Below are 57,671 nucleotides of genomic sequence, written 5' to 3'. Positions count from 1 at the left end.
CCTAAAGCTATTATCGTAAATTGATTGTTAACATCGTGTACAAAAACAGTATTATTCCCGTGCCACCAACCATTGTGATACAACAATTTTTTACCATCTTCGTATTCTAACAAACGCATTCCAAGCCCATAATTCTTATAACCTTTTTGCTCATAACTATATCCTTTGAAAGCTTCTTTCTTGATTTTCTTTGGTAAAAAATCGTTCGAATACATGGCAATGTCTAATTTGTACAGATCTCTTGGTGTAGAATAGATGTTTTTGTCGCCATAAGTACGGTCAAAATCGTCCCAAGCCCACTCATAACCATTGTATTTGTACGAACGAGCTACTGTATCTTTATCGCGATCATACTCAAAAACAAAGGTGTTTTTCATCTCAAGCGGGTCAAAAACCATGTATTTCATCGCCTTAGGGTAAGGCATTTTCATTATCTTTTCGATGATTAAAGCAAGAAAAGCATAATTGGTGTTCGAGTAATAAAAACCTTTATCTGCTGAACGAATTTGTTTAACATCGTGTTCGGTGAAGATATCTAACACATCTTGATTAGAAATTGGTTTCTCACGATCCATCATCACCTTCTTACCATTCCACAAAACGTTGGCATAATTTGGTAAACCACTGCGGTGATTTAGCAAATGACGAACTGTGATATCCTCGTAAGGAAAATTATTTAACAGTGTATTTACCTTTTGATCTAATGTAATTTTACCTTTCTCTACCAACTTTAGAATAGCAACAGATGTAAAAACCTTCGAGATAGATGCAATATGAATAGGGGTTTCGGGAGTGATAGGACGCTGATTTCTTTGGTCTGCCATCCCTTGATATTTCTCTAAAAGTACTTGACCATTCTTCACAATCAGCAAACCTCCACTTACATTTCCATTGACCCAAAAGTCTTGATAATAGGTATTTACTTTGTTTCGGTAATCATTAATCTCTGCTTGTGTGTAGTGCATTGGCTTGAAATCTGCCTTCCAATCCAATGAATCAAAGCGCAAAGCATGCGGATCCTTCTTTCTAAGTTCTTCTTTTTGTTCGTTTTTCTTGCTACAACTTCCCATAAAAAGCATGGCAGAAGCAAGAACAACCGCTACATATTTCATGTGTTTTTTCTTAATCTATTTGTTTGTTCGCACTAAAGTATATATTTATTTGTGGAATAATAACCCGTTTGCAAACATTAAGTTTTTTTTATGATTTGTGCAAAAGTTGAGACTTAAACTCGCCTAAGATGACACTTGTTGCAACGGCAACGTTTAGACTTTCTGTAGAACCATTTGTCCCAAAAAACGGAATGCTTAGTTTATTTGTCGTCAACGCCTCGATTTCTTTTGAGATACCATTTGCTTCGTTCCCCATTACCAAGATACCTTCTTGTGGAAGTGTCTGCTCGTATATAGATTCTCCTTCCATAAAAGTTCCGAAAATGTTTCCTTTATATTGGGATAAATATTTTTCTAAATCAATATAATGCACCTTCACTCGTGTAAAAGATCCCATTGTCGACATCACAACTTTTGGGTTGTACATATCAACTGATTCTTTGGAACAAAGAATATCCTCTACACCAAACCAATCAGCCAAACGGATAATTGTGCCTAAATTTCCTGGATCTCGAATATCATCCAACGCAATCGACAAACCTTTTAATTGGATATTTTCATCATAATTTGGTAATTCACAAAGTGCAAGGCCAACATTAGGAGTTGTTAAGAAACTGATCTTTTTCAACTCTTTTTCTTCTATAAATGTCTTTTTGATGTGTGTTGCTTCGGGCCAAAAGTCTTCAATTATAAATAATTCTTTAATATTTATAGAACTTTTTATAACTTCCCCAATATTTTTAACACCTTCTACGACAAACAAATTATATTTTTGTCTATATTTTTTAGAACCGAGAGATGTTATTATCTTAATAACGTTATTTGATAACATATTTATGCAAAAAAAAATTACAACAAATATAGCACTTATCTCTTGTTTGGGATTACTTTTTTATAGCTGTAGTACAACTAAAAAAGTTCCTGAAGGAGAATATTTGTTTGTAAAAAACAAATTTGAATACGATAAAGAGGATCCTGATATAAAGAAGAAAAAGGCGATAATCAACAAAGATTTAAGTGATTATGTAAAACAAAAGCCTGCCGGAAAGTTCTTAGGATTTTTTCCTCTTTGGCAATGGGTGTACAATTGGTCGCCTGCAAAGTTTGATGAGACATTTCAGGAATATTATCGTGTAGACGCCCCTTTCCGTAACCAAAAGTTATTGGATAGTTTGTTAACAAAGAATAATCTGAACCAATATGTTGGACAAAGTTTGTGGAAAGAACGTCTTTATTTTAGCCAAGGTGAAGCACCAATTTTATTAGACGAAGAACAGTCAGAATTTTCGGCAAAGAACTTAAATCGATTATTTCATGACAAAGGTTATTTCGATTCGAAAGTAGCTGTTTCTTATGACAAAGATTCGGTTTCGAAAAAAGCAGAAACCATTTATGATATTAAATTAGGTGAACCATCTTATATCGAAACGTTTACTCAAAAAATTTCTGACGTTAAAATTGAAGAATACTTAAATTCTCCTTTGGGAAAACAAACTGTGTTACATGCTGGAGATCAATACAACTTTGATAAATTTGAAGAAGAACGTGATCGTATTGTTGATTTATTAAAAAACAGAGGTTACTATGATTTTAATGACACGGGAGAAGATTTATACTTTGAAGCGGATACATTAAAAAGCAATAAGCGCCTTGATGTTACAATGTTTATTGATAAACTTAGTCAAGATTCGTTGAAAATTGATAGTATTACTCCTTTTACGCAATATCGTTTTGGGAAGGTCAATATCTATGCCGATTCGCGCAATATAGTTGATGACGAAAGTTCATTAATCAAAAAGGAATACAAAGATTACAACGTTTTTTATACAAAAGAACCAGAATATCGTCCTCGATATTTTACAGATGCATTTGTAATTCGACCAAATCAATTGTATCGTCAACGACAAGAAATTCAAACAAAAAGAAATATTTTCAAAAAAGAAAATATCAATTTACATGGATTTAGAATAACCAAACAAGATTCGATTTTGAATGTTGATGTTTTTTTTACGCCTAAAAAGAAATACGATTTGAATTTATTTGTCGAAAGTTACGCTTCTCGTTATATGAATTTTGCAATTTCTCCCGGGATGACCTTAACTTCGAGGAATTTATTTGGTGGAGGAGAAAATTTAGAAACAACGTTAAAAGGAACATTGGGTTCGGTTAACAAAGATTTCTCGATGAATAAAGCTTTCTTGAATGCTTACGAAGTTGGAATTGAAACCAAATTGAAGTTTCCTTATTTGTTAACACCTATTAATCTTGATAATATTTTACCTAAACGTTTCTCTGCTGAATCGGCAATCAGAATGAATGCAAGTACGCAGAAAAATGTAGGTTTAGATAAAACGACTTATGGCTTTGGTTTTGATATGGATATTTCGAGTTCAGAATTTCAACACAAAGTCTCTATTTTCAACACTGAATTTATCAATAATCGTAAAAAAGATCGCTATTACGAAGTTTTTACTAGAGATAATACAACAAAAGAAGAAGTAAAAAAACTCTATTACGAATACAATCCAGATGCACCAATTTATGTAACAGATGATGAATTAACAGACGCTATTGAGGCAGACAAAGGATTTCAGAACTCGTTAACAGGAGAAGATGCAAGATTATATGTTGATTTTGAAAACATGTTATACAGAAAAGCAAACATTTCTCAAAATATATTGATTAATTCATTTATATATCAATTTACATACAATCAAGAAAATGCCTTTCGTCCAAAAAGTAATCCGTGGTTTATACAAGCTAGAATTGAGTTAGCTGGAAATATTTTACGAGGTTTGGACAAAGCCTTTGGTTTTAATAAAGCTGAACCTGATCGAGATGGAAATCAAGCAGGATTAATTTTTGGCATTCCTTATTCTCAATTCGTAAAATTGGACATTGATGTTCGTCGAAAATTTAAAATGAATTCTAATTCAAGCATAGCTGGTCGATTTTTATTTGGTATTATTCAACCTTACGGAAATTCAGACACAGCGCCATTTGTAAGAAGTTATTCGGCAGGAGGTGCAAATGATGTGCGTGGTTGGGCTCCATTGACATTAGGTCCTGGAAGTAAACCTCGTATCAATTCAAAAAATCAGAGTTTAGAATTTGAGAGTATGAAATTGTTATTCAATGCTGAATATCGTTTCCATCTTTTCGGAAGTTTAGAAGGTGCATATTTTATTGATGCTGGTAATATTTGGGGCGTTAATAAAGATCGACAAGAAACATTATTCAAGTTCAAAGATTTTTATAAAGAATTAGGAATTGGGTCTGGTGTAGGTTTCCGTTACCACATTGGTACGTTTGCAATTGTAAGATTTGATTTAGGTTACAAAATTTATGATCCTTCATACGAAATAGGTGAACGTTGGCAATTTGATAATTTTAATATCTTGAAACCAAGATTACACTTCGGAATTAATTATCCTTTCTAAAAAAACATCTATATTTGTTTCACAAAATACTAACATAATGAGCAGAAAATTTCCAGCCGGGGTTGCAACCGGTTCATTAGTTCAAGACATCATTAATGATGCAAAAGCTAATCAGTACGCTTTACCTGCGTGTAATGTCATTGGTTCAGATACAGTTAATGCTGCAATGGAAGCTGCAGTAGAAGTCAACTCTCCTCTTATTATTCAATTTTCTAACGGAGGTGCTGCTTTTAATGCTGGAAAAGGATTAAAAGGTGAAAATCAACTTTCTGCTATTAAAGGAGCTATTGCAGGTGCAAAACATATTCATACATTAGCTGAGGCATATGGAGCTACAGTAATTTTACATACTGACCATTGTGCAAAAAAATTATTACCTTGGATTGATGGTATTATGGATGCTAACGAAGAACATTTCAATAAATTCGGAAAGACTTTATTTAGTTCTCATATGTTAGACTTATCTGAAGAGCCATTAGAAGAAAACGTAGAAACGTGTAAAAGATACTTAGATCGAATGTCTAAAGTCGGAATGACGTTGGAAATGGAATTAGGTATCACAGGAGGTGAAGAAGATGGCGTTGACAATTCCAATGTTGATAACTCTTTGTTATATACTCAACCAGAAGAAGTAGCTTATGTTTACGAGAATTTAAAATCAGTTTCTAATAATTTCTGGATTGCAGCTGCATTTGGTAATGTACACGGAGTTTACAAACCTGGTAATGTTGTTTTAACACCAAAAATTTTAGATAACTCTCAGAAATACATCAACGAAAAATATAATGTAGAAAACGCTGTAAATTTTGTTTTCCATGGAGGTTCTGGTTCTACTTTAGAAGAAATCAGAGAAGCAATTAGCTATGGAGTGATTAAAATGAATATTGATACAGATTTACAATATGCATTTATGGAAGGTGTTCGCAAATATTTTGACGAAAATGCAGCGTATTTACAAGGACAAATTGGTAACCCAGATGGTGCTGAATCTCCAAATAAAAAATACTACGACCCACGTGTATGGTTAAGAGCAGGAGAAATTTCTTTCAAAGAAAGATTAATCCAAGCTTGCCACGATTTAAATAATGTTAATACTTTAGGATAATCTTCAAAAGAGATTTTTCTATTCAAATAAAAACAGAGAATATGCCTTGGTTTATAAGAAGCAAGAAAAATATTACAACGCCTACAGAGTCAAAAAAAGACGTTAAGAAAGGCTTATGGTACAAAACACCATCAGGAAAAATTATCGAAACTGAAGAATTAAAAGCGAACGCGTATGTAAGTCCAGAGGATGATCATCACGTACAAATTGGTTCTCAAGAATACTTTGACATCTTATTTGACGAAGGAAAATTCACAGAATTAGACACAAAAGTAGAAAGTAAAGACCCTTTGAATTGGACAGATACAAAGCCTTATAAAGATCGTTTAAAAGAAATTAAAAAGAAAACGGGAATGACAGATTCTATTCGCAATGCGACTGGAAAAATTCATGGCCGTGACATTACTATTTCTTGTATGGATTTCAAATTCATTGGAGGTTCTTTAGGTTCTGTAATGGGAGAAAAAATCGCACGTGCAATTGATTATTCAATCAAACACAAAACACCGTATGTAATCATTACACAATCAGGTGGAGCGCGTATGATGGAAGCTGCAATTTCGTTAATGCAATTAGCAAAAGTAGAAGCTAAATTAATTCAATTAGCAGACCACAATATTCCTTACATTACAGTGTTAACGAATCCATCTTTCGGAGGTATTACAGCTTCTTTCGGATCTATTGGTGACGTGATTATGGCTGAGCCAGGCGCATTAATTGGATTCGCTGGACCACGTGTTATCAAAGAAACAATTGGTAGAGATTTACCAGAAGGATTCCAAACTTCTGAATTTTTATTAGAAAAAGGCTTCGTTGATATGATCGTTCACCGTAAAAAGATGAAAGATAAAATAAAAGAAGTAGCTGATATGTTAATGCCTATCAACTAATTAATAGAAGTGCAACTATATTTTTGAAATTTTATTCAAATTTCATTTGGATTATTAGAAATTGATTTTATATATTTGCACTCCAATCGCGAGAATAGCTCAGCTGGTAGAGCGCAACCTTGCCAAGGTTGAGGTCGCGGGTTCGAGCCCCGTTTCCCGCTCTTTGAAATATTAAATTCAAAAATCAAATTTTGCCTTGGTGGTGGAATTGGTAGACACGCAGGACTTAAAATCCTGTGTCCATTAGGACGTGCGGGTTCAAGTCCCGCCTGAGGTACTTTTTAATTTGATTTTTACAATTTACACGCGGGAATAGCTCAATTGGTAGAGCGTCAGCCTTCCAAGCTGAATGTTGCGAGTTCGAGTCTCGTTTCCCGCTCAACTTCTTTCTTAGAAGTGGATGCCTTGGTGGTGGAATTGGTAGACACGCAGGACTTAAAATCCTGTGTCCATTAGGACGTGCGGGTTCAAGTCCCGCCTGAGGTACAACAAAGCTCAAGAATTTATTTTCTTGGGCTTTTTTTATGCTTCAAATAATTATATCTTTATCGCTTTAACAAAGTACGTTTTTAACACATGATTCAACAATCATTTTTAAGAAAGGCCCTATTTACTCTTACCTTTTTACCTTTATTTTCTTATAGCCAAGAAACAAAAAGTTCAGATGATTTATTTCTAGAAGCTCGACACAAAGCTTTCGAAGAAAAAGATTATACAGCTGCAAAGAAATTAGCTTTACAAGCTTTAGCACAATCTCCAGAATATACTGATATAGCTGTTTTCTTGGGAAGAATTTACACATGGAATGATGAAACGGATGAAGCTCGAAAAGTTTTTCAGAATATAGAAAAAACCATGGATCCTTCAACTGATTTTTATTTGGCCTACACTTCGCTTGAATATTGGAATGAGAATTATACAGAAGCTATATCTATCATTGATCGTGGTTTAATTAAATACCCTAAGCATGAAGAACTATTATTGTTAAAAGCTAAGATTCAGAATTCAGGGGATCTTTATAGTGATGCATCAGAAACAATCAAAGAATTAATTGCGATTAATCCTAAAAATACGGAAGCACGCGAATTGGCTAATCGCATCGAAATTAATAATACGAAAAATGCAATTGGTGTAAATTACAATTATTCACATTTCGATAAACAATTTGCTGATGATTGGCATCAAGTTTCAGTCAGTTACAAACGTCAAACTGCTTTGGGCTCATTGATTTTTAAAGTGAATTACGCCAACAAATTTAAAGATAATGGTGTACAATACGAAGTAGAAGCTTATCCGAGACTCTCTAAGACATTTTACATGTATATTGGTGGTGGATATTCAGATAGTGATGGTATTTTCCCAAAATACCGTACAGGGGCATCATTATATGCAAATTTACCAAAGAGTTTTGAAGCTGAATTAGGATATCGTCAACTTCATTTTTCTGATGATGTTTGGATGTTTACAGGATCTATCGGAAAATACTACAAAAATTATTGGTTTAACTTAAGAGCATTTGTTACTCCAAGCGATCATAACATCTCTCATTCGTATACCTTTACAACGCGTTATTATACGGGTGATGCTAATAATTATTTAAGTTTAGCGATAGGGACAGGTATTTCTCCAGAAGATTTTAACAATAATCTTTTAGAAAATACTACTTACAAATTGAAATCCTTTAAAATTGGAGCTAATTATAATTTTTCGATCAAAGATTTGAATTTAATTACAATCGGTGCAAATTATTATAACCAGGAATATCGTCCAAATCAAAAAGGAAATCAATTTGATGTAAGCGTTTCGTACAGCCGAAAATTCTAATTGATATAACGGTTAAATATAGAATCAGGAACCATTTTTTGAATATTTTTCAACGAATGGTTTTTTGTTTTAAACGACTTCATACGATTCTTTAACTCATCTTCCATTTTTGAATTTTGTTCAAGATCTTCTGTTAAATTCTTTTCGATTCGATATAACTTCCCTCCTGACAAATGATAATTTTCGAAAACATAATCATCCAAAATATTCTTGTTTTGCATTAGCGGAACACCTTGTTTTCTGAAATTTGACTTACCATTTTCCAGATTTTGTCCCATCCATGTTACATGGTGCGGTAAGTTCATTCTATATGAATCTCTAAAATAAGTCGCAAATGTTGGGGCAATATCAAAATGCGTGACAATATTCGACATCTTTTTTGGTGATTTCAATAACGGTGAATACACTATAATTGGCACATGAAAACGATCTATTTTCGTTTCCATCGGCACTTCTGGCATTCTATGATCTCCTGTTATCACAAAAATAGTTTGATTAAAATCTGAACGTTTTTGATATGTTTCAAAAAAATTTTTTAACGCATCGTCTACACTTAAAAAAGTAACCAATTGCTGCTTATATTTTTTGATTGTAGCTAAAGTTGTCGCATCATAATTTCTTGTTTCAACCAACTTATCAAACTGTTTATTGTATTTCTCAACATTGTTTATCAAGAATGGACTATGCGTCGCTAAAGTCATTAAAACATTAAAATAAGGTTGACCATCTTCTTTCTGTATTGTTAAATATTTTTTAAAAACCGAATGATCATCATATCCCCAAGAAAAGCCATTATTCGAAGGGATTTTCGCATAATCGTTTCCGTAATCATCTTCATCTATAATCGTTTCCACTTGCGAATAATACAAATACTTAGACATAAAGTCAAAATCTGCATCACCACCATAAAAATACCCCGTTTTATAACCATTACTTTTCAATAAATTATACAAGTTGAAATGTTGAGGTAAGTTATTTTGCTCCATAAAACCATTTTCAGCAAATGGCAAAGAACCTGTTAACGCTGGTAGAACACCATATGTTCTTCCCGTCGTACTCAATCCATTTTCCCAATACAAACTCTTTTTAGATAGTTGATCAATATAAGGTGTAAACGATCCTAAATACGCTCCGTCGTTGCTATATGCTCTCCCCAAACCTTCAATTACAATAAAAACAACATTTGGCTTTTCAGTTGATAAATTGAATTGTTTTGCAAAAAAGTTTTGGTTATCATCTTGGTATAAAAATGGATAATTTTCTTTGTCTGGATAATTTCGGTTATCTTGATTCTTTGCAGTTGAATTTGCATTCAAGAAATCAATTTTGGTTATTTTATCTTCAGCAAATTGTTCTAAAGAATTAGAGAAAAAATAAGACGATTTACTTAAAACTAAATTAGACGAAAACTCATCATTCTCTGCATCCTTTACAAACAGATTAATCGGAATAATAATCGCGAAAAGACTTAGTACAATCAGCGGAAATTGGAGATATTTCTGCTTGATTTTTAATTTATAACTGTACGTAAAAATCAACGTCAATAAACTAATTACAACCAGAGATAGAATAATATTGGTAACATTCATAACACCAGAAGCTCCAATAATCAGCTTTAACTCATCGAATGTGTATAAAAATAAATCGGAACCTAATAAGTTGAGCGTCGTTTCAAAATATTTTATCAATCCTATATTTGCAACAATTAAAAATGAATAAGCAAAAATAACCCATTTCTTCGCCCAACCGATAGAATAAAATTGCAATAAGAAGTAAATTAAACTAACGATAAAAATACTGTCTAAAGCAAAATCAATATTGTGAACAAATAAATCAAGAAATAATGTTTGATGAGCATGTGGGGTTAAATTTTGTTTATAAAAAGAAATTTCAACAATTGTAGATACCCCAAAAAGTAAAAGATAAATCAATGAAATAAAAGTCGTTTGTTGAACTAAATTCACAAATCCTAATTTCATTTTTTGCAAAACAGACAACTCTTTTGCTTGATTTCCTCCAAAACCTTGTCGCGTCATTTCTCCCCATGAATTATTTTTCAAAAAGAAATCCTTTACTCCTTTTACGGCAGCTAAAACTACAAAAGGATGAAAAGTAAATGGCTCTATAAACGCGGTTAAAAACAATTTTGGAATATCTCCTTTCTTGTTGTAAACGTTATACGTCATCAAATCAATCAAAATGGCATAAATCGAATATAAAATTCCGTAAAGCAATACAAAAATCATTAAAGGAAAGAAAATATGCCAATTGATCAACCCTAAAAACATTAGAATAAAGAAAATAATCCATCCAAGATACTCGATAATTGGACCTAAAAACTCAAAGAAAAACCAATAAGGATAGCTCATCATCCCTAACTTTCCATATTTCGGATTGAAAAATAAAATACGATGTTTCCACAATGTTTCTATCGTTCCACGCATCCAACGATTGCGCTGTTTATTTAAAATTTCTTTACTTTCAGGAACTTCGGTCCAACAAAGCGGATCCGGAATATTAACAACTTTATAAGGTAACTTGTTTTCGTGCATATAACGACGCATGCGCACCACCAATTCCATGTCCTCTCCTACAGTATCGTGATCGTAACCTCCACATTGCAATACAATTTCGCGATCAAAAGCACCAAAAGCACCTGATATCAACATCAATCCATTGGCACGCGACCATGCCATTCTTCCCAAAACAAACGCTCTGATATATTCTAACGCTTGAGCTCTACCCAAACGAGTTTTTGGCAAATTAACATCTACAATTTTACCGTCGATAATCGTACAATTATTGGCCAATCTTATCACGCCACCACAAGCAATTACTTTAGCTTTTGCTTCGTCCATAAAAGGTTTAGCAAGCTTTAGGATGGCATCTTGTTCTAAGATACAATCAACGTCAATACAAACTATGTAATCATTTGTCGCGATGTTAATTCCAACATTTAACGCATCCGATTTTCCACCATTTACTTTGTCAACAATTACCAATTTTTTAAAAACAGGATTGCTACTTTTATAAATCGCATTTATAGGTTTTGTTTTGATATTTCCCTCAACGAAATAATCTATTTTAATCAAATCATACGCCTCAATTAATCGTTGCAACGAATCATCTTTGGATCCATCATTTACAATAATAATTTCGAGCTGATTATAATACAACGACAACAACGAGCGTACATTTTCTACAATTGTAGCCCCTTCATTATAAGCTGGAGCAATAAGACTAAACGTTGGTGCATTTGAAGAAGTTGCAATCAGGGAATAATCTGTAAAACTATTTTTTCGGATATATGATTTAATTGCTCCTTTTGCGTAAAGTCCAATCCATCCATACACAATAATTAAAAGGATAGAATAAAAAAGAAATCCATAAATAAAAAAATCGAAAGCGGTTTCAAGCCAATTCATGATTAGTGTTCTTGAATAATTTGATTAATAATTTGTCTTAATTCGGGAGAATTTGATTGAGTTGAAAGTTGTAATACCTCATTTTTATCACAACAATGGATTAATGCTTTCACACTTGCTTTTTTTACTGAAAATGATTCATTTTCTATCGCCTGAGTTTTCAAGAATAAACTATTTTCTGGATTTGAAATTAGTTCTAAAGCTTTCAAAATTTGCAATTGAAATTTCTCTTCATATCTTTCGAAATGATGAATGAATAAAGTTGAAGTGGTTTCACTTTCGATTCTAACCAAAGTTTTAATTGTTTCTTTCAAGGTTTTTTCATCAGAATCGTGCAAATTTTCCGCAACCAAATCGTGCATTTGTAACAATTGAAACTTACGAATCAATTTCATCGCAAAAACTTTTACACTCTGATTCGTTGATTTCAACCAATTCGAAATTGACTGCTCAACCTCATCATTATTTGGTAAAGTGTTAATTGCTTCCAATAATTTTAATTGATGCCAATCTGTTAATTGTTCTTGTAAATCATCCAAAAAATATAAACCTTCAAAACCAGAGAATTTCACCAAACCATATTGAGCTTCTGTACGAACCAACTCATTTCTATGATGTAGCAAAGTTTTAATTTTAGGCAAAGTTTCGATGCAATTCATGGCTGTCACTTCTTGTATAGCTTCGGCTATTTCGTGTCCTTTTTTACTGTTTAATTTTTGTAAGGATATTTTCTTGAGTTGATATTGTCCAAATAAATTACGAATATTCTCTTTAGAATTTCCCGAAAAGTTATGTTCTGCTTTTAGGAGTTTTTTAATGAAATAATGTTTGAATAAACTTGATTTTAAATAATCATTAAAATCTGTATTCTGTTGATTATTTTCTTCTAAAATCGTTTCATAAATCTCTTGATCAATAATCGCATTCCACTTATTTTTCTTTGTAATGATTTTATATTCAATAATACTTTTCAACAATGTATATATGATAATCAAAAAAAGTAAAATAAGTAGAATATAAATTCCTACGATTAACTCGGTATATGTTATGATTTGTAGGATAATCATTGTATTATTTTAAGATTTTTTTTACGCGTACTGATAATTCAACAGGACTAAATGGTTTTACCATAAAATCATTTGCACCAAGATCAAAAGCTTCCACAACCACATCTTCTTGTCCTAAAGACGACAAAATAATAATAGGTGTTTCAGCATTTTTACTCTTTCTAACAGCACTAATAATCTCCAAACCAGAAGCAAAAGGCATCATAATATCAGTAATAATCAGATCAATATTTTCTGTTTCTATCTTGTTGATTGCTTCTTTTCCATTTCGTGTTAAAACAACTGTATAGCCTTCTTTTTTAAGTTTATGCTCAATTGTTTTTAAAATCAATTCGTCGTCTTCGGCAATTAAAATCTGCATTCTATTGGTTTTTAAATATTTTTTAAATAATTAATAACTAATTCAATTTCGTTTTCTATTCGCATTATAAGTTGGTTTTCTTCTATGTAATTTATAGAAGTTGCTTTTTCGATTTGTTCAGTTAAATCAGCCAAAATAAGAAGTCCAGCCGTTTTCGAAGTTCCTTTTACTTTGTGCCCTAATTGATTGATTTGTTCTAAATTTTTAGTATTACTATGTGTTTTAAACGCTATTTTGTCTTTTTCTAATTCATTGATAATAATTTCGATAAACGTTTTTCTGAACGATTCATCATCTTTTGTATAATTATCAATCATTGATACATCAATATGATTTCCAAAATCTTCGTTTTCATTTTGCGTTTCTTGAGAAAAATTCAACCATTTTTTCATCATATCTACTATATCATTTTCTCGAATTGGCTTCGCTAAGAAGTCAGTCAAACCAACCTCAAGACATCTTTCTTTTTCGCCTTTCACATTTCCCGCTGTAACGGCAATAATCGGGACATCTTGATAATTATTGATCAATCGAATAAATTTCGTTGCATCAATACCATTCATTTCTGGCATTTGAATATCCATTAGAATTAAATCAACTTGATTTTCTTGACAAACAGCTACTGCTTCAACTCCATTTATAGCCGTGTACAACACACTATTTGGTGCTATATTTTTTATGATTTGCTGATTCAGTGCCATATTCACCATATTATCATCAGCAATAAGAATATGAAATTGTTTTGAAAAATCTTGTGTATTTTCGTTTGGTTCTTCAATTTCTATTGTTTGATTTTCTTTCGAATCGATGACACTTTTTCGTAATGTTTCGAATAATTCTTCTGATTTTATCGGTTTTAATAAACGAGAATTTATCCCTAATTCTTTAGCTTTCTGAATCAAAAATTCATCTTCAGATGAGCTATGCAATAACACTAAAGGTATTTTTGTTTGTTTCGACTCAACGTATTCTTTTATTTTCTGAATTGTTTCTAAACCATTTAAAACAGGCATGTGATAATCCATTAAAATAACATCATACACTTCACCATTCAACACTTTTTGCAACGCCTCCATTCCGTTATTTGCAAGGTCAGAAGTGATTTTTTTAAACTCTAACATATGCTTCAAAATAACCTGATTACTTTGGTTATCATCCACAATCAGAACATGTTTTATCTCGTCTAAATGGTCAAATTGTTGATTAAAATTATACTCGTAATCCACTTCCAAATCAAAGTAAAATGTAGAGCCTTTGTCGACTTCACTTTCCAATTCTAAATGACTTCCGAAATAATTTAACAATTTATTCGAAATGGTTAAACCTAATCCTGTTCCTCCAAAACGTTTACTTACAGTACTATCTTCTTGTGTAAAAGCATCAAAAATTTTGGATTGTTTTTCTGGTTTAATCCCAATTCCCGTATCGCGAACAGAGAATCTAAGTTTCGCTTTCTTCCCTTCTACAATTGGTTCGACTTGGTTAATTTTAAGTTCTATTTCTCCTTTTTCGGTGAATTTCACGGCATTCCCAAGTAGATTAATCAAAACTTGTTTTAGACGCGCTTCATCAATCCAAATAAATTGAGGTAAACTATTATCGATATTTAATAACAGTTCTATTTTCTTATTTTCGGCTTGATAAAGAATAACATTAATGACTTGATTTCCTAATTCGAATAAATTATTTTTTTCAATCGAAACATCCATTCGCCCCGATTCAATTTTAGAGAAATCTAAAATATCATTAATAATTGACAACAATGAATTAGCAGAATCATTAATATAATTCAAATATTGTTTCTGTGATTGATTAAGAGGCGTTTTCAACAATAAATCAGAGAAACCAATCACTCCATTTAATGGTGTTCGGATTTCATGGCTCATATTTGCTAAAAATTCCGATTTTGCTCTATTTGCGATATCTGCATTTTTCTTCGCTTTTTTAAGCTCTTTATTCTTTTTGACAGATTCGGTGATATTTTGAGAAAACATAATTAAGCCGCCAATTTGTTTTTTATTGATGTACCATGGATGAATTTCCCAAGCATAATGCTGTTCCGAATCGTATTTCGGAGTACTGAAAATAGTATCTGGATTAGAGTGTGATTCTCCTTTTAAACACGCTTCATAGATTAATTTTCTTTCTTCAGGAACATCATAAATATCGTAATGCGACTTTCCAATTACATTTTTCTTTTTAACAACAAACTCTTCACTCCATTTGTTACTTAAAGTCAAATAATTCATTTTTTTATCAAACATTGCAACTGAAGCAGGTACATGATTAATAAACGTTTCGAATATCGCTTTTTGTCTGGCTAATTCTAATGTGTATATTTTCTTATCATTAATATCTTGAAATATCCCAAAAAGACTAACGCATACTCCGTCTACAAACTCTGGAATTCCTTTGCATCTCACCCAGACAGTTTTATTCTTTTGCGTGATAATTTGTAATTCCAAATCATACGAAATTCCTTTCTCTATAGCATCCTTAAACGCTTTCTTAATTTTAGGATAACTTTTCTTAGGTTCATAAAAATTAAGTGCAGTTTCTACATTTGGTTCATAATCTGGCTCAACTTCGTGTATTTTTTTTGTTGTATCAGCCCAAATTAATCTATTGTGAATTAAATCAAATTTCCAACCACCAACATTTGCTACTTCATAGGTATGGTCTAATAATTGACGAACGCGATTCAAATCTCTTTCCAAGATTATTCGCTGCGTCATATCAACCGCAGTACTCATCACAATCGGATTTCCATCATTATCTTTATCCAAAATATTACTGTACAACCAATAAGTCAACATACCATCCTTTTTAATCAAAGGCATCAACCCAGAATTTTGCTTTTGCTTAGCAATTGTATCTATATACGTTTCATACTCTTGGTGATTTGCTTTTGGAATTAATTTTTTAAGATCCAAATCTTTCGATTCTTCCTCAGTATAACCTATCGATTCTAAACCTTTTTTATTAATGGATAAAATATTACCATCCAAATCGTGAATCGTCATTAAACCAAGCGAAGAATTGAAAAAATTTCTAAACTTACGTTCACTGTTTTCAAGTTCCTCCTTTTTAGAGTTTTCAAGTGTAATATCTCGTCCAAATAAGAAAATCTCGTTATCATACGAAGTGTTTGATTTAGTATACCACTCAACCAATTTTTCTTCCTTCGTTTCTATTGAATACATCAAACATTTGAAATGATTCGAACCTGAATTAGTTTTCAAATCAGCCAAAAACATTTGAACTTTTTTCTTATCCTTTTCCGAAACAAAGTCTAAGAAATTTTTCGAACGAATTGATTGGTCATTTTTAACTTCTAAAACTTTTTTAAAGGCTGGGTTAATTGATTTCAATACACCATTAATATCAGCAACTCCGATTAAATTATTCGAAATTTTATAGATATTTTGAAAGTAAGCAGCGTCTTTTTTTCGTTTTTTACTGACCAATAATTTTGTAATATTTTTCCCTAATTGAATCAATAAACTTCGTTGTTTATCACTTAATTTTCTTGGATGATGATCGTTAACACAAAGCGTTCCCAATGCATTGCCGTTATCATCTATTAAAGGTACACCTGCATAAAACTGGATGTTTGCTGCTTTTACGCCTGCTATTTTATGTGCTGGTTCAAATCTATTTACATCATCAATGACTAAAATTTCATCTTCCATCAAAGAAAATTGACAAATTGTTTGCTGACGCGGAACTGCATCCACTTCTATTCCACAATTCGCTTTGATGATTTGATAATTTTCGTCAAAAACAGAAACTAAAGCAATAGGTGTATTGCAAATTAAACTTGCGGCATTTGCAAAAACGTCTAATTCTTCGTCTTTGTCATGTGCTTGCAAATTATAATCGTAAACGGCTTGCAATCTTTGCTTTTCGTTTGCTGGGATAGGATAATTCTCCATTAAAATTGATCTGTTTTTAATAGGAAAGTAGAGGAGGCTAAATATATTACATAATTATAAATTTTTGTAATCAATTAATTTTAAAAAAGTTTAATTTTTTCAAATCATAATTATTTTCTTACATTAGTTGCACAAAAGGGAATCGAGTGCAAATCTCGAGCTGTCGCGCAACTGTAAGTAGTGAACACTATAAGCCAGACCACTTTTTAGATAATGCTTTCGCGATTGAAGCTCAATCAAAACTACAATAATCTCGGTTTTTGTTGAATTGATTGCACTTGATTTCGAAAGCATTTTTATTAAAACTTAGTTTATAAAAACATGCTAAAAGAAGAAATTCAACACCTTATTGACCTTAAAACAAAACCTCTTGGAGCTTTAGGTTTATTAGAAAAAATCGCTTTGAAGATTGGTTTAGTTCAACAAAAAAATCATTTAGAATTAGTTAATCCACATCTAATTGTTTTCGCAAGCGATCATGGTATTGCACAATCTGGCATAAGTGCTTATCCTGCGGAGGTTACACCGCAAATGGTTATTAATTTCCTAAATAATGGGGCTGCTATTAATGTTTTTTGTAATCAAAATGAAATCGATTTAACAATTGTTGATGCAGGAGTCAATTATGATTTCGCGGATTATTCGGTTTTGAAAAATTGTAAAGTAGCCAAATCAACCAAAAATTTCTTGTACGAACCTGCAATGAATGCAGAAAAATTGCAACAATGCTTTGATCATTCGAAGAAAATTGTTGATGAAATCGCTCAAAACGGAACGAATATTATTGGTTTTGGGGAAATGGGAATTGGAAACACTTCATCTGCATCAATGATTATTCACTATTTAACTCAACTTCCACTTGAACAATGTGTTGGCCGAGGTACAGGCTTGAATGATGAACAATTACAAAATAAGATTAATATTCTGACTCAAGCAAAGGAAAATCAAGGTGAAATAAATGATCCGAAACAAATTTTAGCAACTTTCGGAGGTTTTGAAGTCGCGCAAATGACAGGTGCAATGCTCGCTGCTTATGAACATAATATGCTGTTGATGATAGATGGTTATATTGCTTCAGCTGCAATTTTAGTCGCATCAAAATTGAAACCTGAAATTTTGAAAAACGCTATTTTTTGTCATCAAAGTGATGAAATTGGACATCGTTATCTATTAAATTATTTCAACGAAGAACCTATCTTGAAAATCAATTTACGCGTAGGAGAAGGAACAGGTTGTGCTTTGGCTTATCCAATTATTAAAAGTGCAGTAAATTTCTTTAATGATATGGCAAGTTTTGAATCTGCTGGTGTCAGTAATAAAGAAACTGAAGTGGAATGCTAAAAAAAGAAATTACTTATTTCCTAACGGCATTGATGTTTTTTACTCGAATTCCAATTCCATTCAAGATTCCTTACAGCAACGAAATTATGAATCAATCGCAAAAATATTATGCTGCGGTTGGCTTATTGGTTGGTTGTTTTAATGCGATTATTTATAGTGTTTGTCAATTTATTTTACCTGTTGATATTGCAATTATTATCACCATGATTACAAGTATTTTGTTGACTGGTGCTTTTCACGAAGATGGTTTTACTGATGTCTGCGATAGTTTTGGAGGAGGTTATGGTAAAGAAAAAATTATGACAATTATGAAAGATAGCCGAATTGGAGCTTATGGAGTTATCGGTGCAATCTTGTTATTGTTATTAAAATTCACCTCTCTGAAACACATTGCAGAAGATAATTTTTGGTTGATTATTTTCACTTTAATTGCTGCACATTCGGTAAGTCGTTTTTTTTCTGGAATGATGATTTACACCCACGAATATGTCACCGATATTGACAAAAGCAAATCAAAACCAATGGCGAGTAAAGCTTTACCGATTAAAAACTTGCTCATAAGTTTTCTATTTTGTTTACTTCCTTTTATAGTTTTTGGCGAATGGAAATTCTTGTTGATTTTACCACTTTGTTATATAGGTAAAGTCTATTTGGGTTGGTATTTTAAGAAATATATAGGCGGTTATACAGGCGATTGTTTGGGAACTGTACAACAAGTTACCGAAGTTTTATTTTATTTAGGAATACTGATTATATGCAAATTTTTGTAATACGACATACAAAAGTCAAAATCCCTTCATCGGTTTGTTACGGACAAACAGATGTCGATTTGACAGACACGTTTTTAGACGAAGTAAAAGAAATACATGCTAAAATCGATCTCGATTTTGAAACTATTTTTTCGAGTCCATTGAATCGTTGTCAACAATTAGCCTACACTTTTTCTACAGAAATTATTTTAGATAATCGATTGAAAGAATTCAATTTTGGAGACTGGGAAATGAAACCTTGGAACGAAATTCCTTCGGAAGAAATCAATCCATGGTACGATGATTTTGTAACGATACCAACTCCAAATGGCGAATCGATGCACGAAATGTTTTTACGCATCTCTGATTTTATGAACGACTTAAGAAATACCAAACTTCAAAAAATATTAATTGTTGCTCATGGCGGAGTAATTCGATTAATATGGTGTTATTTGTTGCAAATACCAATTAAAAATGCATTCAAAATCCCTGTAAATTACGGTGAAATTTTTCAGTTTAATTTAGGTGAAACAAATGAGGAAGATTTTATAATGAGAAAAATGTAGACTAATTCAACATCCAATCAACTAAACTTTCCTTCTCTACTATATTCCAAGAATGCGGATGTTTCTGACCATTTGCTCTAAAGCCTCTATTCTCCGTTTCAATAAACTCTACACTCTTCGCTCCAATTGCTTTCAAATGCGAAGCCATTTTTTTTAATTTAAAAGCATTCAAATCTTCATAAGTTCTATTTCTATTCGAACTTTGCCACTCTATATCTGGCTCACAATATAATCTTATCTTAATATTTTTTAAAAATTGAATATTCTTATTAGAATTTTTAGACATTAAATAGGGTGAATAATACTCGTAGTTCTGAATCGAATCTTCTGGAGCACCTAATTCTTTATTAAAAAGCTCGATTAAAAATTTGCCTTCTTCTACCGCAGCTTTACTTACATTCTCTTCAATATCTTTTTTTGCACTTTTATATAATTCTTCTAAATCAATTGGAGAATCGACTACAAAAACACCTTTAGGCTGGATACTATTTTGTTCTTTCATCAGTTCATTTCCTATCAACATTGCTACATTCCCTCCACTCGAAAATCCTCCTATATAAAGGTTAACTTTATTTAATTGATGTTGATTTAATATATCAATCAGTCGAGTTATTATATTTTTTTTCTCCTGATCGGATAAATATAATTTTTGGTTAAAATTAAATAACAAAGTCGTAATTCCTTGCTGATCTATATGTTCTATAAATTTCGCTTCTTGTTTTGTATGTTCTATATCACAAGGAAAACAAGGAAATAAAATCAACAAAGCTTTTTGGTTTGATACAATTTTCAACTCGTAATCTAACTCTTTACTCACTTTTGTTTCTATCACAGATTGTTTACAACTAAATGCTACGTAAGCAAACAGGAATACGAAAAGCAACTTCATAATTTTAAATTGTTTCATTATTCGCTACAAACTCATTAACAATTGTTCTCAAACTTTTATTCAAATCAAGGTCTACAATATCTTTTATAGACATCAAACTCTCAATTTTCCATGCATCATTTGTTAAAGAATAGGTTTCTAATTTAGAAATTAAACGATGATGAAAAACCTCCTCTCCTATTTCATATTCAAGTTTACCTATAAATTCTTCTAAAGTTGTAGAAGGTTCTGGCCAATCATTTTCGGCATCAAAAAGTTTTACAGCTACAATAAAATCATTTTTTGATTTGAAATTATTTCGCTCTATTAAGTTAAATAAATCTTCAAATGTCATTCAAATTATATTTTAAACTAATTTCTAAAAAAAAAATCAACAAGTCAAATGTTTCAAAATTAATTTATTAGAAAAAAGTTATAAAATTTATTCTAAAAACACTTGCAAAAGTGGTTTTATTGACCTTATATTTGCACTCACAACGCGGGAATAGCTCAATTGGTAGAGCGTCAGCCTTCCAAGCTGAATGTTGCGAGTTCGAGTCTCGTTTCCCGCTCTTTGAAATATTAGATTCAAAAAATCAAATTTTGCCTTGGTGGTGGAATTGGTAGACACGCAGGACTTAAAATCCTGTGTCCATTAGGACGTGCGGGTTCAAGTCCCGCCTGAGGTACTTTTTTAATTTGATTTTTATAATGTATGCGGGAATAGCTCAATTGGTAGAGCGTCAGCCTTCCAAGCTGAATGTTGCGAGTTCGAGTCTCGTTTCCCGCTCAACAAAAGCCAAAGATTATTTATAGTCTTTGGCTTTTTTATTTTAAACTTTTTATTTGCACATAAAAAAAACCTCATCAAATAAAGGTTTGATAAGGTTTTAATTATTTTTCAATACGTATCGAACTAAATTTCTTGTTCAGCTAACATTTGTTTGTATTTTTTTCCTTCGATAAATTTTTTCTCTGCCCAAATTGTTCCTCCTGGAATAATTGCTGCAACAAAAAAGATCCAGAAAATTTTCATCGACCAATTGTATTTTTCCTTTAATATGTACAACAATATAATATAAGCAATAAAAAGTCCTCCGTGTACTCTTCCTGCGTGCGTTACCCAAGTCGGGTCATCCCAAATATATTTCATTGGCATGGCTATAAAGAATAAAATAATTGCAGAAAGTGCTTCTAAGTACCCCGTTATTTTAAATAATTTCAACATTCATCTTAAATTTGAGCCAAAAATAAACTGATTTTTTTAGATTTTAGCTATTACTTATCAATAAAACAAATACTTAACTTTTAATTTATACGTTATTACAAACAATATGCGATATTTTGTTCACATTATTTTTCTTTTATTCACATCTATTCTTGTGTTTGCACAAGAAAAAAAATTACAATTTTATCGATACAATGATGAAACAAAATCGTATACAAAAGATTTTGAAAGTAAAAACCTCGATTCTTCTTTAGACTCACTTCAAAAAAATGGTTACTATACTTTAACGATTGATTCCATCAAAAATGAGAAAATCTATTTGAACAAAGGGAAAAACTACCAAACAATTTGGGTGAAAAACAATGATTTATTTGAGAATAAAAATGATTATTTTCCAACCAATAATTTAGATTCTATTCTGAATAAATTGGCCAAGACAAACATTAATGAAGGTTATCCCTTTGCACAAATAAAACTTGTTCCAAATGGTTTTCAACAAAGTGAGCAACGAATAGAATTGCTGTTAAACAAAGGGAAGCAACGAACAATTGATGGTGTAAAATTAATTGAATATGAAAAATTATCAAAAGGTTATTTGCGTCATGGACTTAACATCAAAAATGGAGAAATTTACAGTGAACAGAAATTAGCATCTATCTCTACTTTAATGCAGCAAACCAATTATATTGCAGAAGTACAACAGCCACAAACCTTATTCAAACCAGATTCTACGATCTTATATTTGTATCCGAAAAAGATTAGTTCCAATTATTTTGATGGTGTTTTAGGTTTTGGAACAGATGATAATGGTGATTTCAAATTAAACGGAAACGTACAACTTTCGTTGAATAACGTGTTTAATAGTTTAGAAGAAATTCGATTAAATTGGATTGGAACTGCAAACAAGAACACATCCCTGAATATCAGTGTAAAAGTACCTTATCTATTCAAATCTCCTATTGGTTCTGAAACTAATTTCAAACTTTTCAAACAAGATTCTGTTTTTGTAAATATTGATTTTTCGGAACGCTTATTTTATCAACTCAACCTCAATTCAACTATTGGTGTAAGCGGAATGGTGCAATCTTCAAACTTTTTATTAGAAGATGATTCGTATCTAAAATCGAGCTATGATGATTATTCGAAAACAGGAATTGGTTTGAGTTACAATTATTTTTTAAAGCACCCTTTTCGTTTGATGGAAGGAAAATCGATGTTAGATGTTGAGGTTAATTCTATCCGAAAAAAAGAAAAAAACTTTTCGTGGACAGAAGAAATTGATAATAAAACGGTAAACCAAATTGAAATAGGGCTAAAGACCTTTCGCTTATTCGAATTAACTGACAAACACTACATCAAAACTGGCGCAGAATTTAGAGGTTTACTCACGAAAGAAGATGATTTTTCTGAAAACGAATTGTATAGAATTGGTGGTTTTGGCAGTTTTAGAGGCTTCAATGAAGAAAGTATTACCGCCAATCTGTATGGTTTTCTGAATGTCGATTATCGTTTTGTTCCAAGTGAAGCTTTCTACATTGGTTTATTTGCTGACTATGGTTTTATTGATAACAAACGTGCAAATCTAAATACCTCTTTGTTAAGTTTCGGAACTGGAATTTCATTTTTAACGAAAATGGGTATTTTCAATTTGAGTTACGCCGTAGGAAAAACAGACGAAACCTCTTTCGATTTCAAAGAATCTAAAATCCATTTTGGAATTTTAAGCCAGTTTTAGTTATTTATAATATTCATCAACAAAATTTAATTACAAACAAGGTTGTTTTACCTTTCCCGAGGACTCAGTTTATTACAAACAAGGTTGTTTTAGCTTAACAAATGTATTGTGTGAATGGATACTAAGAAGTTTTATTAAAAAAACTTTAAATTTTTATAGGTTTATTGTTAACATTTTCGTAAAATTAGCTACTTATAAAAAACTCACACAAAATAATTTTTAAAATGCGTAAAATTTTTTATCCAATTTTCGCTTCAGCAGTAATGCTTGCAAGTGCTCAATTGGTATCTGCACAAGACAACTTAGTTAATGCCTTAAACAAAAATGTTAGTGAAAATAGTAAAGAAGCTTTTCAATTTACAGATGTTATCAATTTAGCTAAAACGCCAGTAGAAAATCAAGGATCTTCAGGAACTTGTTGGTCATATTCAGGAAATTCGTTCTTCGAATCAGAAATGATCAGAATGGGAAAACAACCTATTCAATTGTCTTCTATTTTCAATGCAAGAAATACATACGTTGAAAAAGGAAAACAATATGTACGCATGCATGGCGCAACAACTTTGGGAGATGGAGGATCTTTCTTTGATGTTTTAAACACGATCAAAAAATATGGAGCTGTTCCTACAGAAGTTTACACAGGCTTAAATTATGGAACTAAAATTAACCAATTTGGTGAAATGGCTGCCATACAAGAAGGAGTATTAAAAGCTGTTGTTTCTAATCCAAATGGAAAACTAACTCCTAATTGGGAAAAAGCATACACAGCTGTTTTAGATAGTTATTTAGGAACATATCCGTCTGAATTTACGTACAACGGGAAAAAATATACACCGCGTATATTTGCAGATCAAGTGGTAGGAATTAATCCAAACGATTATGTTGCGATTACATCGTTCAAAGAGCATTCGTATTACAAACCATTTGTATTGGCGATTCCTGATAACTGGGCATACGAAGCTTTTTACAATGTTCCGATGACAGAAATGACGGATAATATTGATTATGCTTTAAAAAATGGATTTACTGTAGCTTGGGCGACGGATGTTTCTGAGAAAGGATTTAGCTGGAAAAATGGAATTGCTTATGTTCCTGAAATTGATTTTGCTGATATGACAGCTACGCAAAAATCAGAAATGTTCAAAGGTCCTAAAGCAGAAAAAGTAATTACAGAAGACATGCGTCAAGCGGCTTTCAATGATTACCAAACGACTGATGACCATGGAATGCACATTGTTGGAATTGCAAAAGATCAAAACGGAAAAGACTATTACATCGTTAAAAATTCTTGGGGATTAACAAACGACTACGAAGGATATCTTTATGTAACAAAAGCTTATGTTCAGTATAAAACAACAAATATTTTAGTTCACAAAAACGGTGTTCAAAAACAAACATTGAAAAAATTAGGAATTTAATTACTAATCTCATCATAAGTAAGAAAAGCTTCTATTGGAGCTTTTCTTATTTTACATTAAATGTAAGTTGTTTTGTATTGGACGGAGCATCTTTCTCCCAGCCTCTTTTATTATCAAACTGTATCGTACACTCTCCTTTACTACCAGCTATCACTGTATATACATTTTTACTTGGTACGCCTACCATTCCTTCTTGCTGTTTTTTTACATTCGACTTATCAACAATTTTTACACTACAACCATCAGGTTCTGTAGTAAACCAATCGTATCCAGTAGAAGGATTAGAAGTCACTTCTAATTTTATTTGATCTCCTACATTTAAATTGATTGTTTTGGTATTTTCGACTGTATCCAAATTGATTGTTTTCTCATTATTTATATTCGCTGCACAAGCCATTAACAAGGTTGAACTTCCTAATAAGAGTAAAGTTTTTTTAATCATAATTTATCGTTTTGATTATTTTTTTTTTATAAAACAGTTACAAAGCTATTCAACTAAGCGCTTTTTCAACTAATTTTGTGTTTTATTTTTTAGTCAATAATTATGCCTCAAAATGTAACTATTCGCATTTCTCCTGCAGAAGCAGCAAATGAAAATATTTTAAAACAACGTTTAGCATCTGCCGTTAAAACTAAACCCGAGAATATCAATGCTTATCAAATCATTCGTCGCTCATTAGATGCGCGAAGTCGAAATATTATCACTCAATTACAAGTTAATGTTTTTATCAATGAAGATTTTTCGGATGCTTTCGAGTTTCATCCAAATCTTCAGAATGTTGAGAATAAACACGAAGTTTATATTGCTGGTGCTGGTCCTGCTGGATTATTTGCTGCGTTAGAATTAATAGAACAAGGTCTGAAACCAATTATCATCGAGCGTGGTAAAAATGTTCGTGATCGTCGTCGTGATTTAGCAGCAATGAATAAAGAAGGAAAAGTAAATCCTGAATCAAACTATTGTTATGGTGAAGGTGGAGCTGGAACTTATTCGGACGGAAAATTATATACACGTTCTACAAAGCGTGGAAATATTCTGAAATCTCTACAATGGTTTGTACATTTTGGCGCAACAGAACGCATTTTACAAGAAGCTCATCCTCATATCGGAACCAATAAATTACCAGGAATTATCGCCAACATGCGCGAAGCAATTATCGAATGTGGTGGAGAGGTTTGGTTTGATACAAAACTAACGGATATTCTTATCGAGAATAATCAAATTAAAGGAATTGAAATTAATCACGATAAGAAAATTAAAACATCATCGCTTATTTTAGCAACAGGACATTCGGCTCGTGATATTTTCAATATGTTGAATGAAAAGAATGTTTTAATTGAAGCTAAACCATTTGCATTAGGCGTTCGTGTAGAACATCATCAAAATTTGATTGACTCTGCTCAATACCATTGTCCAATTGAAAATCAACGCAACGAATTCCTTCCCCCAGCATCCTATTCATTAGTTTCGCAAGAAGCCGGTCGTGGTGTTTTCTCTTTTTGTATGTGTCCTGGTGGAATTATTGCGCCTGCTTCTACAGATGAAGGAGAATTGGTCGTAAATGGTTGGTCGCCATCTAAACGAGATGGTTTTTTTGCTAATTCGGGAATGGTTGTAACAGTTGATGAAAAAGATTTTGCAAAATATGGATTTACTGGACCTTTGGCTGGAATGAAATTTCAACAAATGGTAGAACAAAAAGCATGGCAAGCAGGTGGAGGAAAATTAAAAGCTCCTGCTCAACGAATGACTGATTTTGTTTCAGGAAAATTATCAAATTCGTTAAATGACTGCTCTTATTTACCAGGTTTAACATCTGGATTATTGAGCGATGTTTTACCAAAAGAAGTTCATCAATCATTACAATTAGGTTTCCAAACATTTGGTAAAAAAATGAATGGTTACTATACCGAAAATGCAAATATTGTGGCAACAGAATCCAGAACTTCTTCACCTGTTCGTATTCCGAGAAATGAAGAAACCTTAGAACATACGCAGGTTGCAGGATTATTTCCTTGCGCTGAAGGTGCAGGTTATGCGGGTGGAATTATTTCTGCCGCCATGGACGGAGCAAAAGTTGCAATTGCTGTGAAGAATTTTATCGAAAAATAGTTTTATATTTAATACTCAAAATAAAATACAGATGTCAAGCTGAACTTGTTTCAGCTTCGCATCTTTAGAAATGATGAATCTCTTAAAATCTATACTATTTGTTGGTTTAGGTGGCGCTTTTGGTAGTGTTGCAAGATTTTTAATTTCATACGGAATCGGAAAATATTATTCACAACCATTTCCGTTGGCTACATTTTTGACAAATAGTATTGGTTGCTTTTTGATTGGAATTTTATACGCTTATTCAATTAAGAATAATATAGGAAATACGTATTTCAATTTTTTATTCATCACCGGTTTTTGTGGAGGATTTACTACTTTTTCAAGTTTTTCATATGAAAATTTCAACTTAATTCAACAACAAAATGTAATGACATCCCTTGTTTACATTTTATCAAGTGTTGTCATTGGAATTATTTTTACACTAATTGGATTTAGGCTTATAAAATAAATCATTATCAACATATTATATTTTTCTTTATGGTAGATAATAAAAAAATCTTATTTTTAAGAAATCTAAAATTATCACATGAGGAAATCTTTTCTATTTTGCGGAATTATGTTTACTTCCGTTTTAACTTATGCACAATTAAAGACTGTGAAAAAAACAGACAACAAAGGATATACTTACGAAATGGTAGAAAATGATCCTTCTAATACAAGAATCTATACCTTAAAAAATGGTTTAAAAATTTATTTAGCTCAAATAAAAGACGAACCAAGAATTCAAACACATATTGCTGTAAAAACCGGTTCTAACAACGATCCAGAAGACAACACTGGTTTGGCTCATTATTTAGAACACATGGTTTTTAAAGGAACTTCGAAAATTGGAACTCAAAACTGGGCTGCAGAACAACCTTTGATCCAACAAATTTCTGATTTATATGAGCAGCATAAAGCAGAAAAAGATCCGGCTAAGAAAATCGAGCTTTATAAAAAAATCGATCAAGTTTCGCAAGAAGCTTCTAAATATGCTGTTGCAAATGAGTACGATAAATTAATTTCATCGCTTGGAGCTTCAGGCACAAATGCACACACTTCTTTAGAGGAAACAATTTACCATAATAATATTCCGAACAACGAATTAGAAAAATGGTTAAAAGTAGAATCAGAACGTTTTAACGAATTAGTTTTACGTTTATTTCATACAGAATTAGAAGCTGTTTATGAAGAATTTAATCGTTCGCAAGATAATGATGGACGTTTAGTTTTCTATAAAATGATGGAAACATTGTTCCCAAAATCGCATTACGGAACACAAACAACAATTGGAACTTCAGAGCATTTAAAGAATCCTTCAATGGTGGCAATTCATAATTATTTTGATAAATATTATGTTGCGAGTAATATGGCAGTTCTATTAATTGGAGATTTTGATTTTGATACAGCTGTTCCGATGATTGATAAATATTTCGGAAATTATGCTACAAAACCAGCTCCTACACAATATGTAGCAAAAGAAGAGCCAATCAAAACAATCGTAACAAGTGAAGTGTTCAGTCCATCTTCAGAGCGTGTACAGTTTGCTTACCGTTTTAATGGTGCAAATAGTTCTGATACTAAATATGTTACGCTAATTGATTACATTTTGAGTAATTCTACTGCAGGATTAATCGATTTAAATATCAATCAACAACAAAAAACATTAGGTGCAAGTAGTTCTTCATCTTTCTTTAGAGATTACGGAATGCATTCTTTTTCTGGATCACCAAAACAAGGTCAAAATTTAGAAGAAGTTCGTGATTTATTAATCACTCAAATCGAGAAAATTAAAAAAGGGGAATTCGATGATTGGATGATTGAGGCTGTAACGAATGATTTGAGAAAGTCGCGTATGAAAAGTTGGGAAAACTCACGTTCGTTAGCTGCAAGTTTATACAAATCGTACATTAATGACATTCCTTGGGCGAAAGTTGTGGATCAATACGATGAAATGAATCGTGTTACTAAGCAAGAATTAATGGATTTTGCGAAGAAAAATTACACTGATAATTATGTAATTGTTTACAAACGTCAAGGTGAAAACAAAAACTTAGTTCGTGTATCGAATCCTGGTATTACACCAATTCAATTAAATCGTGATGCTGAATCTACTTGGTACAAAGACTTTATGAACATCAAATCGAGTGAGATTAAACCAGTTTTTGTTGATTTCAAAAAAGAATTGAACGAAGGAAAAATCAACAATACAAAGTTCACTTCAATCCAAAATAAAACAAATGATATCAGTTCTGTTTACTACATCGCTGATATGGGAGCTGATAATAACAAAAAACTTGGTTTAGCGATTAATTATTTAAACTACTTAGGAACTTCTAAATATTCACCAGAAAACTTAAAAAAAGAGTTTTACAAAATTGGAATTGATTATGGTGTGAATACAGGAACTGAGAGAACTTCTGTTTATATCACAGGTTTACAAAAGAATTTAACAAGTGGTATCAAATTATTCGAACATCTTTTAAGTGATGCTGTTGCTACTAATGAATCGTACCAAGAGTATGTAAATAAAATATTGAAATCAAGAGAAAATTCTAAAAAGAATAAAAATGTGATTTCTTCTATGTTGAATACGTATGCTCAATATGGACCAGACAATCGTTCGCGAGATATTATTTCTGAAGCAGATTTGAAAGCAATTGATCCGAAAGAATTAACACAAATCATTAAAGATTTCTTTAATTACAAGCATCAAATTTTCTACTACGGAAATAATGAAGCTGAAACGAAAAAAGCGATTGAACAAAATCATAATTTCGGGAAGAATTTAGATTATCCAAAGAAAAAAGTATATCCTCAACCAGCGACCGATGGTAAAGTATATTTTGCACCTTACGATATGGTACAGTCGGAAATTAATTTCTTTGCACGCGACTCTAAATACGATCCAACGTTATTAACATCAACCGGAATTTTCAATGAATATTTTGGTGGAGGTTTATCGTCTATTGTTTTCCAAGAAATTCGCGAATCTAAATCTTTGGCTTATTCAGCTGGATCTTTTTACATCAATGCGAACAAAAAAGATAATTACAACTATGTGAGAGCAGTAATTGGTACACAAGCAAACAAATTACCACAAGCTGTTGATGCTATGAAAGAGTTAATGAATAATATGCCAAAGGCAGAAAATCAATTCAATAATTCGAAGCAAGCAGCGCTAAAGCAAATCGCTACAAGTCGCTACACAAAAGCAAATGTATTCTTTTATTGGCTGTCTTTACAAGATAGAGGTCTTAACTATGATATCAACAAAGATATTTACGAGCAAACATCTAAATTAACATTAGATCAATTGGATCAATTTTTCCAAAAACACATCAAAGGTCAGAAATTCAATGTAGGTTTAATCGGTAAAAAAGACAACTTAGATTGGAATGCTGTTCAAAAATTAGGTGATGTTAAAGAATTAACATTAGAAGAATTGTTTAACTATTAATCTTGTATTCAATTATAAAATCAATAAACGCGTTTAGGAAATCCTACAACGCGTTTATTTTAATTAACAACTTACTCTTAATGAATATCTAATCGAAAATTAAATAAGGTTCAATCTCATTAAACTTTTCTTCACTAATCGCATAACATTTTTTCAATGTTTTTGCATCCTTAAACTTACCTCCTAACGAACGTTTAAATTTTAAAATTGTGTTGACTTGTTGTTCCGTAAAGCCCAGTTTTATCCAATCTTCATGATTCAAATTATTCGGATTAAACTTTTCTGTTAACTCAATTTTTTCAACTTTATTTTCTACAATTTTAGATTCTACTTTTGGTAATTCAGCTTTATATTCAACATTATTTGGTAAATCAATATAAGGCTCCATTTCTTGATATTTTTCATCCGAAATTATATAGCATTTTTTTATTTGCTCTTTGGTTTTAAACTGACCACCCAAAATGGTTTTATATTTCAAAATAGAAATTGCTTGTTTTGACGAAAATCCTAACTTTTGCCAATCTTTTTCCGAATAATTATTTGGATTAAATTTAATATACTGAATATTTTTTCCAATTTGTTTACTTGATAATTTTTCGTCTTCTTTTGATTTTTCAGGCAATAAAATATAAGCGTTCATTTCTGCATATTTCTCATCATCAATCACAAAACATTTTCTAATTTGTTCTTTTGAAGTAAATTTTCCACCAATAATTTGTTTGTATTTCATAATTGTTTCAGCCTGTTTTGGAGAAAAACCAAGCTTTTCCCAACCTTGTTGAGGCAAATCATTCGGGTTAAAATTCTTATAAACAACTTTAGTTTTTGAAAATGTATAATCAATAAAATTTGATTTAGATTGTGTAGGTAAAAGAATAAACGGAGATAGTTCCCTGTACTTTTCTTCATCAATCACATAACACTTTTTGATTTGCTCTTTTGAGGTAAATTCACCCCCAACTATTCCTTTGTATTTAATAATAACCTCAGCTTGACGTTCAGAAAACCCAAGGCTCATCCAACCTTCCAAAGACAAATCATTTGGATTAAAAGGTTTTAGCGAATCTTTTAATTTATTTACAGAAGTTGTATTAAAAGCATAATTCTTAGAAGATATTTGATATTTAGCCAACAATACTTTATCCGCTTCTGTTAATTCATAAGTTTCTTTTTGGACTGAAATATGCTGAAAAATTTCAAACAATAAAATCAATACAAATAACAAATACAACCCAAATCGCTGTGATTTATTTAAATAAAAAGTAGACTTTTTCAAATATTTCATTTTAGTCAGAAAAGAGATGAAAAAAATTATATATCACACCCTTACATTATCATTAAAAATGATATAACATTCAAATATTTAGCAAGTTAAGAAGAAGAAAATAAATTATAGGTTTTAAATATTTGTAAATAACAAATTACAAATCAAAGACTGATTTTCGTTTGATAATAAAACAATCTTTTACCCAAAAAAAGAACAACATCATAAAATAGCCAACAAACGCTAAACCAAAAGTCGCGAAAGCTAAATAGATAAAAATAAATCGTAATTTAGCAACACGAACACCTATTTTATCTGCAAATCTCGAAATAACATTAAACCATTCTCTTTCTGCAAAATTTCTTATTTGATCTTTCATTTAACGTAAAATTTGTTGTCCGATAGCGCAATTTAAACATTTTTTCTCGGAGCAATATCTTTTTTTGAGTTGAATTAATTGTTGTGAATCTTTCGCGGTTTTATTTTCGAAGCCAATGCGTTCAAATTCATTCAAAATCGAATTATTTTCGGGATCCATTTCATTTAACAAATCAAGGTAAAAATCAATTTCAACTTCATCTTTTTGTCGCTCGAATGCATATCGTATTGGGATAATTGTATTAATCAACAAATTATTTATTTTGTCTTTTGAAAGATTTTTGAGTTGAAATTTAGATTCGTTTTTAAATGTATAATGTGTGTTCCAAAAAGAATTCAATTCTTGTTTGTCAAAAATTTTATAAAATTCTTTTAAATTTTTAGGTTGAATAATTACTGAAAATAAACTTAAATATTGCGTATAAATTGCGGCCAATTGCGCCAATCGAATAGTAGGAAAACCTATTGGTCGCATTTTAGAAAAACGAAATAAACTATTTTCAATTGCTTGGATTTGATATTTATTTTTCAGAAAATTATATTCTTTTTTTAATTGATTAAAATATGCATTTTCATAATCTTCTTCCAAAAAACCTGCTTGTCCAAAAAATAAAGCCTCTACTTTTAACGCATCAAATTGTATCTTTTGCAACACGTTAAATGGAAAAGAATTTGACCACAATTCAAACGTTTCTACATTCACTTTTAAACCAAAATTTTTAGCTAAACTTTTGAACAATGTTTCTTCCCAATTCGAATTATTTTGTTCTAAAATGTGTAAAATATGTGTTGTTTTCTCTTCGAATCGTTCGATTAAAATTCGTTCAAACCAAAAATCAAATTGTTTAAAATCAAGTGTACTTAAAAATTCTTCGCAATAAATTTTATCCAATTTAGAATGAATAATATTTTGATAATTAAAAACAATTTCAGGTTTTACAAAATCTTGTAAAATCAAGGTTTGTACATTTCGTTGACGTAAAATATCCACTTCACAATCATGGTTCCAAACCACATGTAAAATCACATTTTGGTACGCTAAATCATCTGAATGTTGGTGCGTCAGCCAATCCGACGAGTTTACATGCATTTCTATACTACCAATCCATACTTTATCACCAATAATAATTTCTGCTTCCAAAAAATCTGGTCCTGCATGATGATTCAGTTTTCCAACCTTGATAATTTCAATAAAATCACCATGAAAAGTTTGCAAATTTTGATATAAAAATTGCTTCGAATTCCAAATATAATGTAGAAAAACCTCTTTCATAGGAAAAAGATAAACAGTTTTTTACAAAATCTAATTATAATAAACATTTAAAAATTAAATGTTTACAAATGAAAATAAATTATCTTAGTAACTTATTACTTTTATTACTATTTATGAAAAACTTTATACTTTCATCTGTTACAGCTTATTTCTTCTTTTCCTTTTCTGTAAATGCTCAAAAAGTTTTCACATCAGATGTCGATAATTTTTGGATAGCATATGATAAAATAGCTCAAACTAAAGATTCTGTATTGCAATATAAATATTTGAATGATGAGTATTTATCAAAAGGTACGGAAGGTTTAAAATTAATTAGAGAAACAAGAAATTATACCGAAAAAGATTATATCAATGCAATTAATTCTTATCCTAAATTCTGGAATTCGGTTCGAAAAAACACATTAAAATCTAAAAATATATCAAAAGATTTGAATAAAGGAATTAAAAAACTTCGATTGATTTATCCTGAATTGAAACCCGCTAATATTTACTTTACAATTGGAGCATTACGTACAAATGGGACAATAAAAGATAAAAGTGTTTTGATTGGAAGCGAGTTAGCCATGACGGATAAAAATACAGTTACAGACGAATTTCCTAAAAACCTACGCAACGCAAGACGTTTATATTTTGATAGCGAGCCTATTAATGATTTGGTATTAATAAATGTACATGAATATGTTCATACACAACAAAAGCCATTTGTAGACAATCTTCTTTCTTATGTTATTTACGAAGGTATTGCAGAATTTGTTTCTACAAAAGCAATGAATGTACCGTCCGCAGCTCCCGCTATTGCCTATGGTAAAAATAATAATGAAAAAGTAAGAGCGCGATTCGAACAGGAAATGTTTTATATGAATAACTTATATAAATGGCTTTGGGGAGATTCTCCAAACGAGTTTGGCGTGAGAGATTTGGGATATTATATAGGTTATCAGATAGCTGAAAATTATTACAATCAAGCTGAAAATAAAAAATATGCAATAAAAGAATTAATCGAATTAGATTATGCAAACAATACTGTTATTGAAGATTATGTCACTAAATCAAATTATTTTTCTAAATCTTTAGAAGAACTTCAAAAAGATTTTGAAAGCAAAAGACCTACTGTTCTTGGAATAAAACAGTTTAACAATTACAGTAAAAATGTTGATCCCAAAACAAAAGAAATCACAATCAATTTTTCTGAACCTTTAAATGGATTTAATACTGGAGTAGATTATGGTGAATTAGGCGAAGTCGCATTTTCTAAAAGTGATTTCAAGAAAAGATATTGGTCAAATGATAACAAAAGTTGGACAATTCAAGTAGAGTTAGAACCTAATAAAAAATATCAAATCCTAATTTCGAGTAATTTTAGAAATATGAATAATTATCCTCTAAAAAACTATCTGATAGAATTTGAAACTTCTAATTAGGTTTGAATAAGTAAAATCCTTGTCAAGATTTAAAGCTTTGACAAGGATTTTTTATTGTAAATTATATTTTTATTATTTCAATTCGTTTTTCAAGAATTTTCCTGTTACGCTTTTCGGATTCTTCGCAATTTCTTCAGGTGTTCCTTCGGCGACAATTTTACCACCTTTTCCTCCACCATCTGGACCAATATCAATCACATAGTCGGCAAGTTTTATTACATCCAAATTATGCTCGATAATGATAACCGTATTTCCGAATTCTACAATTTTATTGATTACTTTCATCAACACATTTACATCTTCAAAATGTAAACCTGTTGTTGGTTCATCTAAAATATAAATTGTTTTTCCGGTTTGTTTTTTTGCTAATTCTGTCGCCAATTTTACACGTTGTGCTTCTCCTCCACTCAAGGTTGTCGATTGTTGTCCAAGTGTAATATAACCTAACCCTACATCTTGCAACATTTTGACATAACGATAAATTTTCGGAATAGCTTCAAAGAATTCTACGGCTTCATTTACAGTCATCTCCAACACATCCGAAATCGATTTTCCTTTGTAACGTATCTCTAAGGTTTCTCTATTAAAACGTTTACCATTACATGTTTCACACTCGACATGAATATCAGGTAAAAAATTCATTTCTATCACACGCAAACCTGCTCCCTGACAAGTTTCGCAACGACCTCCTTTTACATTAAATGAAAAACGTCCAGGTTTATAACCTCTAATTTTAGCTTCGGGTAAATTTGTAAATAACGAACGAATATCAGAAAAAATTCCTGTATATGTTGCAGGATTAGAACGAGGTGTACGACCAATTGGCGATTGATCCACTTCGATTACTTTATCTAAATGTTCTAAACCTTCGATTTTTTTATAAGGCATCGGATCTTTTTCTGCACGGAAAAAGTGTTGATTTAAAATTCGGTAAAGTGTTTCATTTATCAACGTAGATTTTCCACTTCCCGACACACCCGAAACCACAACCAATTCTCCTAACGGAATGGTAAGATTTACATTTTTAAGATTATTTCCTGAAGCACCAAAAAGTTTCAGCTCGTTTCCGTTACCTTTTCGTCGTTCTTTTGGAACTTCTATTTGTAACTGATTATTCAGATATTTTGAGGTTAATGTATTTGATTTTAACATTTGTTCTGGCTCACCTTCCCAAACAATTTGACCTCCATTTTTTCCAGCTTTTGGACCAACATCAACCACATAATCAGCTTCTAAAATCATGTCTTTATCGTGTTCTACGACCAAAACAGAATTTCCGATATCACGCAATTTTTTTAACGAATCAATCAAACGCACATTGTCACGCTGATGTAAACCAATACTCGGTTCATCTAAAATATACAAGACATTGACTAACTGAGATCCGATTTGAGTTGCTAAACGAATTCGTTGTGCTTCTCCCCCTGAAAGGGTTTTTGAAGAACGATTCAAACTCAAATAATCCAATCCGACATCTAATAAAAATGACAAACGTGTATAAATTTCTTTCAAAATTTCGTGCGCAATTTGCTGTTGATTTGCTGTCATCGAAACAGGTACTTCTTCAATCCATTTTTGTAAAGATTTAAGATCCATTTCGGCAACATCACCAATATTTTTATCATCAATACGAAAGAAAAGAGATTCTTTTTTAAGACGCTTTCCTTCGCAAGTAGGACAAATTACTTTTTTCCCAAACTTTTTGCTGATCGAATTTGAAGAAGGATTATTCTTATCCTCCATGATTTCGGTAAGAAATTCATTTAATCCCTCAAAATCTATTTTATATGTTTTTTTGACTGAAGCAAATTTCAAATCGACGTTTAAGGTTTCTTTCAAACCATTCATCACATCGTCAATTAATTCTTTCGGTAATTTTTTGAAAGCTGTTTTTTGATCGACATTATATTTTACAAAAATTGCTTCGATTTGCTTTTCTATTCGAGTAGAAGTTTTCAATGCTTCAAATAATTCTTCTAAATTATCAAACAATGATTTGTCTTTATCTTGAAATATTTTTTCATGATTGACAACTTTCAACTCACCTAAACCAGTACAAGTTGGACATGCTCCTTTCGGCGAATTGAACGAAAACGTATTTGGTTCTGGTAATGCATACGAAACACCTGTTGTCGCACACATTAATGAGCGAGAAAAGAAACGAGATTCGTTTGTTTCGTAATCCAAAACCATTGTAATTCCGCTTCCTTGATGCATTGCATGATCAATACTTGAACGTAATCGCTGATCGTTGATTTTATCATTCAAAATCATTTTATCAACCAACAATTCGATATCATGCGTTTTGTAACGATCTAACATCATTCCAGGTGCAATATCTTTTAACTCGCCATCAATGCGCATTTCAAGAAAACCTTTCTTAGAATACGTCACAAAAACTTCGCGGTAATGACCTTTACGAGAACGAACAATTGGCGCAAGAATAGCTATTTTTTTACCTTCATATTGTTCACGAATCAATTCTATAATTTGATCATCTGTGTATGCCACCATTTTTTCATTCGTTTCAACAGAATAAGCTGTGGACGCTCTTGCATATAATAAACGAAGAAAATCATAAATTTCTGTAATTGTTCCTACTGTAGAACGCGGATTCTTATTGGTTGTTTTTTGCTCAATTGCAATAACAGGAGACAATCCATCAATTTTATCAACATCTGGACGTTCCAATCCTCCTAAAAATTGACGTGCATAAGCCGAAAATGTTTCAATATAACGACGTTGACCTTCTGCATAAATCGTATCAAAAGCAAGCGAAGATTTCCCACTTCCACTTAATCCTGTGATCACCACAAGCTCGTTGCGAGGAATCTTAACATCAATATTTTTTAGATTATGTTCACGAGCTCCGTAAACTTCAATAAAATCTTTGTCCATGTTTATTTGTAAGATTTGCAAAAGTACAAAAAAAGCCACATTTCTGTGGCTTAGTCTATTTTAAAAATTGTTAATTCTTTCTAATTTATTATTTTACAATCGGAATATAAATACGTGAAACAAGTTTTAAGCTATCTGTTTCTTTTGGATCATTCAACATCACTTCTAATTGTCGTTTTCCTAATTCTATTTTTTTCGATTGTGCGTAATTTTTCATTTTCGTAATTGTTTGACTACGTTTAGAACGTGGTCCTATATGCAAGGTTAATAAATAATTACCTTCAGGCACAACTACTTTTTGCATTCCTTTTTGCAAAGGTAAGTCCTCTATTAATTGAATTCCTGAGAAAAAAGTAACCTGATCTTTTTCTTTATTAAAATCAGTAAAATAGATATAAGGAAAACCTAAATCGAAATCGTACCCACCTTCTTCCTTGTTGATTAAAGCTTTATAAATGGTTTCGAAAGATTCATCTACTTTTTCCATAATTACTTTATCAGAAAGTTTAGCTTGTTTTTTAATCGCTAATAAATTCGTTCTTCCTAATGCTGTGATACGGAATTCACCATAATTTAGTCTTCCTTCTTTTTTATCTTTATATAAACGTATTTTAACTTGTTCGTTTAAATTATCTAATGATTCTTGAAACTTGGATTCTGGATTTTTGAAATACGCGAAATAACGGTAAAAATAGGGAATCTCTTGGCTCAAATAATTTAATTTAGCGATTGTTTTACCACTTTCATTTTGATCAAATTTCACATTCAAACTATCTAATTTTTCCCAACCATCATATTTTATTGTGTAATTCACGAAACGATTCACTGCAAAATTATCAATCGTTATTTTTCCCGAAGCAATTGCTGCATCATCAGAATCCCACGTAACCGAAATTTCATCATCATCTTGTGTATTCGTAAACTTTTTGATAGTCAATGAATCAGCTGCCGTAAATTTTTCCCATTTAGAAAACTGTCGAAGATTATAAAATTCATCATAAACCAATCCCACAGGCGCATCAAACTCATACTCGATTTCTTCATCAAACCGATCTGGCAATACGATTGGCAACAAAGCTATAATCGCAATAAGAATTACTAAAAGAAGATTTATTTGTTTCATTTATAAAATTAAAGTACAAAAATAGAAATACTTTACCGCACTCATAATATTAATCTAAATTAATGTTTTAAAAATACTATATTTGATTAAATAAATTTAAACTTATGGACTTTACAAATTTAATTCAAGGAGCTATTGGTCAACAAGTTGTTGGATCTGCTGCGAAACAATTAGGTATTAATGAATCTCAAGCACAAAGTGCTGTTGCTGCGGCTGTACCTTTTTTATTATCAGCTTTAAATAAAAATGCACAAACTGGTGGCGCAGAAGGAATTTCGAATGCGTTAAAGCAACACGATGGTAGTATTTTAGATAATCTTTCTGGATTTTTAGGACAAGGAGGAAATCAACAAGATGGTTTGGGAATTTTGAATCATGTTTTAGGTAATAAACAACAAAATGTAGCGTCTGCAATTTCTCAACAATCTGGTATAAGTTTAGGACAAGTAACACAAATATTAGCTTTGGTAGCACCAATTGTAATGGGATATTTAGGAAAACAAAAGCAATCAGAAGGTTTAGATTCTAACGGAATTGCTGGATTATTAGGCGGTTTAGTTGGAGGAACTTCCACACAATCAAATCAAGGAGGTGTAAACTTAGGAGGTTTTGAAAAGTTATTAGATCAAGATGGAGATGGACAATTAGGACTTGGAGATGCGATGGGATTTTTAGGCGGATTCTTCAAAAAATAATTCGATGTCTTAAATTGAATAAAAATATAAAATTTATCAAGCAGGAAAATTTCCTGCTTTTTTTGTTTCTAAAATTATCAAATTAAACAATCTAACCTAACTAAATTACTGATTTAATAATATATGAAACTTTTTATTATTTAAAGAATTAAAAAAACACACCTTCCTTGTATTTTTATAAAAAATTAAGCACAAAAAATCATGGATACTTTATTTTACACAGACGATTTTATTCAATCAATCCAATCAAAAAATCCGAATGAAAAAGAATTTCTGCAAGCTGTAGAAGAAGTATCTGAAACTTTATTACCTTTTATTGATGCTCATCCAAAGTATAAAAAATTTAAAATACTGGAACGAATTGCAGAACCAGAACGCGTTATTCAATTTCGAGTAACTTGGGTAGATGACAAAGGAGAAATACAAATCAATAAAGGTTATCGTGTACAAATGAATTCTGCTATTGGCCCATACAAAGGCGGTTTGCGTTTTCATCCTTCGGTTAATTTATCAATTTTAAAATTTTTAGCCTTTGAACAAGTTTTCAAAAATAGTTTAACAACATTACCTATGGGAGGCGGAAAAGGAGGTTCAGATTTTGATCCAAAGGGAAAATCCGATATGGAAATCATGCGTTTTTGTCAAGCATTTATGACAGAATTATCGCGTCATATTGGTGCTGATGTAGATGTTCCTGCTGGAGATATCGGTGTTGGAGCGAGAGAAATTGGTTATATGTTTGGACAGTATAAACGAATTCGAAACGAGTTTACAGGTGTTTTAACAGGTAAAGGATTAGACTTTGGAGGTTCTTTAATCCGTCCCGAAGCCACTGGATATGGATTACTTTATTTTGTAGAATGTATGTTGGCAGAAAAAGGGGAGAATTTAGAGGGGAAAATTATTACGATTTCAGGAGCAGGAAATGTTGCACAATATGCAGCAGAAAAATCAATCGAAATGGGTGCAAAAGTAGTAACACTTTCAGATTCTTCTGGGTATATTTATGATGAAGATGGTTTTGATCAAGAAAAATTAAACATCATTTTCAAAATTAAAAATGAAGATTACGCACGTATTTCTACTTATATTGATTATTATCCTAAAGCCAATTTTTATCCTAATCAAACACCTTGGAAAACCCCTTGTGATATAGCTTTACCGTGTGCAACAGAAAATGAATTAGATTTACAAGATGCGCAAACGTTGCATCTCAACGGATGCACGTTAGTAGCAGAAGGTGCGAATATGCCAACAACTCCAGATGCGGTTCATTATTTTTTAAATCATCATATTTTGTACGGTCCTGGAAAAGCCGCAAACGCAGGTGGTGTCGCAACATCTGGATTAGAAATGTCTCAAAATTCGATTCGTCAAAATTGGAACAGAGAAAAAGTAAATTATCGACTAAAAGAGATTATGATAAAAATTCATCAACAATGTAAAAAGTATGGAGAAGAACCTCATCAACGTACTATAAATTATTACAAAGGAGCCAATATTGCAGGTTTTGTAAAAGTTGCTGACGCGATGATTGCGCAAGGAATATAAATTAAAAATCCATTTATATATTTAGTTTTCGAACTAAGTTTAAATTCAATTGTTTGTTATGAAAGCCTCTTAAATAGAGGCTTTTATTTTAGAGGTAACTCGATCTTAAATCCAATTCCACGAACAGATTCGAATTTTATTGTTTCATCGTTCTGAAAATATTTGCGCAAACGTGTCATAAAAACATCCAAACTTCGTCCCATAAAGTAATCATTTTCGCCCCAAATGGTTTCTAAAATTTCTTTTCGTGTGACCAATTTTTGATTATTTCGAATAAAATAAAACAACAATTCGGTTTCTTTTTCTGTGAGTTGAAAAAACTCATCTTTAAAAGATAAAGTCAATTGATTTCGATTAAAAACATAGGTTCCAATTAGAAATATTTCTTCTGAAATAGGATAATTTCTTCTCAAAATATTTTTGATTCTTAAGACCAATTCTTCAGGATCACAAGGTTTTGTAATGTAATCATCAGCACCCAATTTTAAACCTAAAACTCGATCAAAGCTTTGTGCTTTTGCTGTTAAAAACAAATAAGGAATCGAAATCGTTTTAACCAACTCTTTTGCCAAAGAAAAACCATCAATTTCAGGTAACATTACATCCAAAATAATCAATTGAGCTGAAGATACAATCGACAAATCATTCAATAATTTTTGTGGATGATTGAACCATATTACTTCAAAATCAGAAAATTCAAGATATTGTTTGAGAACAGTTCCCAAATCTTGATCATCTTCTACTAAAATTATTTTAGTTTTCATTCGGCAAAACGATTAAAAATTGAACACCTTTTTCTTTATTATTCTCAACGTTGATTGTTCCTAAATAGCGTTCAATAATCGTTTTAACGAGATATAATCCAATTCCCAAACCACTAACATTTTGATTGATTGAGCGATCGACTCGATAATATTTATCAAAAATAAAAGGCAAATCATTTATAGGAATTCCTATTCTATTATCTGAAAAATTCAATGTTATTTCTTTTTGAAATTTAAAATCTAATAAAATTTCAGAAGCACCATATTTGATAGAATTTTCGATTAAATTCTGGAAAATTTGTTGAAAATCTTTCGTTAGCAATCTTCCATTTTTTTCAAAAATAATTTGATGCGTGATATTAATTGCTGGAAATTGCAATTGTATTTTCTGAATAATCTCATTTAAAATCACTTCATCTAACAATTCATTATTTTCATCATTTTTTACAAAAATTGAATCAACTGTATTCTCCAAACGATTAATTTGACGATTTATCATTTCTTTGATTTCGTTATGTTGAACTTGATGTAAAGCAAATTTCATGGTCGTAATCGGTGTGTTCAATTCATGCGCAATTGAGTCGATGGTTAAATGCAATTGATTGATTTTTTCTTCTTGTTTCGATAAATTTTGAATCGATTTCCAATATAAAAAAATGATTAATGTAATAATTAGTAAACTCACCACAATCAAAGGAATTATTTTTTTGAGCACTAAAAAATTCAAATTCAATAATTCATAGTTAGTTTGTGATTTTATTTTGTATTTATGTCGCTCACTTTTATCAATTCCTAAATCTGAATCTGTTTGATTACTTATATCATCAGAACTCCAAACACTTTGATTAATCGATTTTGGATGAATTATTTTGGTCGATGAACGATACATAACCAACGGTTTTTGGGGTAATAATTCTACATGATTGATTTCATCATAAACAGAATAAATTTCCATTTTTAACGCAATTTGATAATTTCTTTCTTTGGAATAAAAATCAATTAACGAATCTACTTTTGATGTAAATAGTTGATGATTATTATCTATGTTCAAACGAATAACATTCAGTTCATCAAACTGTTTTCCTTTTTCGTGCGATAATTTTTTAAAACTATTGATCAAATTATCTTCATCTATTGCTTTCTGAAATTCGTTCATTTCATTCATTACTTTCAATGCAATTTCAGCAGCTTCTTTATTCATATCTTTTTCCACTAACCGATACGAATTGTAAATGTAATAAACTTGCAAAGCGACTAAAATCAACAATACAAACGCAAATAAAATTGAATAATATTTTTTAGAAAGATTCATACTCAAAAATACATTGTTTTTCATCACAAAACTCACATTAACGCATCGTTAACCGTTCATTAACCGAAAAAAACGACGTTTAAAATCAACTTTGTTAAAACTATTTGAATGAAAACAATTGTTTATATCTTACTTTTATTTCCATCCATAATTTTTGCACAGGTTATAACTGGAAAATTGATGGATGAGCAAAATAATCCATTAACAAAAAATTCTATTGAAATTGAAATTCCTTCACAAGATCCTATTATAACTGAATCGAATGAAAATGGCGAATTCAGTTTTGAACTTCATCAAGCAAAATTATTTACGATATATATTAAAGAATTCGGCTACCAAGAATTTGAAGAAACCTATCAAACTAATAATACAAAATCTATTCAAATTGTACTCAAAAAAGATAAAACAATAAACCTAAAAGATGTTGTTGTTTCAGCTCAAAAACCTTTGTTGAAACGAAAAATTGACCGAATAGAATTTAATGTAGAAAATACACCTTTACAAAATCTTAGCGCTTGGGATATCGTGAAAAACACACCAAATGTTCTCTTAAAAAATAATCAATTAAGCGTAAGAGGAAACACACAAATTTTGATCACGATTAATGATAAAAAAACTTTGATGACGGAAGATCAATTGAAACAATTGTTAGAAAATACAGATGGTATCACAGTTTTTTCGGTTGAAATCATTACAAATCCACCTGCTAAATATGAGGCGTCTGGAAGTGCGATTATCAACATCAAAATGAAGAAAAATGTACTTTCTGGTTACAAAGGACAAATCGCTACGCGTTATCATCAATCGATTTATAGCAAAGGAATGTTGGGAACAACACAGTCTTACAATACAGAAAAATGGCAATTGACAGGAAATTATTATTTTGTGAATGGAAAATATGTTCGCAAAAATTTTGATGTTGTAACTTTTCAAGATGATAAAACACGTTGGGAGAGCGACATGATTCGCAGAACAGTTGCGAAACAGCAGCATCTCTACAATTTTGCTTCTCAATATTCAATCGATAGCTTGCAGCATTTTCAGTTCGGAATAAATGGATCAAGAAACCCTGCATCAATTGGGAATTATAATGTTCCGACAAATATTTACAACACAACAAATAATCAACTCGAATCTTTTTATATCACACAAAATCATCGTCGCGAAGCTTCAAATAATTTCAACACGTATTTAGTTTATGATAAAAAGTTTGAAAAAAACAATTTGACTTGGAGCAACAATTTTAGTCATCGCTATTACAAAGAAAATCAAGATGTTTTAACGAAATTAAATTTCAAAGATAAACCTTATGAAGAAAACCGTTTTTTAAGTACTGCACTTCAAAAATTGAATTTATTTTCTACTCAAATTGATTATAGTTTAACTCATGAAAATTTTGGTTTGGAGGCTGGAGCAAAACATAGTTTTGTGAAAAATGACAATGATTTAGATTTTTTTGAATCAATTCAAAATCAAATCGAATATCAACCCGAAAAAAGTAATGTTTTTAATTACAAAGAACAGATTTTTGCTTTATATCTTTCTGGAAATTACAACTGGAAAAAGTGGGAAGCAAAAGCTGGTTTGAGAACTGAAACAACTTGGATTAATACGATTTCTGATCACCCAATTAATCATAATAAACGAACAAATACAGACTTATTTCCAACAATATATTTGATGTACAGTTTTGAAAACGCAGGACAAATTGGTTTGAATTATGGCAAAAGAATTAATCGACCAAATTATAATTTCTTGAATCCTTCGAAATCGTATTACAATCTATTTTCATATTTTCAAGGCGATGCAAACGCAGTTTCTACGATTATTCACAATTTGAGTTTATCTTACACTTTAAAAGATTGGAATTTTGAAATGTATTATCGCTATGAGAAAGACCCTGCAATGGAAATTTCAATTCAAAATCCTGAAACTTTCGAAACGGTTTATCATTTTACGAACATCAAAAATGGAGAAGCTTTTGGAGCAAATTTTTCGAAAAATTTCAATCTAAAGTCGTGGTGGAAACTAAATTTCTTTGCAATGGGCGAATACAATCAAAACTATTATTTTGGACCAGAACAACAACAATATAAAAATGAAGTATTTTTTTATCACTTGAATTTGAATACACAACTGGATTTGGATAAAGAAAAAACCTTTAACATTTCAGCTGGCTATCAATACAATTCAAAAGCAATTCAAGGTTCGTTTAACATCAGCTCTTCCCAAAATACCTACTTAATTTTGAATAAAAAAATATGGGACAAACGTTTCGAAATAGGTTTAACATTTAATGATATTTTCAGAACTGATCGCAATACTATTTCAACAAAATATGCAAATCAGAATCAGGTTTTCAAAGATTATCGCGACACACAATATTTTATGTTGAATTTGAAATACAATTTCGGAAATCAGAAAGTAAAGGATGCGAAACAAGTTCAAAAAACAGCAGAACAAAATAGGATTTAAAATGAATAGCCTCTGTTTTAGAGGCTTTTCATTTTAAAAAATTATGATCAAATAAAAATTATTTCTTTAAAATAACTGTTCCACCAGCTTGAGCTTTTGGAAAAATAGTCACATCTGCAATTTGCACATGTTCTGGTTGTTGCAATAAATACTCGATTGTATTTGCAATATCTTCTGCTTGTAAAGGCTCGAATCCTTTGTATACATTGTCTGCTTTTTCTTCGTCGCCTTTGAAACGTACCAAAGAAAACTCTGTTTCTACTGCTCCAGGCGCAATATTTGAAACTTTTATTCCGTAAGGCAACAAATCGTAACGCATTCCTTTACTCAACGATTCTACTGCTGCTTTAGACGCGCAATATGTGCCACCATTAGGGTAAACTTCTTTTCCTGCGATTGAAGAAAGATTGACAATATGTGCATGATTTGATTGTTTTAACAATGGAATAATCGCTTTAGAAACATAAATTAATCCTTTAACATTGATATCAATCATTGCTTCCAAATCCTCTACATCAGCAGAGTCGAAAGGTGCTAACCCATGTGCATTTCCTGCATTATTAATTAACACATCAATATTTTTCCATTCGTTCTCTAAACTTTCTACTGCTTGAAAAACAGCTTCTTTGTTACGAACATCAAATTGAATGGTTTTCACTTCAGTTAGTTGACTCAATTCTGCTTGAATTTCATCTAATCGTTCTTGACGACGTCCACATAAAATTAAACGGTAATTTGGTGCTAATTTCTTTGCTGTCGCCATTCCTATGCCAGATGTTGCTCCGGTAATGAAGACTGTTCTTTTCATTTTCTTAAATAATTAAAAGTGCTTTTTTAAGACCGTCTAAGATACAAGCTAAAAAGAAATTAAAAAATGATTTATCCTGTTTTCGTTCAACATTTTCTACTTTTTCTTCTCGCATTTCTCCTCGCGAATTATTTTTAATTGCTGTATTTCCAACTGCTGATAAAAGCTTGCGTTTCGATCCATCATCTCGCAAAACATTTACATTCAAATCTTGATAATCAATTCCAAAATTACCACTTGCAACTTTATCATTTCCATCAAAATCGAATTTTATTTGATTAAAAAATCCATCAACAGAAACTTTAAGATATGGTTTTACAAAAGGATCGAGATTTTTTGCAGGTAGTTTTGTTATGCCGCCTTTAATATTAAATTTTTCAGCACGATTCATAGGATTAAATGTCCAATTCGCACGCAAATCTCCCTTCATAAATTCGGAACGCCAATCAACATTGACATCTGGTAATGATTTTTTACGATAACCAGAATTGACATTTTTAACGGTTGTATTTATCGACGAAAAAGTTAATTTTCCAGTTCCGATACTTTTTTCAGTTTCTTCTTCATACTCCAATTTCGAATTCACCAATTGCAATTCCTTTACACCTAAATCAAACTTCATCTCCCGTAATTTTTCTGAAAACATTGTTTTACGTTTTGTATCATCAGGCGGAACTAAACTTCTGTAAATATTTGCATAAAGTTGATTTAATTTCAATTGATTCGCTTTCAAAAAGAAATCTTTTGAGGGCGAAATTCCCCACTTTATACCATTTCCATTGATTTGATTGACAGAAACGGTGTACAAATCTGCTTGTTTTTGCAAAGATGCTGTATACGCCTTTCGAGAAACTTTCGGTGTTAAATTCATTTGATTTAACGTTAAATTCCCGTTGTAAAATTGTAATGCTCCCGTATTTAATTGATAGGTTTTTCCTAAATCATACTCTATTCCTGAAGATTTTAATAAAACTGAATGATAGGAAAAAGGTATGGCTTCTTGAATCGTTTTTGGATCTACATTGATCTGATCGAATACCAATTGAATTTGCTTCAAGGATAAGGTTGGTATTTTTTGTTGATAAGGAATCACCTCCAAATGACCATTTACCAACGAAACCTTATCTACTTTTATAATATCATTAAATGCCTTAGAAGTTTCTCCTTCGCGCTGAGCAACACGTCTAGGTTGACCATAAATCGTGAATTTTGGATTTTTGAAAAGAATATGATTAATTCGAAGTTCTCTCCCAAACTCATTATTCAGACCTAAAATAGTCAAATTAACATGATTCAAATCAAACTTTTGCGAAGCGATAAATCGAGATTGTTTAATTTGAATTGTATCTACACCAAGATTGAAATTGATTAAAAATTTTTGAGTTGCATTTTCAGCTTTCTTCGCTATATTTTTTTGATTTTTTTGATCGATAATTTTCACATTTACCTCATCCAATTTGATTGAATTCGTATGAAAATAAAATTCACCATTTTTCATTCCCCAACTGATCTTATTTAAGGTTAAAATAGGTGCTTCAACATCCAATAACGTATTTGATTTTGTGTGATTTTTATTGAATTTATTTTTAGAGATCATTGGTTTCATTTTAAAGTTTTTCAGAATCAATTTCTTTTCTGTAAAATCAAAATTAGAAGCCGTTAACGTATGCATTTCATTTAAGCGATAATACATCGAATCTAACTTTATACGAAACGTTTTATAATCAATAGGTATTTCATTGGTGCGCGTTAATTCGTTCATTTTTATTCCTTCAATATTCAACACAACATTATTCACCGCATATTTTACAGTTGTTGCGTTCGAAAAAAGTGAACGAATTTTTCCATTTTCTATTTGCAGTTTTTTGATGTTGATCAATTCAGCATCATCTGTTTTTAGGGTAACTTTTTTGACTGATTTATCGGCTATCTTATTTTCAGATTTTGCTTGAATAATGGTAATTCGTGGTTGTTTGAATTTAATTAAATCCGTTTTAAAATACAACTTATCTTCCGAAGTAAATCCCCAATCCATATTAGAAAGTGAAAGCAAAGGAGATGCTATGTCCAATAAATCATTTTCTGAATCATTTGGAACATATAATTTCCCATTCATTTTAAGTGGTTTCATCGAAAAATCATCCAATTCAAAATCGGTTTGATTAAACTGAACTTTTCTTGCTCGAATTAATTGTTTCTCTTTCAATACAAAAAACATCGAATCTAATTTGATGTCAAAAGCAGCGTATTTAAATGGTATTTTTTTATTGATTGTTCTTTCGTTGAAACGAACGCCATCAAAATCAATATCAAAATTAGAAACATTTGCGAGATGTCTTTTTCCTGATTGTGAATACAAGTTAAATTCGCCGTTTTTAATGTTTACATTAGACACATCAATGCTTTGTCCAACTTTTGAATGAATCGTATCTTTTTTGACGGAATCTTTTTTTTCTTTTAAGTAATAATTGACTGAAGGATGGTGGATATTGAGCGAAAGTGCAGCAACTTCTTTTTGGGTGATTAACTTGAAAAAATTGATACCAACTACTTTAATCTCTTTAACTTTTCCGGTTGCTTCGATAGAATCCTTTATCATCAAAGAATCTTTAGGAGATACTTCGACATTTTTAAGTGAAAGAGACGAATTAAAGATAGAGAAACTTAAATCTTCGTAGGTCAGATTGTAAGCTGTATCATTTTTTTCGGCAATAATTTTTGGGAGACGATTATTGAGAAAATAAGTAATATAAAAACTAAGTATAAAAAGTATCGCAATAATAGATATTAGCGCGATACTTACTTTTTTTATCCAACGGTTCTTACTCATTGATATAGTTTGGTTAACAACGTAAAAAGACAATTATTATACCAAACTTAATAAAATGTTAAAAGCTATTCGTTGATATCGTAAATTTCTTTGATGTTTTCAAGAATTAAATCGAAATTAAGATTCAGATCAATTAATTTCCCTGTAAACAAATCGAACACCCAACCGTGTACAATTAATCCGTTTTCCATGGCGCGTTGCACGAAAGGATTTTTAACCACATTGACACATTGTTCTTGTACATTTAGCTCTACTAAACGGTTGTAACGCATTCCTTCATTTTCAATTGCATTCAATTCTTCTGAATGTAGACGGTACACATCTCGTATATTTCTTAACCAAGGATTCATAATTCCTAAATCTTTTGGAATCATGGCAGATTTAATCCCTCCACAATTGTAATGCCCACAAACTACAATATGTTTCACTTTTAAATGCTCTACCGCATAAGCCAAAACCGACGTTGTGTTCATGTCCAAACTAATGACCATGTTTGCAATATTACGGTGAACAAAGACTTCTCCAGGTTCAGCACCTAATAATTCTTCCGCTGTAACACGACTATCCGAACAACCAATATAAAGAATTTCAGGATTTTGTCCTGCCGAAAGTTTATCAAAATAGTGTTCATCTTGACCTAAACGTTTATTTACCCATTCTTGATTGTGTTCGAAAACTTTTTTTAAATTCATAATTTTTTAAATTACATCTTGTACCTCGGGATGCTTACCAATGTAAACACTTACATAACTACAAAACGGTATGATTTTCAACTGATTTTTTCTTGCGTATTTTACAGCTTCTAACACTAATTTTTCGGCTAAACCTTTCCCTCTCAATTCAGGATTAACACCAGTATGATTGACAATCATTTGTTCCTCTTTCAACATAAAAGTAAGCTCTCCTACCTCTTTGTTGTTATCGTCAGTCATAACAAAAACGCCATTCTTTCCTTCTAAATTTAATTCGATCTTCATTGCAGTTTATATTTGAAATTAAATTACTCTTTTTAGATGAGATAAAGCCCCTAATAATTGTTAAATATCTATAAATACCAGACAAATTTAAGGTCGAAAAGTTTTTTAATCAAAGAAAATTGATACAAATAAAAATATTTTTTTAACAATCAGCTTTCTAATTGATTATCAACAACAAACCCTTCGATATAATATTTAATGTATAGGTATGAGTTTTTTACTTGATTATTTATTACATTTGTTAGATATTTTAAGGAAAGATTCTTCATATGAAATTTATTGTATCGAGCAACACGTTATTAAAAAATGTTAACTTAATCGGAGGAGTAATAAACTCTAATAATACTTTACCAATCCTTGATAATTTTTTATTCGAATTGGACGGTAGCCAATTAACGATCACAGGTTCTGATTTGGAAACGACTATTTCTACGACGTTAGAAGTTGAATCTAATGACAACGGAAAAATTGCTATTCCATCAAAAATCTTAACAGATACGTTGAAAACTTTTCCAGCTCAACCACTTACTTTTATCCAGAAAGAAGGAAATACGTTGGAAATTGTTTCAGAACAAGGAAATTATCAGTTAGCATTTGAAGACGCAAACGAATATCCACAAACACCAGATATAGAAGATGCAAGTTCTACAACACTTAGTGCAAGCATTTTATCAGAAGCAATTATCAAAACAATTTTTGCGACTGGAAACGACGAATTACGTCCTATTATGACGGGAGTTTTCTTCCAAGCAAGTGCAGATATTTTTCGTTTTGTTGCAACAGATGCCCATCGTTTGGTGAAATATACACGCAATGGTTTAGACAATTTACAAGCTGCAGATTATATAATGCCAAAAAAACCACTTAACTTATTGAAAAATATTTTAGGAGGAAATAATGACGATGTGATCATCGAATATAACAATACAAATACACGTTTCTCTTTTCAGAATATCGTGCTTACTTGTCGTTTAATTGATGGTAAATATCCAAATTATGAAGCCGTAATTCCAAAAGAAAATCCAAACGTATTAACGATTAACAGAAATTTATTCTTAACATCATTAAAACGAGTGGCTATTTTCTCGAACAAAACTACCAATCAGGTTCGATTAAAATTAGTCGGAAATTCATTAACAATTTCTGCGGAAGATATCGATTTTGCAAACAAAGCAGAAGAAAGACTTCCTTGTGATTATAACGGAACTGACTTACAAATCGGTTTCAATTCTCGTTTCTTAATTGAAATGCTAAATAATTTACAATCAGAAGAAATAACATTAGAAATGTCTGAACCAAATCGCGCAGGAATCATCAAACCGGTTGATGGACTTGAGGATGGCGAAGAAATCTTAATGTTAGTTATGCCAGTTATGCTTAACGCATAATGAACAAGAATACATAAAATTCATTTTTACAATACAATGAAAATTTCATACAATTGGCTAAAAACCTACATTGATACTAATATAACACTTGATGAAGTATCTGCTACACTAACAAGTACAGGTTTAGAAGTAGAAGGAGTAGAACAAGTAGGTGGCGCTAAAAATTACTTGGAAACTGTATTAGTTGGTAAAGTTTTATCAGCTGTACCTCATCCAAATGCAGATAAATTAAAAGTTACTAAAATAGATTTAGGAGACGGAAAAGAAACACAAATTGTTTGTGGTGCTCCTAATGTTGCAGCAGGACAAAATGTACCTGTAGCAACTGTCGGAACAGTTTTACCTTCTCCAGATGGAGATTTTAAAATTAAGAAAGCTAAAATTCGTGGTGAAGAATCTTTTGGAATGATTTGTTCTGAAGTAGAATTAGGAATCGGTACTGATCATTCTGGAATTTTAGTTTTACCAGAAGAATTAAAACCAGGTACTTCTACATTTGATCTTTTCGGAAAAAATGATGAAATTGACCATGAAATAGAAATTGGTTTAACACCAAATCGTGCAGATGCAATGTCTCATTTTGGTGTTGCTCGTGATTTACACGCAGCGCTTAAAACACGTAAAATTGACTCTACCTTCAATACGTATAATGTATCTAATTATCCTACAACGGATTTAGGTCAAAACCCAATTTCTATCGAAGTAAAAGATACAGCAGCAGCACCGCGTTATGCTGGTGTTTACTTGAAAAATATAAAAGTTACCGAATCACCTGATTGGTTAAAAAATCGTTTGAAAGTCATTGGATTATCTCCAATTAACAATGTTGTGGACATTACCAATTATATTTTACACGATTTAGGTCAACCTTTACATGCTTTTGATGCTGATAAAATTGAAGGAAATAAAATCATTGTTCAGAAATTAGCTGAAGGAACAAAATTCACTACTTTAGATGGCGTTGAGCGAACATTAAAAGGACACGAATTGATGATTTGCAACGAAAACAATCCAATGTGTATTGCGGGAGTTTTTGGAGGAAAAGATTCAGGCGTTTCTGAAACAACAACTTCTATTTTCTTAGAATCAGCTTATTTCGAGCCTGTAACAATTCGTAAAGGTGCAAAAGCACATGGATTGAATACAGATGCTTCTTTCCGTTTTGAACGTGGAATTGACCCTAATATCACAGTTGATGCATTGAAAAAAGCAGTGTTGATGTTAGTTGAAATTACAGGAGCAGAAATTGCTTCAAATATTGATGATATTTACGCAAATCCAATAGATAACTTTAACGTAAAATTACGTTTAGGAAAAGTTGTCGAATTATTAGGCGTTGAAATTCCTGAAGCTAAAATCAAAACAATTTTAGAGAACTTAGAAATCAAAATCTTATCAGAAAATGATGACGTTTTAAATTTAGAAGTTCCTGCTTATCGTGTAGATGTCTTACGTGATGTGGATTTGATCGAAGATATTTTGAGAATTTATGGGTATGACAACATCGAAATCCCTTCTAAATTCTCTTTTTCTTACGTTCCAAATCAAAAAGTTAGCCCAGATAAAATAGAAGATTTTATTGCACGTCAACTGATTTCTTTCGGATTTAATGAAGCGATGAATAACTCATTAACGAAAAAAGAATACGAAGAAGTTTTCTTTTATCCAGAAGGAGAAAGTGTTGCCATGTTAAATCCGCTTTCAGCTGATTTAGCAGTTATGCGCCGTACATTATTGAATGGATTATTAGAAAATGTAGCGTTCAACATTAACCGTCGTAATTCGGATGTTAAATTATTCGAATTCGGGAATATTTACCGTAAAATTGATGGTATTTATGAAGAAAATAAATGTTTAGGAATCGTTCTTTCAGGAAACTTTAATAGCGAATCTTGGACTGGAAATTTACGTAAAGCTTCATTTGCTGATATAAAAGGATTAATCAAACAAATTTTTGTTCGATTAGATATTCAAGTAATGGATGAAGTTCCTGCAAAAGATGATAATTTCTTGGATGGAATTGAATTTATTTCTGGTGAAAAGTCATTAGGAAAGCTTGGAATCATCAACAAAAAATTAGCGAAAAAATTAGGTGTAAATCAAGATGTTTTCTTTGCACAATTAAATTGGAATACAATGATTGATTTGGCAAACAAACACGATTTAAAATACAAAGAAATTTCTAAATTTCCTGGTTCTCGTAGAGATTTAGCGTTGCTAATTGATTCTACTGTGAAGTACGAAGAACTTTTTAAAGCAGCGAAAGAAGTTAAAACAAACTTATTGAAAGCGGTTAATTTATTCGATGTTTACGAAGGTGATAAATTACCTGCTGGTAAAAAATCATATGCGTTAAGTTTTATGATTCAAGACGAAAATAAAACATTGAACGATCAAGAAATTGATGGTTTAATGAATAAATTAATCAAATTGTATCAAGAAAAATTCAACGTTGAGTTGAGATAAAATATTCCGAAAAATGAAAAAGATTGTAACCCTAATTTCAGCAACTATCTTAATGAGTTTTGTAGCGACGTCTTGTTCTACAACTAACACTGCAAGATTAAAATCGAAAACAGATGTTTCGATTTCATATCAAAACTGGTATTTGATGAATGACAATAATACCGTAAAAGGTTTGTACGAAAAAGATGTGATGATACTAATTGACGAAGCGAATTCTACTGTAAGTGGATTTGCGGGTTGCAACAATTTCAACGCTTCTATTACAAAAGTTGGAGAGGTGACAAGTTTTGTGAATTTTTCTGAAACAAAAATAGCTTGTCCAAATTTGAATGAAGAAAAAGCATTTTTATCCATGTTGAAAAACGTAAATCGCTATGAAATTTCTGGAAAGGAATTACATCTTTACAAAGGCAATATTTTATTATTAAAATTTAAAACGATTTAGTTTTTTAGAAATATAAGCTCCCAAATTTGGGAGCTTTTTTTATACTTCATTATTTTCTACTGAGGATTGATTTGTATTTAAATCAACTGATTCATCACTTTGTTTGAAACCAATTTTTGTGATTGGTATTTCTTTTGTCGTTAAATAAAACTCTAAATCTGCATTCAATTCAATCAAACGATGCGGAAAATCTTGTCCAACATTTTGCTGAGCCTCATTCACAAAAATTGCACAATGTCTCAAATAATCTGGTGTTAATTTTGACTTTGCTTCCTGAAAAGCTGAAAACAAAACCTTTTCTGTCATCATAATATTTTTCGTTTCATCTTTTCTAAACAAAGCATACAAACGTTTTTTTAAGGATTGAGTAAAATCGATCAACATTGTATTCGAAAACAATCTCATTTCTGCAGCATAAGGAGTCCAAAAATCTTTGTTCAATGCATTTTGGTTTTTCAAAATAGTTAACAATGGAGAGTCCAGGGCTAAATTAGCCGTTAAATGATGTAAAATCAATTGAATTCGTTCATCTAAAGTTGGTGGAAAAATTGGAATATGCATATCAAAACGTCCTGGAGCTACAATTTCATCATTCAAAATAGACAATGATTCGACCGCTCCAACAATCAATAATTCTTGTCTATCGTTTTTCTGAATATGTCTCAAAACTGAATAAAATAAATCTATCATTTCTGGAGAAATACTGTTATCAGACGAAGAATGCAACAATTCATCAAACGAATCAATAAACAAAAGTGTATTGGGTTGATTCATTTTCTTTGATAAAAAATCAGAAAATTTATTTTTCTTAGAATCAAAATTTCCAATTAAATAGTCGTTAAAAACATGAACAAATTCGTAGCCAATCATATCTGCTATTTTTCTTGCCCAATAAATTTTTCCACTTCCCGGAGGTCCATATAAAACAAGTCCAGCAGGTTTAGAAATTCCCCATCTTTTTACTTGATCTTTGCTAATAAAAGGATCCAACATATCGGTTAAATAAAAATACAAATCTGTGTAACCGACTAAACTTTTTCCAGAAAAATCTTCACATTGAGGAAAAGCTTTTTCTATAAATGGATATTTTCCTCCAATGTATGAATGAATCAAATAGCTCGAAACAGCTGTTTTCATTTGTTTAGCAACCTCAGCAGGAATTCCATTCGAAACAAAAAAATGAAGCACTTCTTCTTCTTTGGCTCCTATCGTTTTTGCGATTTCTTCTATCGTCTTTTCTTTCGAATGATCTTCAGCATATTTTTTCAAAAAATCAATATTCTTCTCGGAAAAATCAATAAATTCTTCAGTGACATTAAAATTTTCGTCAATACAAAAACTCAAATCAATATTAAAATCATTGATAAAATTCTGTAAACTTCCTAAAGATATTTCGAGTTGATTGGATAAATCTTTTAGTTTCATTTTGTTGGTTTAAACTTATTTCTATTAAAAATAGAAATTAATTCACGAACTAGATCTTTTTAATTTCTAAACTTCTGTTAAACAAACAAGCGCATCCATAGATGCGCTTGTTTGTTTAATTAATATATTTTTCAGATCTATAATTTTGACGAATGAAGATATTCATCCATTTCTTCTTTATTTGCTTCATCTACCTCTTCCTTTAATACACGATTTGCGACTTTACCAACAGTCAAACCTTGTATAACGATCGAGAATAAAACAACGATGTATGTAATTTCTAATAATAAATCTTTCCATTCAGAATTTGGCATCGAAAGTACTAATGCAATGGAAACTCCACCACGAATTCCTCCCCAAACCAATACAATTAACGAACCTCTTGAATAGGTGTTCTTTCGTAAAATAGTACGCGCCGGAATTATTATGGATAACATTCGCGATAATAAAACAATAAAAATAGCTACGACTCCAAGTAAAATCTGCCCCATCAAATCTTCTATTAATAACAATTCGAAACCAATAAAAAGGAATAAAATTGCATTCATAATTTCATCGATCAATTCCCAAAATTTAGCAAGATAATCTTGAGTAGTTTTGCTCATTGCGACTTTTTTTCCATAATTACCGATAATTAAACCAGCAATTACCATTGCCAATGGACTTGAAACATGAAGTTCTTTAGCTATTAAAAATCCTCCCATTACAATAGATAGTGTAATCAGAGCTGAAACTTTGTAATCATCGATTTTTTTCATCGAATTGGAAGCTGTAAAACCTAATAAAAGTCCAAGTATAATTCCTCCACCTGCTTCCATTAAAAATAACTTAGAAACACTTACAAAATCTGCATCAAAGTTTGGATTAGTTGCAATTTGTAAAACTACAGCAAACATTACAACTGCTACACCATCATTAAATAGCGATTCTCCTGTAATTTTTGTTTCGATAATTTTAGGAACTTTTGCTTGTTTTAAAATTCCTAAAACGACAATTGGATCAGTTGGAGAAATCAATGTTCCGAATAACAAACAATAGATATACGGAATTTGTATACCGAAATATGGTGCGATGTAATATAAAATTGCTGAAATGATAAAGGCAGATATCACTACCGAAATTGTAGCATAGGTCGCAATAGTCCACCTCAAACTTTTTAGATCAAGAATATTAACGTGCATTGCACCTGCAAAAAGCAAAAAATTAAGCATTGCTCCCATTAATATTTCATTAAAATCAAGGCTTTTAAATAATTGAAAAAAGTCTTTTGTTGCATCAGGAAAATAACTATCACCTAAAAGACGAATGGCGACAGAAACAAGCATTGCGATAATCATAATTCCAATTGTCCCTGGTAATTTCAAGAATCGAAGATTCGCATAAGAAAATAATGCTGCAAGAACAATAAGAACCGAAAAAGAATAATATAGTTCCATTGATGTTGATTAATAATTCTGAAAAGTTACAAAAAAAGAGCCACTTTATAGACTGCACCCAAAAGTTTGGACAGATTAAAAATTAATAATTATAAAAATGAGTTCGATATTGTATCGGGCTCA

At 31.2% G+C, this 57,671-nt stretch carries 42 protein-coding genes, 7 tRNA genes and 1 riboswitch (1 of these 50 running past the window's edge); of the genes, 26 read left to right on the top strand and 23 right to left on the bottom strand.

Translation table 11 applies throughout. The features are described 5' to 3' along the window. Together HX088_RS06870 and HX088_RS06865 are read right to left on the bottom strand one after the other, a co-directional pair. Nucleotides 1-1,112, bottom strand: partial view of a serine hydrolase domain-containing protein gene (locus tag HX088_RS06870; RefSeq protein WP_286483752.1) — the 5' portion only. 97 nt of this gene lie to the left of the window's left edge; the window shows 1,112 of its 1,209 coding nt (coding positions 1-1,112); the start codon lies at nt 1,110-1,112; its stop codon lies beyond the left edge, outside the window. Between the two features lie 88 nt (nt 1,113-1,200). Next, nucleotides 1,201-1,944, bottom strand: a complete 744-nt coding sequence (locus HX088_RS06865) for a TrmH family RNA methyltransferase (RefSeq protein ID WP_286483751.1) — start codon at nt 1,942-1,944, stop codon at nt 1,201-1,203. Between the two features lie 4 nt (nt 1,945-1,948). On the opposite strand from HX088_RS06865, the gene tamL reads away from it, so the two are divergent. The 8 genes from tamL (at nt 1,949) to HX088_RS06825 (ending at nt 8,371) form a co-directional block, all read left to right on the top strand. After that, entirely contained in the window at nt 1,949-4,552 is a 2,604-nt protein-coding gene (tamL, locus tag HX088_RS06860) for a translocation and assembly module lipoprotein TamL (RefSeq protein ID WP_188319134.1), read from the top strand. Nucleotides 4,553-4,589: 37 nt separating this feature from the next. Further along, nucleotides 4,590-5,657 carry a class II fructose-bisphosphate aldolase gene (fbaA, locus tag HX088_RS06855; RefSeq protein ID WP_171623212.1) on the top strand — a complete coding sequence of 356 codons (1,068 nt, stop codon included), beginning with the start codon at nt 4,590-4,592 and terminating at the stop codon, nt 5,655-5,657. A 41-nt stretch (nt 5,658-5,698) separates the two neighbouring features. Beyond that, complete coding sequence (gene accD, locus HX088_RS06850) at nt 5,699-6,547, top strand: acetyl-CoA carboxylase, carboxyltransferase subunit beta (RefSeq protein WP_171623211.1); 849 nt, start codon at nt 5,699-5,701, stop codon at nt 6,545-6,547. 88 nt (nt 6,548-6,635) lie between these two features. Further along, nucleotides 6,636-6,708, top strand: a tRNA-Gly gene (locus tag HX088_RS06845). 32 nt (nt 6,709-6,740) lie between these two features. Next, nucleotides 6,741-6,824 (top strand) — tRNA-Leu (locus HX088_RS06840). 29 nt (nt 6,825-6,853) lie between these two features. Beyond that, a tRNA-Gly gene (locus HX088_RS06835) sits at nt 6,854-6,926 on the top strand. Between the two features lie 23 nt (nt 6,927-6,949). Then, nucleotides 6,950-7,033, top strand: a tRNA-Leu gene (locus HX088_RS06830). A 90-nt stretch (nt 7,034-7,123) separates the two neighbouring features. Then, the gene (locus HX088_RS06825; protein ID WP_260542147.1) at nt 7,124-8,371 is read left to right on the top strand and encodes a YaiO family outer membrane beta-barrel protein; all 1,248 of its coding nucleotides are present in this window, start codon (nt 7,124-7,126) and stop codon (nt 8,369-8,371) included. Here the strand turns inward: HX088_RS06825 and HX088_RS13925 are convergent. From HX088_RS13925 to HX088_RS06800, 4 genes are read right to left on the bottom strand one after another with little or no spacing between them, the layout of a single operon-like run. After that, on the bottom strand, nt 8,368-11,796 hold the full coding sequence (locus HX088_RS13925; RefSeq protein WP_353619295.1) for a sulfatase-like hydrolase/transferase: 3,429 nt from the start codon (nt 11,794-11,796) through the stop codon (nt 8,368-8,370). The two genes, HX088_RS06825 and HX088_RS13925, sit on opposite strands and share 4 nt — an antisense overlap. A gap of 2 nt (nt 11,797-11,798) precedes the next feature. Then, complete coding sequence (locus tag HX088_RS06810; protein ID WP_286483749.1) at nt 11,799-12,863, bottom strand: hypothetical protein; 1,065 nt, start codon at nt 12,861-12,863, stop codon at nt 11,799-11,801. Nucleotides 12,864-12,867: 4 nt separating this feature from the next. Then, complete coding sequence (locus HX088_RS06805; protein WP_171621975.1) at nt 12,868-13,224, bottom strand: response regulator transcription factor; 357 nt, start codon at nt 13,222-13,224, stop codon at nt 12,868-12,870. 11 nt (nt 13,225-13,235) lie between these two features. Next, nucleotides 13,236-17,159 carry a response regulator gene (locus HX088_RS06800; protein ID WP_286483748.1) on the bottom strand — a complete coding sequence of 1,308 codons (3,924 nt, stop codon included), beginning with the start codon at nt 17,157-17,159 and terminating at the stop codon, nt 13,236-13,238. 103 nt (nt 17,160-17,262) lie between these two features. Further along, a riboswitch (cobalamin riboswitch) is annotated at nt 17,263-17,382 on the top strand. A gap of 98 nt (nt 17,383-17,480) precedes the next feature. On the opposite strand from HX088_RS06800, the gene cobT reads away from it, so the two are divergent. The 3 genes from cobT to cobC are packed head-to-tail and all read left to right on the top strand — an operon-like array spanning nt 17,481 to nt 19,815. After that, nucleotides 17,481-18,500 (top strand): nicotinate-nucleotide--dimethylbenzimidazole phosphoribosyltransferase, encoded by a 1,020-nt coding sequence (cobT, locus tag HX088_RS06795; RefSeq protein WP_286483747.1) that lies wholly within the window; start codon nt 17,481-17,483, stop codon nt 18,498-18,500. After that, nucleotides 18,494-19,270 carry an adenosylcobinamide-GDP ribazoletransferase gene (locus HX088_RS06790; RefSeq protein ID WP_171621972.1) on the top strand — a complete coding sequence of 259 codons (777 nt, stop codon included), beginning with the start codon at nt 18,494-18,496 and terminating at the stop codon, nt 19,268-19,270. Before cobT ends, HX088_RS06790 begins: the two co-directional genes overlap by 7 nt. Then, complete coding sequence (gene cobC / locus HX088_RS06785; RefSeq protein WP_286483745.1) at nt 19,255-19,815, top strand: alpha-ribazole phosphatase; 561 nt, start codon at nt 19,255-19,257, stop codon at nt 19,813-19,815. Before HX088_RS06790 ends, cobC begins: the two co-directional genes overlap by 16 nt. A gap of 1 nt (nt 19,816) precedes the next feature. Here cobC and HX088_RS06780 read toward each other — a convergent pair whose 3' ends face one another. Next, on the bottom strand, nt 19,817-20,704 hold the full coding sequence (locus HX088_RS06780; RefSeq protein WP_286483744.1) for a thioesterase domain-containing protein: 888 nt from the start codon (nt 20,702-20,704) through the stop codon (nt 19,817-19,819). A 4-nt stretch (nt 20,705-20,708) separates the two neighbouring features. Continuing rightward, a complete protein-coding gene (locus HX088_RS06775; protein WP_286483743.1) occupies nt 20,709-21,038 on the bottom strand; it encodes a hypothetical protein in 330 nt (109 codons plus the stop codon). A 144-nt stretch (nt 21,039-21,182) separates the two neighbouring features. On the opposite strand from HX088_RS06775, the gene HX088_RS06770 reads away from it, so the two are divergent. From HX088_RS06770 to HX088_RS06760, 3 genes are all read left to right on the top strand, one after another. After that, a tRNA-Gly gene (locus HX088_RS06770) sits at nt 21,183-21,255 on the top strand. A gap of 33 nt (nt 21,256-21,288) precedes the next feature. Further along, nucleotides 21,289-21,372, top strand: a tRNA-Leu gene (locus HX088_RS06765). A 28-nt stretch (nt 21,373-21,400) separates the two neighbouring features. Beyond that, a tRNA-Gly gene (locus tag HX088_RS06760) sits at nt 21,401-21,473 on the top strand. 126 nt (nt 21,474-21,599) lie between these two features. Here HX088_RS06760 and HX088_RS06755 read toward each other — a convergent pair. After that, complete coding sequence (locus tag HX088_RS06755; RefSeq protein ID WP_171621968.1) at nt 21,600-21,911, bottom strand: DUF3817 domain-containing protein; 312 nt, start codon at nt 21,909-21,911, stop codon at nt 21,600-21,602. A gap of 154 nt (nt 21,912-22,065) precedes the next feature. Between HX088_RS06755 and HX088_RS06750 the strand changes: the two genes are divergently transcribed. Then, on the top strand, nt 22,066-23,646 hold the full coding sequence (locus HX088_RS06750) for a BamA/TamA family outer membrane protein (RefSeq protein ID WP_286483742.1): 1,581 nt from the start codon (nt 22,066-22,068) through the stop codon (nt 23,644-23,646). 224 nt (nt 23,647-23,870) lie between these two features. After that, nucleotides 23,871-25,064: a C1 family peptidase gene (locus HX088_RS06745; RefSeq protein WP_286483741.1), complete on the top strand. Its 1,194-nt coding sequence runs from the start codon at nt 23,871-23,873 to the stop codon at nt 25,062-25,064. Between the two features lie 46 nt (nt 25,065-25,110). On the opposite strand, the gene HX088_RS06740 is transcribed toward HX088_RS06745, so the two are convergent. Continuing rightward, nucleotides 25,111-25,506, bottom strand: coding sequence for a protease inhibitor I42 family protein (locus tag HX088_RS06740; RefSeq protein ID WP_286483740.1), 396 nt, complete (start codon nt 25,504-25,506; stop codon nt 25,111-25,113). A 102-nt stretch (nt 25,507-25,608) separates the two neighbouring features. Between HX088_RS06740 and HX088_RS06735 the strand changes: the two genes are divergently transcribed. The 3 genes from HX088_RS06735 (at nt 25,609) to HX088_RS06725 (ending at nt 30,619) form a co-directional block, all read left to right on the top strand. Next, entirely contained in the window at nt 25,609-27,177 is a 1,569-nt protein-coding gene (locus tag HX088_RS06735; RefSeq protein WP_286483739.1) for an NAD(P)/FAD-dependent oxidoreductase, read from the top strand. 70 nt (nt 27,178-27,247) lie between these two features. Next, nucleotides 27,248-27,628 (top strand): fluoride efflux transporter CrcB, encoded by a 381-nt coding sequence (gene crcB / locus HX088_RS06730; RefSeq protein WP_284583267.1) that lies wholly within the window; start codon nt 27,248-27,250, stop codon nt 27,626-27,628. Between the two features lie 78 nt (nt 27,629-27,706). Further along, nucleotides 27,707-30,619, top strand: coding sequence for a M16 family metallopeptidase (locus HX088_RS06725; RefSeq protein WP_286483738.1), 2,913 nt, complete (start codon nt 27,707-27,709; stop codon nt 30,617-30,619). A gap of 88 nt (nt 30,620-30,707) precedes the next feature. On the opposite strand, the gene HX088_RS06720 is transcribed toward HX088_RS06725, so the two are convergent. From HX088_RS06720 to HX088_RS06710, 3 genes are all read right to left on the bottom strand, one after another. Beyond that, nucleotides 30,708-31,895 carry a helix-hairpin-helix domain-containing protein gene (locus tag HX088_RS06720; protein WP_286483737.1) on the bottom strand — a complete coding sequence of 396 codons (1,188 nt, stop codon included), beginning with the start codon at nt 31,893-31,895 and terminating at the stop codon, nt 30,708-30,710. 145 nt (nt 31,896-32,040) lie between these two features. Continuing rightward, nucleotides 32,041-32,262 (bottom strand): PspC family transcriptional regulator, encoded by a 222-nt coding sequence (locus HX088_RS06715; RefSeq protein ID WP_171621958.1) that lies wholly within the window; start codon nt 32,260-32,262, stop codon nt 32,041-32,043. Next, complete coding sequence (locus HX088_RS06710; protein ID WP_286483736.1) at nt 32,263-33,534, bottom strand: DUF2851 family protein; 1,272 nt, start codon at nt 33,532-33,534, stop codon at nt 32,263-32,265. Between the two features lie 113 nt (nt 33,535-33,647). Here HX088_RS06710 and HX088_RS06705 point away from each other — a divergent pair, with 113 nt between their 5' ends. Beyond that, nucleotides 33,648-34,955, top strand: coding sequence for a DUF2268 domain-containing putative Zn-dependent protease (locus tag HX088_RS06705; RefSeq protein ID WP_286483735.1), 1,308 nt, complete (start codon nt 33,648-33,650; stop codon nt 34,953-34,955). 72 nt (nt 34,956-35,027) lie between these two features. Here the strand turns inward: HX088_RS06705 and uvrA are convergent, their stop codons facing one another. Then, nucleotides 35,028-37,853 carry an excinuclease ABC subunit UvrA gene (uvrA, locus tag HX088_RS06700; RefSeq protein ID WP_286483734.1) on the bottom strand — a complete coding sequence of 942 codons (2,826 nt, stop codon included), beginning with the start codon at nt 37,851-37,853 and terminating at the stop codon, nt 35,028-35,030. Nucleotides 37,854-37,941: 88 nt separating this feature from the next. Further along, nucleotides 37,942-38,976: a GyrI-like domain-containing protein gene (locus HX088_RS06695; RefSeq protein ID WP_286483733.1), complete on the bottom strand. Its 1,035-nt coding sequence runs from the start codon at nt 38,974-38,976 to the stop codon at nt 37,942-37,944. Nucleotides 38,977-39,080: 104 nt separating this feature from the next. On the opposite strand from HX088_RS06695, the gene HX088_RS06690 reads away from it, so the two are divergent. Both HX088_RS06690 and gdhA read left to right on the top strand, forming a co-directional pair. Next, nucleotides 39,081-39,671, top strand: a complete 591-nt coding sequence (locus HX088_RS06690; protein WP_286483732.1) for a DUF937 domain-containing protein — start codon at nt 39,081-39,083, stop codon at nt 39,669-39,671. Nucleotides 39,672-39,872: 201 nt separating this feature from the next. Next, entirely contained in the window at nt 39,873-41,222 is a 1,350-nt protein-coding gene (gdhA, locus tag HX088_RS06685; protein WP_260542110.1) for an NADP-specific glutamate dehydrogenase, read from the top strand. Nucleotides 41,223-41,305: 83 nt separating this feature from the next. Here gdhA and HX088_RS06680 read toward each other — a convergent pair whose 3' ends face one another. Together HX088_RS06680 and HX088_RS06675 are read right to left on the bottom strand one after the other, a co-directional pair. Then, nucleotides 41,306-41,986 (bottom strand): response regulator transcription factor, encoded by a 681-nt coding sequence (locus HX088_RS06680; protein ID WP_260542108.1) that lies wholly within the window; start codon nt 41,984-41,986, stop codon nt 41,306-41,308. Next, nucleotides 41,976-43,322, bottom strand: coding sequence for a sensor histidine kinase (locus tag HX088_RS06675; RefSeq protein WP_286483731.1), 1,347 nt, complete (start codon nt 43,320-43,322; stop codon nt 41,976-41,978). Before HX088_RS06675 ends, HX088_RS06680 begins: the two co-directional genes overlap by 11 nt. A gap of 84 nt (nt 43,323-43,406) precedes the next feature. On the opposite strand from HX088_RS06675, the gene HX088_RS06670 reads away from it, so the two are divergent. Further along, nucleotides 43,407-45,773, top strand: a complete 2,367-nt coding sequence (locus tag HX088_RS06670; protein ID WP_286483730.1) for an outer membrane beta-barrel family protein — start codon at nt 43,407-43,409, stop codon at nt 45,771-45,773. A gap of 58 nt (nt 45,774-45,831) precedes the next feature. Here the strand turns inward: HX088_RS06670 and HX088_RS06665 are convergent, their stop codons facing one another. The 4 genes from HX088_RS06665 to HX088_RS06650 all read right to left on the bottom strand — a co-directional run bounded on the left by HX088_RS06665 (nt 45,832) and on the right by HX088_RS06650 (nt 50,388). Next, a complete protein-coding gene (locus tag HX088_RS06665; RefSeq protein WP_171621949.1) occupies nt 45,832-46,581 on the bottom strand; it encodes an SDR family NAD(P)-dependent oxidoreductase in 750 nt (249 codons plus the stop codon). Between the two features lie 4 nt (nt 46,582-46,585). Beyond that, nucleotides 46,586-49,411, bottom strand: coding sequence for a hypothetical protein (locus tag HX088_RS06660; protein ID WP_286483729.1), 2,826 nt, complete (start codon nt 49,409-49,411; stop codon nt 46,586-46,588). 65 nt (nt 49,412-49,476) lie between these two features. Beyond that, on the bottom strand, nt 49,477-50,103 hold the full coding sequence (locus HX088_RS06655; RefSeq protein WP_225541140.1) for a carbonic anhydrase: 627 nt from the start codon (nt 50,101-50,103) through the stop codon (nt 49,477-49,479). Between the two features lie 6 nt (nt 50,104-50,109). Beyond that, complete coding sequence (locus HX088_RS06650) at nt 50,110-50,388, bottom strand: GNAT family N-acetyltransferase (RefSeq protein ID WP_171621946.1); 279 nt, start codon at nt 50,386-50,388, stop codon at nt 50,110-50,112. 269 nt (nt 50,389-50,657) lie between these two features. On the opposite strand from HX088_RS06650, the gene dnaN reads away from it, so the two are divergent. Genes dnaN through HX088_RS06635 form a run of 3 tightly spaced genes read left to right on the top strand, consistent with a single transcriptional unit; the run spans nt 50,658 to nt 54,687 of the window. Then, complete coding sequence (gene dnaN / locus HX088_RS06645) at nt 50,658-51,776, top strand: DNA polymerase III subunit beta (protein WP_171621945.1); 1,119 nt, start codon at nt 50,658-50,660, stop codon at nt 51,774-51,776. 36 nt (nt 51,777-51,812) lie between these two features. After that, entirely contained in the window at nt 51,813-54,242 is a 2,430-nt protein-coding gene (gene pheT, locus HX088_RS06640; RefSeq protein ID WP_286483728.1) for a phenylalanine--tRNA ligase subunit beta, read from the top strand. Nucleotides 54,243-54,255: 13 nt separating this feature from the next. Next, entirely contained in the window at nt 54,256-54,687 is a 432-nt protein-coding gene (locus HX088_RS06635; RefSeq protein ID WP_286483727.1) for an META domain-containing protein, read from the top strand. A gap of 39 nt (nt 54,688-54,726) precedes the next feature. Here the strand turns inward: HX088_RS06635 and HX088_RS06630 are convergent, their stop codons facing one another. After that, entirely contained in the window at nt 54,727-56,112 is a 1,386-nt protein-coding gene (locus tag HX088_RS06630; RefSeq protein WP_225539396.1) for an AAA family ATPase, read from the bottom strand. 137 nt (nt 56,113-56,249) lie between these two features. Beyond that, on the bottom strand, nt 56,250-57,548 hold the full coding sequence (locus HX088_RS06625) for a cation:proton antiporter (protein WP_171621941.1): 1,299 nt from the start codon (nt 57,546-57,548) through the stop codon (nt 56,250-56,252). Between the last annotated feature and the right edge of the window lie 123 nt (nt 57,549-57,671).

It is taken from the genome of Empedobacter sp. 225-1, assembly GCF_030328185.1.
GTDB classification, from domain to species: Bacteria; Bacteroidota; Bacteroidia; order Flavobacteriales; family Weeksellaceae; genus Empedobacter; species Empedobacter stercoris.
Note: the sequence above shows the minus strand (reverse complement) of the source record. Positions and strands in the feature narration are given on the sequence as shown.

What these genes read in the sequence shown, in the direction of transcription:
- HX088_RS06865 (WP_286483751.1), bottom strand. Translation starts at nt 1,944, where the DNA reads ATGTTATCAAATAACGTTATTAAGATAATAACATCTCTCGGTTCTAAA.
- tamL (WP_188319134.1), top strand. Translation starts at nt 1,949, where the DNA reads ATGCAAAAAAAAATTACAACAAATATAGCACTTATCTCTTGTTTGGGA.
- fbaA (WP_171623212.1), top strand. Translation starts at nt 4,590, where the DNA reads ATGAGCAGAAAATTTCCAGCCGGGGTTGCAACCGGTTCATTAGTTCAA.
- accD (WP_171623211.1), top strand. Translation starts at nt 5,699, where the DNA reads ATGCCTTGGTTTATAAGAAGCAAGAAAAATATTACAACGCCTACAGAG.
- HX088_RS06825 (WP_260542147.1), top strand. Translation starts at nt 7,124, where the DNA reads ATGATTCAACAATCATTTTTAAGAAAGGCCCTATTTACTCTTACCTTT.
- HX088_RS13925 (WP_353619295.1), bottom strand. Translation starts at nt 11,796, where the DNA reads ATGAATTGGCTTGAAACCGCTTTCGATTTTTTTATTTATGGATTTCTT.
- HX088_RS06810 (WP_286483749.1), bottom strand. Translation starts at nt 12,863, where the DNA reads ATGATTATCCTACAAATCATAACATATACCGAGTTAATCGTAGGAATT.
- HX088_RS06805 (WP_171621975.1), bottom strand. Translation starts at nt 13,224, where the DNA reads ATGCAGATTTTAATTGCCGAAGACGACGAATTGATTTTAAAAACAATT.
- HX088_RS06800 (WP_286483748.1), bottom strand. Translation starts at nt 17,159, where the DNA reads ATGGAGAATTATCCTATCCCAGCAAACGAAAAGCAAAGATTGCAAGCC.
- cobT (WP_286483747.1), top strand. Translation starts at nt 17,481, where the DNA reads ATGCTAAAAGAAGAAATTCAACACCTTATTGACCTTAAAACAAAACCT.
- HX088_RS06790 (WP_171621972.1), top strand. Translation starts at nt 18,494, where the DNA reads ATGCTAAAAAAAGAAATTACTTATTTCCTAACGGCATTGATGTTTTTT.
- cobC (WP_286483745.1), top strand. Translation starts at nt 19,255, where the DNA reads ATGCAAATTTTTGTAATACGACATACAAAAGTCAAAATCCCTTCATCG.
- HX088_RS06780 (WP_286483744.1), bottom strand. Translation starts at nt 20,704, where the DNA reads ATGAAGTTGCTTTTCGTATTCCTGTTTGCTTACGTAGCATTTAGTTGT.
- HX088_RS06775 (WP_286483743.1), bottom strand. Translation starts at nt 21,038, where the DNA reads ATGACATTTGAAGATTTATTTAACTTAATAGAGCGAAATAATTTCAAA.
- HX088_RS06755 (WP_171621968.1), bottom strand. Translation starts at nt 21,911, where the DNA reads ATGTTGAAATTATTTAAAATAACGGGGTACTTAGAAGCACTTTCTGCA.
- HX088_RS06745 (WP_286483741.1), top strand. Translation starts at nt 23,871, where the DNA reads ATGCGTAAAATTTTTTATCCAATTTTCGCTTCAGCAGTAATGCTTGCA.
- HX088_RS06740 (WP_286483740.1), bottom strand. Translation starts at nt 25,506, where the DNA reads ATGATTAAAAAAACTTTACTCTTATTAGGAAGTTCAACCTTGTTAATG.
- HX088_RS06735 (WP_286483739.1), top strand. Translation starts at nt 25,609, where the DNA reads ATGCCTCAAAATGTAACTATTCGCATTTCTCCTGCAGAAGCAGCAAAT.
- crcB (WP_284583267.1), top strand. Translation starts at nt 27,248, where the DNA reads ATGATGAATCTCTTAAAATCTATACTATTTGTTGGTTTAGGTGGCGCT.
- HX088_RS06725 (WP_286483738.1), top strand. Translation starts at nt 27,707, where the DNA reads ATGAGGAAATCTTTTCTATTTTGCGGAATTATGTTTACTTCCGTTTTA.
- HX088_RS06715 (WP_171621958.1), bottom strand. Translation starts at nt 32,262, where the DNA reads ATGAAAGATCAAATAAGAAATTTTGCAGAAAGAGAATGGTTTAATGTT.
- HX088_RS06710 (WP_286483736.1), bottom strand. Translation starts at nt 33,534, where the DNA reads ATGAAAGAGGTTTTTCTACATTATATTTGGAATTCGAAGCAATTTTTA.
- HX088_RS06705 (WP_286483735.1), top strand. Translation starts at nt 33,648, where the DNA reads ATGAAAAACTTTATACTTTCATCTGTTACAGCTTATTTCTTCTTTTCC.
- uvrA (WP_286483734.1), bottom strand. Translation starts at nt 37,853, where the DNA reads ATGGACAAAGATTTTATTGAAGTTTACGGAGCTCGTGAACATAATCTA.
- HX088_RS06695 (WP_286483733.1), bottom strand. Translation starts at nt 38,976, where the DNA reads ATGAAACAAATAAATCTTCTTTTAGTAATTCTTATTGCGATTATAGCT.
- HX088_RS06690 (WP_286483732.1), top strand. Translation starts at nt 39,081, where the DNA reads ATGGACTTTACAAATTTAATTCAAGGAGCTATTGGTCAACAAGTTGTT.
- gdhA (WP_260542110.1), top strand. Translation starts at nt 39,873, where the DNA reads ATGGATACTTTATTTTACACAGACGATTTTATTCAATCAATCCAATCA.
- HX088_RS06680 (WP_260542108.1), bottom strand. Translation starts at nt 41,986, where the DNA reads ATGAAAACTAAAATAATTTTAGTAGAAGATGATCAAGATTTGGGAACT.
- HX088_RS06675 (WP_286483731.1), bottom strand. Translation starts at nt 43,322, where the DNA reads ATGAAAAACAATGTATTTTTGAGTATGAATCTTTCTAAAAAATATTAT.
- HX088_RS06670 (WP_286483730.1), top strand. Translation starts at nt 43,407, where the DNA reads ATGAAAACAATTGTTTATATCTTACTTTTATTTCCATCCATAATTTTT.
- HX088_RS06665 (WP_171621949.1), bottom strand. Translation starts at nt 46,581, where the DNA reads ATGAAAAGAACAGTCTTCATTACCGGAGCAACATCTGGCATAGGAATG.
- HX088_RS06660 (WP_286483729.1), bottom strand. Translation starts at nt 49,411, where the DNA reads ATGAGTAAGAACCGTTGGATAAAAAAAGTAAGTATCGCGCTAATATCT.
- HX088_RS06655 (WP_225541140.1), bottom strand. Translation starts at nt 50,103, where the DNA reads ATGAATTTAAAAAAAGTTTTCGAACACAATCAAGAATGGGTAAATAAA.
- HX088_RS06650 (WP_171621946.1), bottom strand. Translation starts at nt 50,388, where the DNA reads ATGAAGATCGAATTAAATTTAGAAGGAAAGAATGGCGTTTTTGTTATG.
- dnaN (WP_171621945.1), top strand. Translation starts at nt 50,658, where the DNA reads ATGAAATTTATTGTATCGAGCAACACGTTATTAAAAAATGTTAACTTA.
- pheT (WP_286483728.1), top strand. Translation starts at nt 51,813, where the DNA reads ATGAAAATTTCATACAATTGGCTAAAAACCTACATTGATACTAATATA.
- HX088_RS06635 (WP_286483727.1), top strand. Translation starts at nt 54,256, where the DNA reads ATGAAAAAGATTGTAACCCTAATTTCAGCAACTATCTTAATGAGTTTT.
- HX088_RS06630 (WP_225539396.1), bottom strand. Translation starts at nt 56,112, where the DNA reads ATGAAACTAAAAGATTTATCCAATCAACTCGAAATATCTTTAGGAAGT.
- HX088_RS06625 (WP_171621941.1), bottom strand. Translation starts at nt 57,548, where the DNA reads ATGGAACTATATTATTCTTTTTCGGTTCTTATTGTTCTTGCAGCATTA.